Below are 57,671 nucleotides of genomic sequence, written 5' to 3'. Positions count from 1 at the left end.
CGCTTAAAGTATATGAGATTGCGGAGAGTGTCGGTTACAAGAATGTCATTTACTTTAACCGCATGTTCAAGCAAGCAACCGGCATGACGCCGGGTGAGTACCGGAAGAAGAAAAAAATCTAATCAGGACCCCGTCAATCAACCGGACTAAGTCAAGCCACTTGTCGAATACATCAGTATTGAGGTGGTTAGATGGAGAAGACAGCCTATGTGTTCACCTATGTATCCACGACCAACGCTGAAGACAATAAGATAAGCACTGAACCATCGGGAGTCAATACAGCTGCGATGGAAGCCAAGTGGCGCGTCATTGACTACATTCTCAAGCAGATCATCATCAAAACCGGCTGAAGGTATTCAGGCGGTTTATTTGAGTAGGCATGATACCGGCGAATGAGCCTCTGCAAGGAAGGAGGTAAAGCTGATGTATACCGCTGTTTACGCTCGGGTGTCGACAGGCATGCAAGCGATGGAGGGAACCAGCTTGGACGGCCAAGTGGAGCTTTGCATCAAGAAAGCTAATGAGCTCAACGTAGCTGCTGCAACGATTAAAGTGTATAAGGAAGAGGGCGTTAGCGGCGAGGATATCGACCGTCCGGCTATGAACCAGCTTCGACAGGATATCGGTGCAGGGCTTGTTTCGCAGATCATCATTACGCATCCGGACAGATTATCTCGCGATCTCACAGACAAGCTGTTCATCTGCCGCGAGTTCGAGGCCAAGCACGTGCAATTGATGTTCGTGGACACCGAATATAAAAACACCCCGGAAGGGCAGCTCTTTTTTAACCTGATCAGTGTTATTGCGCAATATGAGTTGGCATTGATAAAGAAGAGAACCGTTCGGGGACGCTTAAAAGCAGTCGAGAAGGATAAAAAGATCATGCCGATGCGTGTCCCGCCATATGGGTATGATCGGATCGGCAGCAGTTTGGTCATCAATGAGAACGAAGCAAGGTTTGTGCAGCTCATTTATCAATGGTACGTCCATGACAACCTGACGATGAGGGAGATTGGAACACGATTGGTTGAAATGGGAGCCGAACCGAAGAGGGCAGAAAGCAAAGTATGGAATGCCAGTTCCATACACCGAATATTGAGAAGCGAAATTTATGTCGGGAAGTATTATTACAATCGCAGGTGTACTCAGAAAGTCAAAGGAGAACGAACTCAAACGGGAGCACCTAAGAAGACCTACTCAATTCGCAACGAAAGCGACTGGATTGTGGTCGAGGTGCCGGCGATCATTGATGACCGTTTATTTCAATTGGTGCAAGAGCAGCGCGTAAAGAACACTAAAGATGGGGGCAACCGGAAGTACGAGTTTTTGCTCCGATCGTTGTTAAGGTGTGGGCATTGCGGCCGTAAATGGGAGGGGACAACGTATTCAGGACGAATCAACAAGTCCACGGGGACAAGGGAGAAATATAAATGTTACCGGTGTCCGAACCGAAATCCAAGGAGGTTTGGCCATTCGATTAAGCCTTGCCCGACACCTTCCATACGAGCGGATCTGCTTGATGACTATGTATGGCGATTAGTGATGGAAGTGGTTTCCGATCCGACGGCGTATATGGGGCGATTAGATAAAAACAAGGAGTCTGCATTTGACGAGTTCGTGATCCTGGCAGATTCCATTCAGAGGCTGATTTCTACAAAGGAGAAGCAAACGGATAAAATCAAAAGGATGTTTAAGAAGGATTTAATCGATGAAGATGAGCTGGAGTCGGAACTCAGATCGTTAAAGGCTGAGATGGCGGAGTTGCGGCAACGGTATGCGTCATGCCAAGAGCAAATGCGCTTCATGATGCTGGAAGCATTAGCTATGAAAGAAAACCAGTTGGTTTTAGATAAAATAAATAGGTTTGTTGTGAGCAATGGTGAAAGCTTGGCGTTTGACGCTAAGAGACATATTATCCAATCATTGGTCGATGAATTGCTGATCAGGTGTGAGGATATGACCGTGCATATTACTGCAGTTGGTCACTTAGACGTTCTCTTGAGCGAGCATGGAAGAATGGAGTTTACATCGGGTTGAGTACACAATATCAAGAAATTCGACAACACCGGCGAAGATCTGGAAGACCTCATCTCGATCGGCACGATCGGGCTTATCAAAGCCATTGAAAGCTTCCAGACGGGAAAAGGGACGAAACTGGCGACATTTGCGGCTCGTTGTATTGAAAATGAAATTTTGATGCATTTGCGCTCATTGAAGAAGACGCGCAAGGATGTTTCCCTCCACGATCCGATCGGAACGGATAAGGAAGGCAACGAAATCACCTTAATCGACATCCTCGGCACGGAAGCCGATGATGTAGCGGAGAAAGTACAGCTCAAAATCGAGAAAAGCAAGATTTATAAAAATTTAGATATATTGGATGACCGCGAGAAGGAAGTCGTCGTCGGCCGATTCGGCCTGATCGCAGGCGGCGAGGAACGGACGCAGCGGGAAATCGCGAAGGAGCTCGGCATCTCGCGTTCGTATGTGTCGCGCATTGAGAAGCGTGCGCTGATGAAGCTGTACCATGAGTTTTATAAGGCGAAGAAGTGATTAGAGTTATATAAATTGTGTTATATACGGCTCATAAACAGCCACCGCTGAATGACTTATTCCGCGGTGGCTGTTTTTTTGTCCGCGAAATGGCCAACAGGAAGTGCAAAAAAGTCAGTCAACGGATCGCAGTAGTCGAAGCAGCCGGAACGATTCTATAATGAAGCTGACTCGGTGCTATCACACGAACATCGAGCTTAACCGTCAATGGATATGGGAGGATCATCAAATATGACCATTCGCATTTTGCTGGATACGGATATTGGACCGGATTGTGATGACGTAGGCGCGGTAGCGGTTTTACATGCTCTTGAGAAGCTGGGGGAAGTGAGAATTGCCGGCATGACGCATTGCACATCCAGCCAATGGGGCGCCGGTTGCCTCGACGCATTAAACAGGTTCTACGGAAGGGGCGACATACCAATCGGTACACTTACAATGCCGGGGTTCCTCGATGGTGATAGCGGATATGCGAAATACAACAAAGGAATTACGCTGGGCTATCCGAATCGCTATCAAACGGAGCCTGCTCCCGATGCGGTGGAGACGATGAGGAAGGTGCTTGCCGAAGGCGAGGACGGCGAGACGGTCATTGTAGCGATCGGACCGCTAATCAATGTAATGAATCTGCTTGAATCAGAAGGAGATCTCTATTCTCCGCTTAATGGGATGCAGCTCGTGTCCGCGAAAGTAAGCATGTTGATTGCGATGGGGGGACATTTTCCGGCAGGGAAAGAGTGGAACTTCGAAATGCACCCGGCTTCTGCCGCTTATGTCGTCGCGAAATGGCCGACGCCAATCGTGTTCAGCGGGTTTGAGATCGGTGCCCCGATTCACACGGGCCGTAGTTTGACCGCGGACTTGCCGGATACGCATCCGCTTCGTAAAGCGTACGAGTGGTACGTGGGCGAAGGCGAGACAAGGCATAGCTGGGATTTGACTGCTGTACTTTATGCCGCGAGAGGGCATCATCCGTTCTGGGAGCTTGAATCCGGTACTGCAACCGTTGACGCGCAAACCGGTGCTAACGACTGGAAGCACAATCCGAATGGGAATCACGCGTACTTAAAGGCGATAACAAGTCCGTCTCTGGTGGCTGAAGTATTGGATAATCTCATGACCCGTTAACCGGATAGAAAGGAATTTGGAATCAACCATGCCCAATAGACCGCGAATTGCAATTGCAGGAAGTTTGAATATGGACCTTGCCGTCTCCATGCAGCGAATGCCGAGGCAAGGGGAGACCGTGAAGGGCGAGCAGTTTCATGCCGTTCCCGGAGGGAAAGGCGCTAATCAAGCGCTAGCCTGCGCTCGGCTTGGCGCGGATGCTGCCTTAATCGGAGCAGTAGGAAACGATGCGTTCGGCTCCATGTTGAAGGAACAAATGGACGCAAATAACGTTCGTTCGGACGCTGTTGCAATCATCCAAGATGTACCTACCGGAATTGCTGCGATTCTGCATGCAGATCGCGACAATAGTATCGTTATCGTTGAAGGCGCGAATGGCCGCTGTACGCCTGGTTGGATTAAGCGGAATGCGGAGCTCATCCGGCAGGCACAGGTGCTTCTTGTTCAGCTCGAAATTCCATTGGAGTCGGTTAGAGAGGCACTGCAAATTGCGAGAGATTCCGGCGTCCTGACCGTCTTGAATCCAGCTCCATATGTGGAACTGCCGGATGACTTGCTTCGATTGGCTAATTATATAACGCCGAACGAAACGGAATTCGAGTGTCTTACCGGTGCTGTATACGGCACGGAAGAGGAGCTCGAAGCGGGGATGCGCCAATGGAGGATGGGAGGACCGACCTTACTCGTAACGCGAGGCGGTAAAGGCGTGTCTTTTCTGAAAGACGGAAGCCTGCACACGGTAAAAGCACCTCAGGTTGAAGTTGTAGATACGACAGGAGCGGGAGATTGCTTCAATGGGGCGTTCTGCGTGGCGATCGCAAGCGGGCTGGACTTGGCGGAAGCTGTTGCCTTCGGCGTCAAAGCCGCTTCGCTGTCGGTCACGAAGTTCGGCGCACAAGCGGGCATGCCTGCTTTGGAAGAGGTGCACGCAAGGTAAAGGAGGAAACTATGAAAATCTACGAGGACCGAGATTTCTTCCCGAAACCGTCGTATCCGTTCTTCATTGACCAGTATACCATTCGCAAAGGCGAAGTGATCCCGATGCATTCGCATAGCTTCTATGAACTCGTTTTCGTCGTGGAAGGCCACGCTTGGCATGAGTTTAGGGGCGAAACGCGAGAGCTGCAAGAAGGCGATGTGTTCATTGTCGATCCTCGGACAGCGCACAGATACCGGGGACGAGAGGACGGGGTGACTGTCGTCTACAACGTCATGTTTCAGCTGTCGCTGCTCGATAGGGAGCTCAGCAGCTTGAGCGAGATCGATGCTTTCGTCGATTTCTTCTACCTTGCGCCGTTTCTCCGCCGCTCTCCGCACAATATTCCTTATCTAAACGTGAAGGGCAGCACTCGCGCGAAGCTGGAAGGAAAGCTGCAAACGATCAGCTACGAAGATGAGCGGAAAGTGCCGGGGTATGAACTGATGGTGCGTTCCCAGCTCGTCGAATTCTTCGTCTGCCTTAGCCGGTATATGCTTGAGAATAGGAAGGAACCGGAAAGAGAACGGATCGAGGAGAAGGAATGGCTGTCTTGGGTCACGGCATTGCTGGGGGAAATCTACAACCAGCCGATATCCTTGAACCAATTCAGCAGGATGTGCGCGATGAGCCCTTCCGCGTTTGCTCAGAAGTTCAAGCAGCGTACGGGCAAGAGCTTTCTGCAATATAAACGTGAGCTTCAAATGAGCGAAGCTTGCCGTCTGCTGAGAGGTACGGACCGGAGCATCGTTGAGGTTGCGGGGGAAAGCGGCTATGACGATCTCAGCCACTTCTACCGGATCTTCCGCCGTCAATTCGGGTGCACGCCTCTACAATATCGAAATCATCAAGAAGCCCGCCCTTCCGCAGCGCGTTAGTTAGACGCGCTGCCGGATGGAGCGGGCTTTTCTTCGTTACATTAAGGCGCTTAAACCAGCTTCGGATAGAGAGGTCCGGCAATCGGAGCGCCTACAGTCAGGCTTGGATCCAGATCGCAAAGAATATGCGGCTGACCGCTGTAGATGGTGCCATCCGGCATGAAAATAATTGCGAGCACTCGCCGCGGCTTGTCGGTCAGATTCGCATGGGCGTAATGGAAGGTAAGCCCGTCATGGAAGGTACAGCCGCCCGCCTTCATCGGAACGATGACCGGTCTGGTATTGCGCACGGATTCGCTCTCTTCGAAGGCGTATAGATCCTGCGGATTGACAAGGTCGACGGCGTTTAGCTTGCCTACCTGATGAGAGCCGGGAACGAACATCATACAGCCGTTTCGTTCATTGACGTCGTCGAGCGGAAGCCAGACGGACAATGCGCCGCGTTCTTTCATCGGCCAGTATGGAAGATCCTGATGCCAGGGCGTAGGCTTGGAGTCGCCGGGCATTTTGTACAGCAGATGGTCATGAAATACCCGGATGCCGTCCGCCCCGGTCAATTGTTTCGCCATGTCACCGAGCCGCCGGCTAAGCGAGAATTTAGAGATGCCGCCGTGGTCTCGCCATGTGTTGAAACGCTGGTTGAGTACGCGATAATAGCCGCGGTTGGTTTTGTCCGGCTGCGCGGATTGGGATACCTCGACATTCATCGCTTCATCTGCGCATAGGCGAAGCTCTCGAAGCTCGTCTGCGCCTATGACGTCGTCCAATTGAACGAAACCGTTCTGCCGATAAAAGGCGATTTTCTCCTCTTGAAGCGCTATGGTGTTGTACATGATTCCATTCTCCTCTGCTTGGAATGTCACTGCCTACTTTCGTTATACCAATGAGGAAGCACGGCGGTCTTGGCATTTATGGCGAAATTCATTGGACATTTTTAAGGTCAATAGAAGACAGCGGCGAGAGTAAAGGAATCAAAGTAGCTTGACCGCGATTTCGTAGATTAAGATATAGCTGCAAGTAGCAACTAAACATTCGAGGGGGAGTTTATAACGATGAAGAGGAAGTATCGCGTTATTCTTGCCGTAATTGCTCTGTATGGGTTGGTTCTCGGTCTGTTTGCAAGCGTATCGACTGCAGCCGTCACATGGAATGCCTCTACGCTGCAAAGCGTGGACGATCCGAGCGGCAATATTTACACGTACGCACCATCGGTTGTTGTGGATGGCAATACGGAGCATATCTATACCTGCCATAACAAGGTCAGCGGCAGCGTCCATGACAGTATTTACTATACGAAACGGGTGAATGGCACCGTCGTGGAGTCCAAGGAAGTGTTGGTTTCCGGTCCGAACGGAGCATGGGATGACTTCCACCTCTGCGATCCTTCCGTAGTGGCCGGCAAATTCAACTATAACGGCACGCTGTACAATTACGCGATGTTTTACCTCGGGAACAACGATGATTGCAGCTGCAATAATCAAATCGGCGTTGCGTTCTCCAACGATCTATCGGCGAATTCATGGGTAAAATATCCGAATGCGATCGTTCAGCATCCTACGGACGGCACATGGGGACTCGGACAGCCGGCAGCCACAAGCGTTGACGGTAACGGAAGAGTGCTCCTGTTCTACACCGGAGAGGAGCCGCAAGCGAACAATGACTGGGGCGCTTGGCGACGCGACATTAACCTGAACAACCTGTCTGCCCCATCGATAGGGGCACCGGTCAAGCTGACGACCTCCGGGCTGAACGGAACGGACGGAGCCGCCGATTACCTGAATAATTTCGACGTCGCCTACGACGGCGCGCGCGATCGGTTCTTCATCATTCGTGAAATGCATCCGTACCCTGCCAGCGATCCGAACTTTATCGGAGACAGCCTGGAGGTCGCCAGCATTCCGGCGGCGAATATCTGGAGCGGCGGCGGTACCTGGCAGCGCGAGGCTGTTATTTCCCCTTCATTGACCGGTTTCGCCCGCAACCATAACGGCGGCATCGCCCGTAATGCATGGGGCGTGCTCCCATCCTCGACTTCGTTCAAAGCGGTGTTTACGGATTCCTGCGCGAATTGCGGCAATTCCCTGTGGAGCTACGATCTATGGTCGATCACGGGCTCCCTGACCGATGGAGCGGGCGGCGGCGGAAGCAGTATCGAGTCGGGTAAGACGTATGCGCTGTATAACCGGAAGACGAATAATGTGCTCGATTGCTACACCTCCACGAATGGTTCGCAGTGCTATACCTGGGATTGGACGAATGTGGCAAACCAGAAGTGGATCATCACGGATGTCGGCGGCGGTTATTACAAAATGATCAATGCCTATAGTAATAAGGCGCTGGATAACTATGACGCGACGAATGGAAGCTCCGTCTACGCATGGGACTATGTCAGCGGCATTGATCAGCAGTGGCAGATCATCGCTACTAGCGACGGCTACTATAAGATCATCAACAAGAAGACGGGCAAAGCGTTGGACGCTTATAATGATGTCAACGGAGATCCAACTTATGCCTGGGATTATGTGAACGGACTCGACCAGCAGTGGCAGCTTGTGAAGCTGAACTAATGGCCAATATGCTTCTGACAAGCCGGCAGCCCTCAGGGGAGCCGGCTTTTGATCGTGGCGGGCAGTCAACAGAAGTCAGTCAAGAAAATGCAGTGGCGACCTTCCTTTGGCATCAGATACAATGAAGTATCCGGGCATTCCTCGTGACATCGAGCGGAAATCGCCTGCTGCTATCGTTTCCAGGGAGGGCATACTATTGAAAGCGCTTCAAACACTTCGTTCCCGTATCCGATTCCGTATCTATGAGAAGCTTGTAACCGCCTTTCTCCTGACGCTGATCCCGATTCTAACGATCAGCTTCCTCGTGACGCTCTCCAGTGAAGCCACGATTCGCAAAGATATTTCCGTATCGCTTCGTTCCAAGGTGCATTCCTATTTAAGTACGTTTGAAACCGAGATGACCCGGATTATCCGGATGAAGGAAAGATACATGGTCGATGAAGACGTACAGAATCTCATCATGTTTCATGAGATCATGCCATTCGACGAACAGCGGACGGCGATGCTTTCGATTCAGGAGAAGCTGCGCCAATTTCGCGATTCCAGCTTGTTCGTTGAAGGATTAAAGCTGATGGTGCCCGAGCTGGGGCGCGATATTCAGGATGAACGCATCGATCATAATTTTCCGGCCGACGAGATTAATGCTTTGCGGGAAATGCGCAGAACTCGCCAGATTCTCATGCCGGTGAACGGTAAACTGATCCTTGGCGACAGCTATCCGAACGATGCCATGTCCATGCAAACCCCTGAAGCTTGGCTGGAGGTGGTGCTCTCCACGGCGGATATCGAGACTTCACTGCTCCAGTTCTCCGAGTTTCGGGACGGCCAGGCCGTGCTCTTCGATCAAGGCGGCAAATGGACGCTTGGCATTCCGCCGAAGCAGAAGCACGAATCGGATAAGCCGGCGGCAAACTCGCTTACGGTACCGACGAATGTGCTTCAGGCGGCTACAAAAGACGGCATTGGGCGATTTGAGTTGGATGGCACGATGTATTATTTTGCGAGGGAGACGTCTGAACTTCTTCATGTTACTTTGCTCATGTACGTTCCCGAGAAGACGGTGCTGGGTCCGCTGGACTGGTACAAGCAGCTGCTCTGGATTCTCGCGGCGACGTCGATTCTCGTTATTCTCGTATTCTCCCTGTGGATTTACAGGTTAATTCATAGACCTATTCAGCGGCTTACGATGGCTTTCCGGCAGCTGGAGAAGGGCGAATTTCAGCAGTCGCTGGCTTTGCAATACCGGTACAAGGACCAGTTCTCAGACTTATATCAGCAGTTTAACTATATGTCCTCGCGGCTCAAACAGCTCATTCAGGACGTGTATGAGCAGGAGCTCAGTCTGAAACGCGCAGAGCTCAAACAGCTGCAGTCTCAAATCAATCCGCATTTTCTCTATAATATTTTCTTTCTGCTCAACCGTATCTTGCAATTCGAGGACGTTGACAATGCCAAAGCACTAACCCGCAATCTGGGCACGTACTTCCGATATATTACGCGAAGCTCCAGCGACGAAGTAGAGCTTCAGCAAGAGATGGATCATGTCCGTTCGTACGCTGCCATTCAATCGATTCGTTTCGGCAGCAAGCTTCAGATTGAACTCGAAGAATTGCCCAGCGAGGCTAAGACCATCCGCGTCCCAAGGCTGATTCTGCAGCCAATCGTGGAGAACGCGTTCGAATACGGATTGGAGGATCACCCCGATCAAGGACAGCTGCGCATCAGCTGCGCCATACATGCCGGCATGCTCACCATTCAAGTTGAAGATAACGGGGAGAATTTATCGGACGATGTGCTCAAGGATATCTCCTCCAGAATGAAAATCAGAGATGCCGCGGTCGAAACGACCGGCATGCTCAATGTCCACCACAGGCTTCAATTGAGCTTGGGCTCCAGCGCGGGATTATCGTTATCGCGAAGCGCGCTTGGCGGTTTGGCCGTGCGCATTCATATCCCGGCACCGGACAACGGCAATGCGAATAAGGGGGATGTTTAAATGTACCGTTTGATGATCGTAGACAATGAGGAATATGTCGTTAACGGACTGGTTGATTTGTTCAGCCGGTTGAATGATCCCGATATGGAGCTGGAGGTTATCGGCGCGTACTCATCTAAGGATGCCCTTGAACTGATGATGCGGACCAAAATCGATATCGTCATCAGCGACATCCGGATGCCGGGCATGAGCGGCTTGGAGCTGCAGCGCATCATTCAGGGCCGCTGGTCCCGCTGCAAAACGATCTTCCTGTCCGGTTATGACGATTTCAACTATGCCCAAGAGGCCATGCGATACGGCTCGGTTAATTATATTCTGAAGACCGAGGGCGACGAAGTCATCATCGAAGCGGTTAAGCGGGCCATTCACCTGCTTCGCGATGATTCCGAGCTCCAGCAGATCGTGCAGCAGGCGAAACTGCAGCTGCAGAAAGCGATCACGCCGCTGCAGCGGGAGTATTTCAGCATTATGCTCAATGGAGATCCTTATGCGTTCCGGCAGATGGAGAAGCAATTCGCCGAGCTGGACATTCCGCTGTCGCCGAATAAGCCCGTCTTTGTCGTGGCGGGGCGTATTGACGAATGGAACGAGCAATATGGCTATTACGATCAATCGCTGCTGCTGTATGGGCTGCAAAATATCGCCAAAGAGTATTTGTCGCTCTCGGCTGTCCACGTATCCTTCGTTCACGACCGGTCGCGCGTCGTTTGGTTTATTCAACCCGTTTCGGAAGACAACGCGCCTTCGCCTGTCTTGCGGGATCATTTGTGGCGGATGACCAGGCACTTCATATATGGCACGTTCGAGAGTATTCAATCGACCTGTCTCGATCTGCTGCATCTGCCGATCTCGGTAGCCATCAGCCGGGACTGCGTTTCGTGGGACAACGTCGGACGCGTATATGCGCAATTGGGCAAATATTTTCAATCCGGCACCAAGAAGCAGCTGCTTGTCGTTGAAGGGGAACGTATTGACGAGCAGACGGTACAAGAAGAGGTCTTGGTAGATACGAAACAGCTCATGACCCAATACGAGCTCTTAAGCTATAACCTGGAACATCAACAGCAGTCCGCGTTCCATCAAATTCTCCGCAACCTGCTCGATATAGGAAGCCATGCGTCTCGGCATGGCAATTGGCTGCTCGCGACTCAGATAAGCACGACGGTGCTTTCGATCATCCAGCCGTATGCGAAGATCTTGCCGCAGCCGGATTCGGCGGTCGCTCAGGCCTCTTATAACCCCGAGCTGCTGTTAAACTGGCACGAAGCCGAAGCGGAAATCAAGAAGCGGGCCGAAGCTTTGTTCGAGCATAAGAAGACAGATGCGGAGACCGAAGGGGATGAGATTATCCATAAGGTCAATGCGTTCATTCAAAGCCGTCTGGGCGGCGATCTGACCTTGAATGCGATTGCCCAGGCAATCGGTCATAATCCTTCTTATCTCTCCCGGCTGTATAAGCATAAAGCAGGTCTAGGTTTGTCCGAATATATCATGGAGGCGAGATTGCGCCTGGCCAAGGAGCTTCTCGCGCAGCCTCAGTACAAAATCAGCGAAGTATCCAAAGGCGTCGGATTTCTGTCCGAACACTATTTCTATCGGTTCTTCAAGCGTGCCACCAAGCTGACTCCGCAAGAGTATCGCGAGCAGTTAGTCAATAAAGGCCAGTAAACGGCGTAAACAGAACGCAGTAGATGAAAGCGATTCACAGCTTCTATACTAAAGCTACCGAGAGGCCGGCTCTCCTAGGTTGATCAAGCGAAACAGGATAGGGCAATTCAGATGAGACGATTAATACGGGAGGTCAAGTAGATGAATAGAAGAAAATCGCTTGTCGTGCTGCTCGGCATGACGCTGGCCATGAGCAGTTTTCTGGGTGCATGCAGCTCGGGCAACAACAATAACGGGGCGAATGATGCGAAGAACGCGGCGGAGGGGTCGAACGCCGGCAATAATAAGGCGGCTGCTGCTAACAGCGACACAGCTTCGGACAATTCGGCTGCCACTACGGATCAGAAGCTGGATCCGATCAAGGTTGACTGGTATGTGGACCTCTCCTGGTGGAAGTATAACGGCGATCTGGGCAAAGATAAATTTTCTACTTTCGTTAGAGATCAGTTCGGACTAAACCTTAACTTCATAACGCCCGCTACGGATGACGGTCAGAAGCTTGCGGCTATGCTCGCATCGAGCAGCCTGCCGGACATCATTACGTACGAAGGCTGGAAGGACGACCCGGGCTACAAGCTGTATAAGAGCGGAAACCTCGCCCCGATGGACGAGTTGATCGCGAAGTACGCCCCTGAATTCAAGCCTTACCAGGATGTAGCGGATTGGTACCGCCAATCCGACGGTCACTTCTACGGCTTGCCGAACTACGCGTACTCTAAGAATGAACTGAAGCCGGGCGAGAGACTGGAGCCGAACAGCGGCTTTACGCTCCGCAAGGACATTATGGAGAAGCTGGGCAACCCGGACATCTCAACCGGAGATAAGTTCATGGCCGTGCTGGAGCGTGTAAAGAACGAGATCAAGACGTATGACGGCAAGCCAATCGTTCCGCTTCAGCTGTATGAGTTCAGCGACCAAGGGAACGGGTCGATGAACTGGCTGCAGCAGTATTTCGCGACACCGTTCGAATCGCCGGATGGCAAGTACCTTGATGTTCGCTTCCAGGAGAAGTACTGGGAAGGCGTGAAATTCCTGAACGAGGCTTATCGTAAAGGACTCATTTCGCAGGACAACTTCACCGACAAACGCGATCAAATTAATGAGAAGGTGGCAAGCGGACGTGTCTTCTCGCTGTTGACTGCCAGCCAGGACTTTAACGAGCAGTTCAAAACGTTGTTCAATGTCGATAATAACGCTCAATTCCAAGCGTTCGCGCTGCGCAATTACAACGGCGACGATCCCTATCTGCAAGATCTTCGCGGTTACGGCTGGCTGCTCACTTCCGTGAACAAGAATAGCAAAGCAGCTGACCGAATTACGAAGCTGATTGCTTACCTGAACAGCAAGGAAGGTCAAGATCTGGTCGCTTTCGGCTGGGAAGGCGAGACCTATACGAAAAATGCAGACGGTACGTACACCATGACGCCGGAGTACAAAGCAGGCGAAGCGAACGGCGAATCCGCGAAGAAGTACGGCATTGGCTTCAACCTCCAGCAGGATTGGCTGACCATTAAAGACCTGTACGCGAAACCGACGGAGCCGGTGGATATTTACCTGAACGACATGAAGAAGCCGCTTGTGGAATACAGCTATGACTTTAACGCAGCAACGCCGAAGTTCGATCCTGAGAATCCGCAATATAACGAAATGACCGAACTGCGCACCAAGCTCAATTTGCTATGGGGCCGTCTGCTTCCGAAGATGATCCTTGCAGGCTCCGAGGAGAAGGCGAAGCAAACGTACGACGATGCGATCGCGCAGATGAAGAAAGCCGGCTGGGATAAGCTGGATGCCTTTAACCAAGAAATGTACCAAGCGACGAAGAAACGCCTTGGCGTTGAGTTTGGCTGGCCGGGCAACATCAAGTAATATGGGAGAACCTGACGAGGCATGCTGCTGACAGGTAGCGGCATGCCTTGTTTATTGGGAAGGAGTGTGCAGCATGCACAAATCGGGCATCTTCATGCGGCTTGCCGCTCAATGGCAAATTCAGCTTATGTCCTGGCTCGGCCTGTTATTTATTCTCGTATTTGCCTATTTGCCCATGACCGGCGTCATTATGGCATTCAAGGACATGGATCACTCCTTCAATCTGATTCATGATATGTTTCATGCCCCTTGGGCAGGGTTTTCGTTCTTTGAGGAGTTTTTCAATGATGATCAATTCAGCGATATTTTGAAAAATACCGTACTTCTGAATCTGCTTCAGCTCATCATTAATTTTCCCGCGCCGATTATATTTGCCATCATGATCAATGAAGTGCTCCATACCCGTTTCAAGCGATTCGTGCAGTCGCTGTCCTATCTGCCTCATTTCCTGTCGTGGATCGTGTTTGGCGGCATTCTGACGACGCTGTTGTCCATGCAGGACGGCGTAGTGAACATTTTCTTGCTGAAGCTGGGTATCTTGAGCCGGCCCTTTGACTTTCTCGGCGATGCGAACCATTTCTGGGGACTGATTATCGGCACATCGCTGTTAAAAGGACTCGGCTGGGGTTCTATCATTTATTTGGCGGCGATAACTTCGATTGATTCCACGCTGTTCGAGGCAGCGACGATCGATGGCGCCGGACGCTTTCGCAAAATATGGCATATTACGATTCCGAGCATATCCGGGACGATTCTGATCTTCTTCTTGCTGTCGATCGGTAACCTGCTTAATTCTTCGTTCGACCAGATCTGGATCTTCCAATCGCCGCTCAATATCGACCGCAGCGAAGTGATCGATACATTTGTTTATCGGGTCGGCATAAAGGAAATGCGTTATTCTTATACGACCGCGGTAGGTTTGTTTAAGTCGGTCGTTGCGCTGCTGCTGCTTGTGACCGGTCATTACGCCAGCAAGCGAATTGCGGGCCGAGGCCTTTTCTAAAGGAGAGATTCTCATGGTAGGTATGAAACGCTGGGACCTGTTCACGGTCATCAACTATACGCTGCTGGCGGTTTTTTGCCTCATGACGTTGTATCCGCTCATCTATGTGCTCGCCGGTTCATTCAACGACGGGAACGACTATATGCGCGGAGGGGTGTACTTCTTCCCACGGGAGTTCAGTACGGCCAGCTACCGCATCGTATTCAAGGATGACCGGCTCATTTCGAGTCTGTTTATCTCGGTGATGCGTACCGGCATCGGGACGGCAACGAGCTTGCTATTCACGGCGATGGTGTCATACGCCATGTCGCGCCGGTATTTGATTGGCCGAAACGGGTATTATTGGATTCATCTTGCGACGTTATTTATCGGAGGCGGCTTGATTCCTTACTTCGTGCTGCTCAAGTACATGCACTTGCTCGATTCGTTCTGGGTGTACATTATTCCGTCGATCTTTTCGGTTTTCAATATGATTATTCTGCAAGGTTTCTTCCGGGAGCTGCCCGAGGAAATTCATGAGTCCGCTACGGTAGACGGCGCTTCGGAGTTTAAAATATTCGGCTTGCTGTTCCTCCCCTTGTCAGCCCCCGTGCTCGCGACGGTTGCGCTATGGAACGGCGTCGGACATTGGAACTCGTTCTTCGACGCGATGCTGTTCACGAACAGCGAGAAGCTGATGCCGCTGCAGCTGTATCTGATGAAGCTGATCAAGGAAGCGGATGTGCTGACGGCAAGCTCGCCATTCATTCCGCCGCAGATGAAGAAGCAGTTCAGCGCGCAAACCGTCCGCATGGCAGCTATAATGATCAGCACCGTGCCGATTCTCGTGCTGTTTCCGTTTCTGCAGCGCTATTTTGTGACGGGCATTATGGTGGGATCGTTAAAAGGATAATTGTTTCGCATTCCGTTGCGTAAAGAGAAGGGAGCTGCCCGGTATGGAGCTGGAATGGACGAGTGCGCTAACGGAATGTTTTGCGCCGTCGAAGTCCGAGATTTACAATTATGCGCCATGTGTCGTACAGACGGATGACAGAACGCGCTATGCCTTCTATTGCACGAATCTGGAGTCCGGCGTCATTGTGGACTACATCGGTTGGCGCAAGGGAGAGGAGCATACCGATGGTACGTGGAGCTGGGGCGAAGAGCAGATTGCCCTTTCGCCGGGCGAAACGGGCTGGGACTGCATCCATGTGTGCGACCCCGATCTGCTGCAAGGGGAATTCCGATATAAAGGGCATACGTATTCATGGGCGCTCTTCTATCTGGGCTGCGACCGTTTGGACTGCAACCATAACCAAATCGGTGTCGCATTCGCCGATTCGATTGAAGGTCCATGGATTAAATTCGATAGCAACCCGGTCATGCCGGGCGCGTTGGAATATTGGGGCACCGGTCAATGCACGCAGGTTACGATTGACGGCAAAGGGAAGTTCGATCTCATCTATCGCGACGCAGACGAGACGGGAGACAACTATAAGCTCGCTTCGTGCGACTTCTCGGATATGGACGCTTATGTGGTTGGAACACCGGTTTTGGTGTCAAAAGCAGGACTGCCGGTCGTGCCTCTGTGCATGTCGCATGTCGCATATGATCAGGTGAACGATAGAATAGTGCTCGTTGCGGAGAAGGATTGGGACGGTGTCGTGCGCTGCTGCCAAGAAATCGTCGTTGCTGCAATTTCGGGGGCTGCTTTTCGCAAGGGAGATGGGGTATGGGAGACGCTTGCGATTATCGATGAGTCGCTGACGGGTAGTTACGGCAATCACAATGCTGCGTTGTGCCGGGATCCGTTTGGCAGAGTGCCGGAACAGGATGAGCTCGGCATCTTCATTTCCTCTGCGACGCGGACATTTATTTGGTCTTTCCGGATTTGCGAGCTTCGGGCAAGGTTGAAGTAATAGCTCTTAGTGGTGCATGTATATTGATTTGCGCGAAAAGCCGCCTCTTTAGGCGGCTTTTGCATGTATCCAAGTCAGGTAAAACGCCATGTGCGCTTCATGTAATCGTGATTTGATCGCCAGGGCAACATTTGTCGAATTGGCTTCGTCGAATAATAGACCGTTGCGATTGGTTAAATCACCTTTACATTGAACCTCGGAGTTGACCTTATGTCCTTAAAAACCAGAAACGCGGTACTTAAGTGCTTACTGCTGGGACTGACTGCACTTTGCTGCGTATTGACCATCCAAACTTATCATGCACGAATACCGCTAGTGGGACGATTATTCTACGGTGGAGAGAGCGCGGCCGGTAACGGTGACTTAAAGCCTGGTCCCGTTGAACCTCACGGCATGTACTATAAGGATCACGTGATTGTGCTCATGTATCATGAAGTCATGAAGAAGCCGCACGATGCCGGCGCGTTATCCGTCGTTAAGTTTGAGCGCCAGCTTGAATTAATGAAGGCTAACAATTTTCATTGGATCACGATGGATCAGTATCGAGGATTCATTTTGCGGGGAGACCGTGTTCCGGAAAATGCGGTGCTGCTCACGTTCGACGACGGCTATGAATCTTTCTATCAGGATGTCTATCCGATCCTGCGCAAGTATAAAGCACCGGCAACCAACTTTCTAATCGTCAGCTCGGTGGGTAATCCTAGGCATGCCGGGGTTCCTAAACTGGATTGGGAGCAGGTAAGGGAGATGAGCCGGACAGGAATTTCATTTTACAGCCATTCCTTCGATTCTCATCGCTATGTGCCAAGGGATGCGAAGGGCAAGCAATTAATTGCTGCGTTGACCGGACCTGTTTATTTGAAAGATAAGGGCAGGAGGGAGACGAAGAAGGAATACATGCAGCGGGTAAAAGCTGATCTGGAGCAAGCGAATCTCATTTTGGAGCAGAAGCTCGGCACCTCGAACCATGTGCTTGCTTTCCCGTACGGCGCGTTCTCCAAGCCATTGCTGGATATTTGCGCACAGCTGGGCATCGACGTGACGCTGACGGTCAAAGATGGACTCGACAGCCCCCACCAAAACAACGGTTTCCGTCTAAACGCCGGTGGCGCGCAGAATAATCCCGACCTGCAGGTGGCGCTTATGAAACAAGCGATGGAGCGGCTTGGACACGCCCACTTCGACCTCGCACCTGAGCGAAAACGCGAGGCGTTATGGACATTCACCGCGATGCTAATCGTCGCCGCGTTATTGGCGGAATCGACCATCAAGCAGCGGCAGGAGAAACGGCGTGTGAGCAAAGCTGCATAATGAGTGTGATACGGTGGGGCATCCGCAACCGGCATGTTTCCCGATCTAACATGCTCATGAACGCCGGATGAGCAATGCTGAATAATGGGCGTGATACGGTGCAGTATGCCGCAATCGGGTGTCTCAAATTCTAACGAATCGTACAGGTCTTATTTCATCGATTTTCGGAGTTTCGAGATTCTAACGAATCACAGAGGTCTTATTTCGGAGGAAATGGCCTCAAGACACTCGAAATCCACCAAATAAGGCTGCTACGATTCGTTAGAATTTTTTTGGAGGTATTTTCGCTCAAATAAGGCCTGTAGGATTCGTTAGAGTATTTCGGGATATTGATGCCGGGGTTCGGGGGGCGGGTATTAGGTGTTAGGTGCCAGAAGCCGAATGCCGTGTGTCCAGTGTAGGATGCCGAATGCCGAACTCCGAATGTCGGGTGTGGGTGTGAGGTGTGGGCTGTGGGGTGTGGGGTGATGGGTGTAGGATGCCGAATGCCGAATGCCGAATATGAGGTGTAAGGTGCTGAATGCCAGATGTCGGGTGCCGGAAACCGGAAACCGGGGGCCGGTGCCAGGTGCAGAATGCCCGAGTGCCCCATGCCAAGCGAGCTGCACCCAATTTTACCAGCCGCCCCGCCACGCCGCAGCTGTCGCCTGCCGCCGGTCAAACCGGCAGCATTCCTCCTCGGCTGCTCCGAAGGGAAAAGCAGCTTGTCAGCCAAGGAGCTGGCTCCACTCAGAACGAAACAAACGCTTGCGTATGGCGAAGCAGATGCGACCGATCCCAGAGGTGGCGTTGCTCCTCGGTCCGAGCTGCTGCCGGCTCAGCGTTCCCATTGAGCTTCAACAGCGCTGACGCGATGAGCTCGGATCTCAGCGATCCCCAAGACTCCAGCTTGCTCTGAACGTAGCCGAAGCTCTCGAGCAGCGTCTGCCCCTTCATCCGCTGAAGGGGGGAAGCCCACATCACCAAGTCGCAATTCAAGTCTTTGCGAGGGATGGCAAACTCCGCTGCACCAACTGCTCCCGTATTCGTTGTGATCGCAATTAATCCGCAGAAATATTCGCTCGCGTGGCCCGGTGCCAGCTTATCCGCAAGCTCACTGTCAAAGCGAAAACATTCAATACGGCTTATCTTACACTGCTGCATAAACTCCAACGAATAGCCGATGACCGAATTTCTCAAATTGAGCAAAGCAATCAGCTGGGGAAGCGTATCTCGGTGATACTCGGCCGACTCGTCTATCGCCGCATGGTCAGGAATCGTGTTCAGCATCATGATCCTCCAGTACACAAGTGTAGTTGTTGTATAGCAAACAAAAATGACCTTCTCTGGAATCAGAGAAGGTCATAGGAATGTAATGTCATTGATCCTCGCTCTTATCTCCCAGATTCGCCCAATAAAGCGTTCCGCAAGAATTAGCACCGTGCACTCCTTTGATAATCAAAGGGTTGTCGGTTGCCGGGTATCATCGGGCTTGTCCCTCCACCTACTCTTGATAAGAAAAATACATATTAAATTTTTTCCATTATGCTATATAGTCAACCCGATTGTCAAGAGGGCGACGCCTGATTGCATCCCAATACGGAACACGAATAGAACTAGGTATTCGTTTTTCGATAGAAACGGGGAGAGACGCCGTAACGATTCTTAAACGATTTCGATAAGTGGAATTCATCGTAAAAGTGGAGTGCGGCTGCGATGTCCTTTACGGAAGTGTTTGTCGCTTCCAGTGAGGCTTTGGCGGATGCAAGCTTGAGCTCCAGCATGTACTGGTTAGGGGATTTCCCGGTCACCTGACGAAATTGGGAAAAGAATGCGGTCCGAGACAAACCGCTGTGACGAATGTAGTCTTCGCTTCGGAACGGCTGAGCGATGCTGCGATGCATGTGGAGCAGGATGTCTTCCAAATCGAGATTGCTATGGAGTTTAATGATTTGGTCTCCGGCAAATAAGAGCAGCAATTCTTGGAGAATGATATTCGCCGCGTAATCGTAGCCGGTCGATTTGATAATGAGAATCTCGATGAGGCGTTCACATAACCGAATGGCGTCGTTTATTTTGGCGGACGTGATTCGTTCTCCGATTGGGAGACCTAAATGATGAATCATGGCAAGCTGATCAACATGAATAAAATAAAATTTCCAATTGTCATCATCGCAACCATAAGAGCAGGGAAGCAGCTCTTGCACGAAGAGCAAGGTTCCCGCGGTAAGCACCGTTTCCTCATTCTCTTGAACGAATTTACCTTTTCCCTCTAAGGTAACGAATAGCCCGGGTAACGTTAGGCCTTGAGGATGAACGACTTGATAGCTGTTATTTGCTTCAACCTTCCAAATTGATTTAAATTGACATGGCGGCGGAGACTGCGTTTCCGCGAGTTGATAGGGAATATTGATATAAGCCATATAAATGTAAAACCCCCACTATCACCATTTGGATTCTTCTTATATTTTGTACGATTATACATGTTTGAATGATTTTTTTCCATGGTGTTGCACGGAGTTCCCCCTTAAACTTACGTTATACAAATCGAAAGGGGCAAGGCGACATGATGGTTAAAGTAGGTTCGAGGGAATTGGAGCTTGGAGGGCCGCATTTGACGGCATTAAGAAGCTCTAACGATATTCTGCATGACGTTGATGCGATTCGTAACCGGTTGCAGGAAGACGGCTATTTGCTGCTGCGCGATTTTCATAAACGAGAAGAAGTGCTGAGCGCGCGCAAGCGCATTTTAGAGAAGATAGATCGAATGGGGAAGTTGAATCGCGACACGCTTCTGGAAGAAGGCATCATGGCCGATGGAAGCAAGTCGATCTTCATGGGCGGCACGAACGAGGATCTGCCGGAGCTGCTGAACGTTTTAAACGGAGAGCATGTCCTGCGCTTCTTTGACGAACTGATGGGAGAAAAAACGATGACGTATCACTATAAGTGGCTCCGGGCGGTAGGGAAAGGCGATTACACCGGCGCACACTACGATATCATCTACATGGGCAGGGGAACTCATAACCTCTATACAGTCTGGTCTCCGATAGGGGATGTTAATTATGCGATGGGAGGCCTTGCGCTGTGTTTGAACTCTCATAACTTTGAAGAATTAAAAGCCACTTACGGCAAAAAAGACTCGGATCGCGACGGGGTTGGCCATTATACGGATGATCCGCTTGCGATCACGGAGAAGTTCGGCGGCAAATGGGCAACGACCGAGTTCCGGGCCGGGGATGTTCTTATATTCGGAATGTTCCTCATGCATTGTTCCTTGGAGAATACAACCAATCATTATCGGCTTAGCGTGGACACCAGATATCAGTCAGCCAGCGATAAAGTTGACGAGAGATGGATCGGCAAGAAACCAAAGGGGCATTTTGCGTAAAAAGAGTCAATTCCGGCGTGCAAGAGTTCCATTAGACGTTATCTTAATGAAAAGGACAGTCTCGATCATCTCACGGATGATGCTGAGGCTGTCCTTCTTCTATAGAGTCCGCGAAAGCTTCCTGAACTGCATGGCAGACATGCCTTCCCAGCGTCTGAAAATGCGGCTGAAATAGTGGAAATCCTCATAGCCGACCGCCCCTGCTATCCATTCAATCGTCTGATCCGTTTCCCGCAGCAATCGTTTGGCTTCCTGATGGCGCACGGTCTGCACGAATTTATTGGGACCTACACCCATCATCGCTTTGAACTGCCGGCTCATATAATCTTCATGCACGAGCAGAAATTTCGCCATATCCGCGCTCGACCAGCGGCGGCTGCAATCGGTGCGAATCTCATGAACGAGTTCCAGCAGACGTTTCTCGTATTTCGGATGCGGCGTTCCCCGCCCTTCGTTCTGCTGCCGGAGAAGCAATCCGATCAGCTGAATCATCAGCCCTTTGCACACGCTGTCGTAATCCTGCTGCCGATCACTCCATTCCAGAATGACATTTTCAACAAGGGAGATGATTCTCGGCGACACATTCGTAAGCAGCGGTTCTGTGAAAATCGGCCGGTCTGCCCCCAAATAGGGCATGTCGCTAAACGCACCGGGGTCCGCGTTGTATTCGTCCGCGATGATGGTATGATTGTTAGCCGCGCCATCGAAAAAGTCAAAATGGATGCCGAGCAGCTCTGCATGCGGCTCTGTCAGCACTTCAATCCGATGATGCCGCCAAGGGGATAAGATGAGCAGACTGCCTGCCCGAACTTCCATGGTTTCGCCCTCGATCGTTGCCCTGATCTCGCCATGTTTCACATAGAGGAGCTGAAAATCATAGATGCGGCGGCTCCACTTGAACGCCGGAGCTCGGTAATGCTGCCGCGCCCAATGAATAACGGGAGAGATATCCCGTAAAGTGGTTTGCCTGATCCGAGGAAAAAGAGCGTTGTCCAATTAATCAGCACCGCCTTATGCGCGAGTTCGGAAAAGTCCAAAAAACGATCTCCTTTATGTAAAGCCTTCCGGATACTGAAATGGTAACATGTAAGCGCATTCCCCAACAAGGATGAAAGGAACAGGTGATTACATTATGAGCAGCCACTTATTTCAATTAACCGGAAAAGTTGCATTAATTACGGGCGGAACAGGCGGACTTGGTGTTGTGATGGCACAAACGTTGGCGAAAGCAGGAGCAGCAGTCGTCATTACGAGCCGTTCCGAGGAGAAAGCAGCAGCGATTGCCAAACAGCTATCTATCGATACAGGTACTGAAGTTATCGGCATGTCGGCGGAACTGACGGAAGCGGGCCAAGTGGAACAGCTGGTGCAAGCGGTCAAGGAGCGTTTCGGACGCATCGATATCCTCATCAACAATGCGGGAGTCAACATCCGCAAGCCTATCGACAGCTACGATGAAGCAAGCTGGGATCTGGTGATGGGCACGAATTTGAAAGCCCCATATTTGTGTATTCGCGCCGTTACGCCGATCATGAAAGAGCAGCAATCCGGTCGTATCATTAACGTTGCTTCGATGCTGGGCCTGGTGGGTCTGCCGGAGAGAAGTGCTTACTGCGCCAGCAAAGGCGGCGTCATTCAGTTAACCAAAGTGCTGGCCCTAGAGCTTGCGCCTTTTAACATTACCGTAAACGCGCTATGTCCCGGCCCGATCGCGACCGAGCTCAATACCGTTGTGATAAACAATCCGGAAGCGAATCGCTTCTTTATCGATCAAATCGCGCTGGGGCGGTGGGGGAGGCCGGACGAAATTGCAGGACCGACTTTATTTCTCGCATCCGACGCGTCCAGCTTCATGACAGGTGCTTCTTTAACGGTCGATGGCGGATGGACGGCAAAATAAACCGGATTCATCTCCCAGCCGAATAGCCGGATAGCGGGATACGAAAGGGTGATCGGGATGCGTTTTGGCTTATCTGTATTTGGGACGACTTACGCCATGGGCTTGCACCCGCGTGCAGGAAGGCCGAGGATATCGGCTGAAGGGGTCATTGACCTGGCATTGCGTAATGGACTACAAGGCGTAGAGCTGTCCCTCTCGATGCTGGCAGGCTGTGACCACAGAGCTATAGCAAGTAAAGTCGAGGCGAATGAGCTCTATATCGCGATCGCGTCGGACGGCTTCGATGCTGCGCGTTTAGGCGAAGCGTTTGACATCGCGAAGGCTGTTGGTGCGAAAGTGGTACGTACAGTGGCGGGTGGAGCGAAGTTCGGCGGCGATCGCCGTCATTTCGCCGGGAGGTGGCAGCCATTCCTGGGGGAGGTTCGAGCCGGTCTCACTGCAGCAACTGCGCTGGCGGAAGAAGCGGGTATCGTCCTAGCGCTGGAGAACCATCAAGATCTCTGCTCGGAGGAGCTGATCTGGCTATGCGAATCGATCGCTTCCCCGAACTTCGGATTAACGCTGGATACCGGTAATCCGCTGGCGACCGCGGAGGAGCCTGTCGAATTCGCCAAGAGAATCTCTCCTTACCTCAAACATGTCCACTTGAAGGATTACTGGATTTATCCAAATGCGGAAGGGTACATGCTTGTCCGCTGTCCGATCGGACAAGGGGCGGTAGACTTTCCGGCGCTGCTGGATGTATTTCACGCCAGCCAAGCAGGACGGACGCTGTGCATGTCCATTGAAATCGGTGCGTTGGAGGCAAGGCATACAAGGGTCCTTGCCGACGATTATTGGCCGGAATACCCGGCCCGATCCGCCAGAGAGCTTGCGGAGCTGCTCCGTTTTGTTCAGCGCCATGCGAAGCCGAACGCTGATTGGCGCACGCCTCATGAACGGGGAGAAGCGGCGGAGAACGTTGCAGCCTACGAGCAGTCGCAGCTTATGTCCAGCATCGCTTATGTGAAGCAGCTGATGCATAGCCTTAACGCAATGAAACCTAAGGAGGAGGAGGCATTGCCATGATTATCGATTTACAAGGAAAAGTCGCCATCGTTACCGGCGCCGGCAGAGGGATTGGACGTCATATTGCACTCACGCTTGCGAAGGAAGGCGTCATTACAATTGCTACGGATATCAAGCAAGAGCAGCTTGACGAGCTGGCGCTGCAATTTGCCGAGGAGCAGCTTACCGGTGCGCAATTCATCTGTGATGTGAGGGATTCGGCTCGAATCGCGGAGGTTGTAGAGGAGGTACGGAACCGTTTTGGACGAATAGATATCTTAATCAACAATGCCGGAGTGGCCAGCGGCGGCACTGTTGAGCTGCTCAAGGAGGATATCTGGGACGCCAACATGGACATTAACATGAAAGGCACCTTTCTGATGTGCCAAGCCGTTGTCCCGATTATGAAAGCCCAAGGCTCAGGCCGCATTCTAAACGCTGCTTCCTTTGCGGCGATCGTGCCTGCCTACGGAAGCGCGGCGTATGCGTCGTCCAAAGCGGCCGTTAAACAGTTCACGCGAGTCCTTGCAGGCGAGCTGGGACCTTATGATATTACCGTGAATTGTTATTCTCCGGGGATGATTCCGACGGAGATGAATCATTTTGCAGAACAGCCGGAGGAGCGGCAGCAAAGGCTGCTGGACACGCTTACGCTTCGTCGCTGGGGCAGCAAAGATGATGTTGCGAACCTGATCTGTTTCCTTGCTTCCGACCTTGCCGGTTACATTACCGGTACGATGATCGACGTGAGCGGCGGCAAATTCGCGACCCAGATTCCGAGTATCGCCTACGAGGCGGCGCGGAAGGATGCGCTGCGGACATGACGGCGCCGCTCATTACGTTTGAAGGGAAGACGGTCGTTGTCACAGGCGGGGCCAGAGGAATTGGCCGTGCAATAGCCAAGCGATTTCTCGAATGCGGAGCGAAGGTTATAATAGCCGATCACGACGAGAGCGGCGCAGAGACGGCGATACAGCTTGCGGATAGGGGGAATGAAGTTCATTTTATCCGCTGCGATGTTTCCAAGCTGAGCGAAGTACAGTCGCTCGTTGCCGAGTCGGTTCAACGATTCGGCGGTGCAATCGATGTGCTCGTCAACAATGCGGGCATTTTCCCGAGAGCAGATTTGCTGAATACCGATGAGGCGTTCTGGGATAACGTGCTCGGCATTAACCTCAAGGGCGCCTATATGCTGTGCCAAGCCGTCGTGCCGGGCATGATCGAGCGAAACAGCGGCGTCATCATCAATATTGGCTCCAACCATGCAACGGCCGGCGAGCCTGCGACGATGGCTTATGCCGTTTCCAAGGGCGGCATCGTCACGTTGACGCGAAATCTCGCCAAGGCGTTCGTGAAGCACGGCATTCGAGTGAATTGCGTGCAGCCGGGCTGGGTGGCATCGGAAGGCGAGGTCGCCAGGTGGAAAGCGAACGGCATGGATGAGGAACAGATGACGGCACTGGCCGCGCGACTGCAAACCGGCGAGGATATCGCGGATGCCGTCTTATTCATGGCCTCCGGCATGAGTAAGCAGATAAATGGCCAAGTGCTCATTGTGGACGGCGGCATAACGTTAAAGTAACTTGTAAGGCATGCAGCTGGCCGAAAATGGGATCGGGGAGGAAATGAATTTATGCGTTATCGCAACATACCGGGAACACCTTTAAACGCTGCCGTTATCTGTATGGGGACAGCCGGCTTCGGCGGCGGAATGCCCCGTGAGGATGCATTTAAACTGTTTGACCTCTACGTGGAACAAGGCGGCAATTTTATCGATACTGCGCTCGTCTATGACGATTGGCTCGGTCAAGGAAGAAGCTTAACCGAAATCCGGATCGGGGAATGGCTGAAGGAACGCGGCCATCGCGACCAGCTTATTCTGGCGACCAAAGGCGCGCATCCGGAGCTTGCGACGATGCATATTCCAAGGCTCGGACGAGCAGATATCGAAGCGGATATCGCCCGAAGCTTGCGTCAGCTGCAGACCGATTATATCGATCTCTACTGGCTGCATCGCGACGATGCTAGTGTACCGGTCGATGAGATTATGGAGACGCTGCATGACGAAGTGAAGGCCGGCCGCATCCGCAGCATCGGATGCTCCAATTGGACGGTGGAGCGGATCAAGCAAGCGCAGCGCTATGCTGCCGAGCATGGCTTAACGCCTTTTGCAGCCAGTCAGCCGCTCTGGAATCTTGCCGTATGCACGCCGGGCTCCGTCGGAGATCCGACACTCGTGGTGATGAGCGATGCGGATCGGACTTATTTTGCCGAGACGGGGATGAGCGTTATTCCGTACTCGTCGCAGGCGAACGGCTTCTTCAGCGGTCGATATGCAAGAGACCGGGAAGCAGGCAGCCAAGGCAGTGCGGCAGGCGTGCAGAAGATGTATTTCAATGACGCCAGCTTTGACCGCCTGGAACGCGTACAGCAGCTGGCTGCCGAGCTCGAAACGACGAGTACGGTTATTGCGCTGTCGTATTTAACCTCGCAGCCGTTTCCCGTGTTTCCGATTATCGGCGCTTCGAAGCCCGCTTACGTGCTGGAGAGCTGTGCTGCAAGCGAGGTTACGCTCACGCCGTCGCAATTGCGATTCTTGGAGACGGGTTCCTACGTATCCGCCGTATAACAATAGAGATTGGCTTGCAACCTGCAGTACAGGGATGCAGGCTTTTCTTGCTTATAGACACCTTGCCCGCGCTTTTCACACAAGGCTGCACCCGATATAATGGATTCATGTGTACGCTTGGAAGTGAAAGTGAAGGAGTGAATCGCAGAATGACAGCAACAGCTATGGAACCAAATGGCGTATTCCCATCGGTCTGCTCACTGGATTGTCCCGATCAGTGCGGACTTCTTGTGCATAAAGAGAATGGCCGCATTGTACGGATAGAAGGCGATCCCGAGCATCCGGTTACGCAAGGGGCGATTTGCAATAAAGTACGGAATATGACGGAACGCATTTATGATAAAGATCGTTTGCAATATCCGCTTAAGCGGGTTGGTCCCAAGGGGAGCGGGCAGTTTGAACGGATTACTTGGGAAGAAGCCATCGGCACGATAACGTCCCGGTGGAAGCAGCTAATTGCAGCTGAAGGGCCGGAAGCGATTCTGCCTTACAGCTTCTATGGCAACATGGGCCGTATTGGCACGGAAGGTTTGGGCCGCCGATTCTTTAATCGGATGGGTGCGAGCAAGCTGATTTATTCGATCTGCGAGGCTGCCGGTACAGAGGGATATGGCTACACGATGGGTGGAAGCTACGGCACGGATCCGGAGGAAACCGTCCATGCGAAGCTCATTATCATGTGGGGCATCAACGCGGTAAGCACGAATATGCACCAAGTGACGATTGCCGAGAAGGCGCGCAAGAACGGTGCGACTGTGGTCGTCATAGATGTACACCGCAATCGCACAGCGAAGTGGGCGGATTGGTTTATCCCGGTCATGCCCGGCACGGATGCGGCGTTGGCTCTCGGAATCATGCATATCTTATTCGCCGAGCAGCTTACGGACGAGTCGTTCATGGAACAGTTTACCGTGGGCCATGAGCAGCTTCGCGAGCATGTGAAATCGTACGCGCCTGAGGTGGTTTCCTCCATAACAGGCGTGCCGGTTGAGGATCTCTATAAGTTGGCGCGCATGTATGGCACCAGCGAAGCAGCGTTTATCCGCATCGGCAACGGACCGCAGCATCATGATAACGGCGGCATGACGACTCGCGCAATCGCCTGTCTTCCGGCGGTGTCGGGGCAATGGCTGAAGAGAGGCGGCGGCGCGATCAAAGGAAACGGCGGTTATCTGGCGCTGAACAAGCCTGCTTTGGAACGTCCGGATTTGCGGGCTGTAAGCGGCGCGCGCGAAGTGAATATGAATCTGCTGGGCAGCGCGCTGACGGATGCGGATGAGCTGCCGATCTCTTCCTTGTATGTGTACAACTCCAATCCGGCTGTTGTAGCACCAAGCGCTACCAAAGTAAGAGAGGGCCTCTTACGCGAGGAGCTGTTTACGGTCGTGCATGATCTGTTCCTTACCGAGACGGCGGCTTATGCGGATATCGTGCTGCCGGCAACGTCCGCTTTTGAGAATACCGACTTGTACCTCTCCTACTGGCATCATTATGTGCATCTGCAGCAGCCGGTTGCAGCGCCATATGGGGAAAGCAAGTCGAATTCCGATGTGTTCAGACTGCTTGCTGCCGGGATGGGATATGAGGAAGAAGCTCTTCAGGATTCCGATGATGCGATGATCGTGCAGGCGCTGAACAACCCGAATAATCCGAATTTGGCCGGGATATCGCTGCAATCGCTGCGGGAGCACGGGGCGCTTAAAGCCGATGTGAAGCCGCTGTTCCCAGGTAAGCTGCGGACGCCGAGCGGCCGGATCGAGCTCTATTCTGCGGCTATGGAACGCAAAGGCTACCCGCCAATGCCGACTTACATTCCGCTTGTCGAGGATGGTCCGTATCCGTTCTTATTCATTCCGACAGCCAATCATAATTTCTTGAATTCGACGTTCTCCAATAACGACAAACATATCACCATGGAGAAAACGCCGAAACTGCACATGAACCGGGCCGATGCGGAAGCGCGAGGCATCGCGAATGGCGATGCCATTCGGGTATGGAATGATCGCGCCAGCTGCGAGCTGACAGCGGCGGTAGGCGATGATGTGCTGGCAGGTGTCGTCGTAAGCCAAGGCTTATGGGCCGACGGGGCCGGCGGTGGCAAGGCAATGGTTAATGCGCTTACCCCGGACCGGGTGGCGGATATGGGAAGAGGGGCAACCTTCTTCTCCGGACGCGTGCAAGTCGACAAACGGTAACGAGGTGACTGGTGCATGAGCTTACGGCTGGTGATGCAGGGGCAAAGCTTACGTCCGGAGCATATTACTACCGATCGACGGCAAGGCCGTAAAGGGATGTTGACGACAAGACACCAACATCCGGTATTTCATCTGATGTATATTACCGGGGGAGCGGGCAGCTTCCTCGTTAACGACAGGAAGAGCCGGGCTTTGCCCGGCTTGTTGTATGTCATCAACCCGAATGAATGGCATCAATTTCATGCGGATGACGATATCGGTCTGCATAATTTGGAATGTACGTTTCTGCTGCGTGATGAAGAGAGCCACGAGCCCGCGCAGACGGTGAACTTATTTGATTGGATCGAGGACAAGAGAGGTTATGCACTGCCTGTCGGTTTCCGTGACGAGCCCATACTCGTACCGCCTGCTTTAAGGCCGTTTCTGCTTGAAGGTTTTAATCGGCTGCTTGATCCCGGCAATCGCTATATCACGGCAGAGCATCTGTCACTGATGGTGATCGAGCTGGTGCTGCGAGTTGAACAAACGATTGGGAAGCTTGGCGAGCAGCTTGTTAATTCGATTTCCACAGAACGAAATGCGAGAGCGCTGACCAATGAAATCAATACGCTGCAGCAATACATGCGCGCTCATATCGGTGAACAGCTAAAGCTGGACGAGCTTGCCCACCATGTGCATTGGACGCCGAATTACTTGTGCCGCGTATTTAAAGCGCATACATCCATGACGCCGATGGCTTATTTGCAGCAGCTGCGGATGACGGAAGCAGAGAAGCTGCTGCTGTATACGGATTTTCCCGTGTTCACCATCGCTGAGATGCTCGGATACGAGGATGCTTCCTATTTTGCGAGACTATTTCGCAGACATTATGGCCGTGCGCCGAGCGAATATCGGATAATATAGTCCGCATTCGGTGTAAGATCCTACCTTCCTATCAGATGGCGGCGCCGCTATGATGAAGAAGAGAAGAACAATCCCAGTTCAAAGGCGGTCGGTGGGCAAATGCGATTAACGCTTGAGCAATTGATCCGATATCAAACCGAAGGGTATTTGATTGTGCCGAATGTATTCACGGATGAGGACCTGAAGCCCGTTATCGACGAGCTTTCGGCAGAGCTTGACGCAAGAGCCCGGCAGCTTCTGGCTGAGGGCAAGCTGACAGAGCTGTTCGAGGATGAGCCATTCGAGAAACGCTATACGAGGCTGTATGAGCAAAACAAGGAAATAAGCCGAGGTTTTGATATTAACGGGTATTTGGGAGAGGCGATTTTTCGTTTCATGGGGAATGAAGGGCTGCTTGATCTCGTCGAATGCCTGTTGGGAACGGAGCTCAGCTGCAACCCGATACAGCATATTCGTGCGAAGCATCCCGCGAAGTCGACGCAGTCGGAACCGGATTATTTTCAAAACGTGCCTTGGCATCAGGATTGTGCCGTCACTTCGCCGGATTCGGAAGCATCGGAGATTATTACGTTCTGGCTGCCGCTTGTGGATGCAACCGCCGAAACCGGGTGCATGGAGATCATGCCGCATGTGTTCAAACAGGGGTATATCAACCATCGCTCGGAAGGCGGTACGACGATCGTGCCGGAGAAGCTGCCTGCCGTAACGCCGGTGTTAGCGGAGTGCAAGAAAGGCGGCCTCGTTATTATGAACAAGTATACGCCGCATAGAGGGATTTCGAACCGTTCGGATATTATCCGCTGGTCGATTGATTTGCGTTATCATAAGACGGGCGCTCCGTCCGGGCGTACGATACATCCATCCTTCCCGGTGCGAAGTGCATACGACCCAGCAAGCGTTCTGACCGATGTTACGGAGTGGCGGAAAATGTGGCGCGAGGTAAAAGAAGAAAAAGGGAAGAGCTTGCACCGCGTGTAGCTCCCTTCACTAACGGCCCCATTACCGGGGCCGTTAGTGGGCCATAGAAACCCATGTTTGATATAGCTGGCCCCCCGGGATGAGCGCATGTTTGACGTATTGCAACTCTAACGGTTGTGACAGTGGCTATTTGGCATTAATAGACCCTTTTCGTTCTGTAACGGTTGCCAGAGAGCTTATGACCGTTTTCCGCCGGGAATCGACCTATTTGCCGCAAATAACGCCTGTCACAACCGTTAGACTTTCATAAAGGCATATTTTCATCAAATAGCCGCGCTGACAACCGTTAACATGTTGTTCATGTAGCATAGTCAAAAAAAGCGGCTGTCCCAGACTTTCAAGGACAACCTGAGGGTCTCATTACTGGGGCCGTTTTGCTTTGCGATAGGCCATCGGCACCATGCCTTTGCGTTCGCGGAAGATGCGGACAAAGGTTTTGTACGAGCCGAAGCCGACTTCAAGCGCGACATCGACGACGCTGTAGTCGGTGGACACCAGCAGGCCGGTGGCATGCCGCAAGCGTAAATCTTGTACGAAATGAACGAAGGTTTGGCCGGTCGTTTCCTTGATCACTTCACTGATGCGAGAGACGCTCATGCCGAAACGATCGGATAGCTGCGACAAAGTCAGCTCATCGCGATAGTTGCGGTGAATGTGGTGGATGATGGGCCAGATCGACGGATTTGTTTTGGCAGGGGAGGTTAACGGAATGTTCTCCGGCCGGTTCGCTCTGCGCTCCCGATCGAAACAAACGAGCAGCTCCTTCAATCTCGCCTGCAGCAGAGTCTGCCGCCATGGTTCATTGCCCGTATACTCCTTCAGCATGTCTTCAATGAGATAGAGCATTCGCTCCTGCTTCGCGTCCGTAAAAGTCGTATAGGGTTCAAGAAGGCTTGGTTCAATCAAGTCTGAGAGACCTTCGCCGTGTCCGGAATCGATGAGCAAATCCATGCTGAAATTGCAGTTGTAGAGGACAAGCGTGCTGCCGGGTTCGGTGAAGATCTCGTGGACTTGATAGGGCTGCACGAACGTAAACGTGCCCGGGAGCATCTCGTGTTTCACATCGTTGATGCTTTCCCAGCCTCGACCCTCTACCACATAGGAGAACTCCAGAAAATCGTGGCGATGCGCTCGAAACCCTTGTTTGAGTGTGTTCAAACTCATATGCAGCGGAAACGCGGAATCCATATTCGGGTATGTTTTCAAGTAATCCGGAAAAAAGGTCATAGAATGGGCAGCCTCCGAAGAAATGGGACGTTTATCGAAATATGAGTCACGCTTTTTTCTATGTACTACTTTATCATAGAAGTGGTAGAAAGAGTGATGGATCCGAGGAGGCAGATGGATTAACATGGCGATTCGAATTGGTATCATCGGTGCAGGCAATATTGGAAGCGTTCACGCGGCGCAATTCTCGCAGCTTGGCGAGCTCTGCCAAATAACCGCAATAACAGATGTGTTTCTGCCTTTGGCTGAGCAAAGAGCCAAGGAATACGGCATTGCCGAGGTGCTGGCATCGCCTGAAGCGCTCATTCAAAGCGATAAAGTGGATGCGGTCGTAATCGGCGTTCCCAACCAATATCATGCGGAGCTGGCCATTCAAGCGATTGAAGCCGGCAAACATGTGCTGCTGGAGAAACCGATGGGCATCAACGCCGATGCGGCCAGACAAATTCTCAAAGCAAGCCGCTCCTCCGATCGCGTCGTCATGATTGCCCATCAGATGCGCTGGGAATCGGTTCCGATGCAAATCAAGGAACAGATTGACCGCGGCGAGCTTGGTCATATTTATACAGCCAAAACTGGCTGGTACCGCCGCAAAGGCATACCGGGCTGGGGCACATGGTTCACGCGTTCCGATCAATCCGGCGGCGGTCCGTTGATTGATATCGGCGTACATATGCTGGATCTCGCGCTCTACCTCATGGGCAATCCGAAGCCGGTATCCGTCTACGGTGCCACCTATGCGGAGTTTGGGCCTAAACGCAAAGGAATTGGCACATGGGGGAAGCCGAATTGGGATGGCATCTATGATGTCGAGGACTTGGCAACGGCTTTGATCAAAATGGATAACGGCAGCACGCTGTCGCTTGAAGTCAGCTGGGCCGTTCATATGGACACGGATAATACGCCATTCGTACACTTGATGGGTACGGAAGGCGGCGCAAGTTACCGTGGCGCTCAAGGCAAGCTGTTGACGGAGAAGTTCAATAAACCGATGGAAGTTCCGCTCATCAAACCGGAGAACGACGAGAATGAGCGCTTACGTCTCAGCCGTCATTTCTTGAGCTGCATTCAAGAAGGGAAGCAGCCGATTACGTCTGCGCTGTCCGGGTTTACGAACAATCTGGTGCTGGATGCGATCTATGAATCGTCACGCACCGGCAATGAAGTGAAGCTGGATTGGAATCTATAAAACAATTGGAGGATCACGACTATGTTAAGAGGGTTATCACATGCCGGCCTCGGCAAGATCGGAAGCGATGAGAATCTAATCGCAGCCGCAAGTCAATACGGCTTTCATACGGTAGATATTAACGCGAAGGGACTTATTGAGCGCAATGGGTTGGAAGGCGCTAAGGCGCTTCTCGCGAAACATGAAGTAGCGATCGGCTCGATCGGTCTGTCCGTGGAATGGCGGGACTCGGAGGAGAAGTTCCGCGATGGACTCAGCAAGCTGGCGGAAGAGGCAGCAGCTGCCGCGGCGCTGGGCTGCACGCGCTGCTGCACGTATGTGCTGCCGGCCACGAACTTTAAAGCGGCACATTTTACTGTGCTAGCTACACGCAGACTGCGTACATGTGCACAAATTCTCGGCGCTTACGGCATCTCCTTGGGGCTGGAGTTCGTTGGGCCTCATCATCTGCGCACCGCATGGACGAATCCGTTTCTGTGGACGCTGGAAGAAACGCTCGATTGGATCGCCGCAATTGGCGAGCCGAATGTCGGTTTGCTATTCGATGCGTATCATTGGTACACGAACGGCTCGACCATTGCCGAGATCGAGGCGCTGACGCCGGATCAAATCGTTCATGTTCACATTAACGATGCGCCGGACCTGCCGGTTGAAGAAGTACGCGATAACGGCAGACTTTATCCGGGCGAAGGCGTTATTGATTTGGCAGGGTTCCTTCGCGCGCTGAACGCAATTGGCTACAAAGGTTCTGTGACGCAGGAGATTCTCACTGCCGAGCCGTCTGCACAATCGCCGGAGGAGCTGCTAGTACGCTCCAAGGCCGGGTTCGACCGCGTATATACAGCGGCCGGATTGGCATAATCGTGATCGAGAATCCCGCAGGGTCGGCTGTATTGGCCGGTTCATGCGGGATTTTTTTTGGTGTGTTCGCTGAGATAACAGCACGAGCCTGCGATTGGGAACTTATAACATGGCAGCCGCTGATCAAATTCCGAGATGAATTATGCTACAATTATAGTATCACTTACTAGAATAGGAGACGGTCAATGAATATTCATGAGGCAATTCGAACGAGAAGAAGTATTGGCAAAGTGACGCAGGAGCCGATCGACAAAGCGGTAATCGAGCGGATTTTGGAAGCGGGCATTTATGCGCCGAATCATCGTTTAACCGAGCCTTGGCGGTTCTTTGTCCTTCGCGGAGATGGACGCAAGCAGCTTGGCGATGCGCTTGCGCGTATTGCGCTTGCAGGCGAGGCAGACCCATCATCGCCCGAGAATGAGATCAAAGCAGAATCAGCCAAGAAAAAAGCGTTCCGCGCACCTGTTATTATCGCGGTTGCCGTCTCTCCCGCGGAGCGGCACGATATTATCGAGCTTGAGGAATACGGCGCGGTAAATGCAGCCATCCAGAACATGCTGCTTACGATACACGCGCTGGGCCTTGGCGCTGTATGGCGCAGCGGAGAGCCTTGCTACCATCCGCTCATGAATGAAAGCTTCGGCCTGCGTCCGCAAGATAAGATGCTCGGCTTCATCTATCTCGGCGTTCCGGATATGGCTCCGCCGCAAGCGAAGCGGGCGGCGGCTGAGCTCAAGACGACTTGGATTGACGACTAGACTGGCTGGCAGCCATGGCAAACAACAAAAAAGAAGAGATGACTCCCGGATCAACCGGGTATCATCTCTTCTTTTTTGTTTAGCGGCTTCTCTTTATTAATCAAGAAACTGGCGGTTTCCAGCGCCAGCTCCAATTGACCGGTTGTCATGTAATAGTTGAATAAGTCCTTCTCGTAACGTTCGATCAGCATGGCGTCTCCATTCTTGCGGATCACGGCCAGCGCATTGTTGCGCAGGTAGCTATAATATTGCTCATGCTGTTCTTCGATCTTATAGAGGAGGAGCTGGAACCGAATTTGCAGCATCTGGTCATGTATTTCTTTCGCGGACCGCAGTCCGCTTTCCGTAACGCGCAGCAGCTCTTCTTTGTTCAGCAGATTTCCCTGCAAGGAGCAGCGGACGTATCCTTCAAGCGACAGCAGATACAGCATCGTCTTCGGATTATTCAGCTCCATCGAAGCTTGATAATACTTGGATGCCATCTCGTAATTGTTTTGTTCCAAATATTCATAGGCTAAATTGTGCAGCGCGATCCGCTTACGCTCCGGCGTGTTGCAGATATCGCAGGTCTTAATCAAGTTCTCAAAGCGCAAAATAATATCCGCTTTGTTTCGATTATCATCGAACACAACCTGCAGCAGCAACAGCATCTCCGCATCGATGGTGCGTATGAAGTTCCGGCTGTCCTTGAAGAAACGAAGCGATTTCTCCCCGTAATAATAGGCCATCATGTGTGAACCGATCCAATGATAGGCTACAGCCATATGATAGTAATATTCCGGATTGTTATATTCCTCGGCGTCAATTTGCTTCAACGTGTCAATCGCAGTCCGATAGTCTTGTTTGGCAAGAAAACAGATTCCCGTTACATGAAGCAGGAGGTTGCCCTCGTAAGTCGGGAGCTTGGCGTGGCTGCGCTGCATCTTCTGAACGATGGTAAATGCGGCGTCCGGCTGGGAAAGCGCCAGATAATATTTGGCCTGAATCAATTGGTAGAGTGCCGTATAATCCGAGATTTGAATCAGCTGCTCATTCTCCAGCTCGAGCTTAATCGCTTCCATCTCATCTAACAACAGCATCACGATCGCTTCATGCCAAGCAAATAAACGCTTCTTAATCGTGTTTAATTTAACGAGCTCATATTCGAGGTCGATATTCAACCGTTCGGTGAGGAGTGAAATGACCTCAGGTGAGAAATCCGTCGAGCCTCGCTCGATTTTACTGATATGCGTATCCGAGCAAATGCCTCTGCCTAGCTGTTCTTGGGTCATACGTGCTTGTTCGCGATAAAATTTGATGATTTTCCCTACATGCATGCGTGATTCCTCCAGCTGCACCCATAATCGTTACTATACATTCCTGGTTCGACAGGGCTTGAGAATGATACGGATTCCATCATTATAACATGACCTTGAAGCCTGTATGACAAAAAGAAAAGACAAGCAGGGAGTTCTCTTCACTCCGCTCTGCTTGTCTTTACAGTATTACAAGGAAACGTCGATCTGAACTTCATTCGGACGATAAACCGCAAGAAGCTTGCCGGCCGCATCCGCAGCGAACATGACAGTCCGCTCCTGCGGAAGTGTAAAGGCGTACGCGGCGCCTGTCTGCGGATCGCGAACTTCAATCGCCGTATCGCAGCCGAATTCCGATACGAAGATGTAAAGCGAGCCGGAAGCGAATGCCAGCTTGCGGCCGTAAACGCCGGGCAGCTCCCCGCCATGCAGCCATTCGAGCTCTTCGGCCACGCCGGCTTGTGCCAGTGCAGCACCGTACACCGCTTGCAGCGGCTCTAGGCGTTCATTCAACTCCAGCGGAAGCGGGCACCAGAGCAGGCGGCCGGCGCCAAGCGTGATATCGGTAACTTTAGCCGGACCTTTATCAGCGGAAGCGAATACACCTTTGTTGCTGTCCGTAATGCGATCGCCGCCGAAGGAAATCGGGTGCAGCGCGCCATTGCCAAGCTCAAGCAGCTCTTCGCGCAGCAAGTTGCTGACAGCGTTCTGTCCCAGCTCGTCGGTCAAACGTTCAACCGGGCGCCAGTACTCGTCCAGGCCGAGCGGGCCGGTAAAGAGAAGCGTGCCGCCATTTGCCTTCACATGCGCGAGAAGTTCATCCAGCGCTTGGCTGCTGAAGTTATGCGCGCTTGGCACGATAATGAGCTTCGGCTTCGTTTCCGCAAGTGAATCGAGCTGGTATTCGCCAAGGCCGAATGCATGAACATTCATCGTGTAGGACAGTGTGCGAATAGCGCGAGTGGTTGCCCCATAAGCCAGCTTCCGGTTCGAGAAGTCATTGGAATAAGGGAAAATAACCGCAACTTCTTCCAGCTTACGATCCACGAACAAGTCGCGAATTTGCTCCATGAAAGCGCCGAAATCATACGATACGTTAGCTTCCGGTTTCTCGGTGCCGTCTGCGCGCAGCGCTCCGATATGGGACTCATTGATATTGTTCATGTAGAAATTAATGTTCCAGATCCACTGCACCGCACCGGCTCCGCCCGTAGAGAAGGCATACGCGTATTTGCGTTCCAAAATGTTGCGGAGCTCTTCCTCGCTGCGCTTAGCGCGGCCATCCGGTGTTTCAACGTACATAATGCCGGTTTCTTGAATGAGGTTCGGTTTATCCGGTGCCTTGGCGAAAATCCCGTCCCATACGAGATTGTCCATCAGCCACCAGGAATGAACCGTTGTATAATCGACCTCTTGCGCATAGAAGAACGGCGATGGACGCTGAGCGCCAAGCCCTTCATCCTGGCCGACGGTCACGAGCTGCTTCGGCTGTATCGCGCGAATGGTAGCAACGAGCTGGGATGCCCAGCGGTTATGCATATCCATCGTGAACAACGTATAGTCGAGCCAAGGACCGCCATGTTTCTTCAGCGTATTGGTCGTGCCGAAGCTGATTTCGCTGGCTTCCGGAAGTTTCACGGATTCGAAAGAAGGCAGCTCCGAAGGCGTCATGTTCCAGCGCTCTTGAAGCAAGCGAATCGAGCCATGGCGCTCTTGCAGCCATTTGACATAGTGGGCCTTCTCGAACTGATCATGAGCGGAACGCGGTCCGGAGAAGATCCGTGTCGGATCGAACATGGATGGTTCATTGATCAAATCCCAATGTACATGCTTGGATTCGGCATGGCGGGACACGATTGCCGCGATGAACCGCTTCTGCGCTTCTACGCTGCGCGGATCCAGGTAAGGATTGACGCCTTCCCATGCTTCCGGTGTGAAAGCAAAGAAATTGAACGTAACTTCAAGATCATAGCGCTTTGCAGTCAGGAAGAACGCATCGATTGCGCGCAGCACTTCTTCATAAGGATGACCATCTACGTACATGACGCTGCGATACGCTGTCCAGATCCCGGTACGAATGGAGTTGATGCCCGCACGTTTCATTTGCGCCATGTCGCGATCCCATACAGCGGCATTCGGCAGGAACAAATATTTACGCGCCACATCGCTCGTCATGTATGTCATGCCGACAATTGGCAGCGGACGGCCGTTTTTCCAGAAATAGTCGCGGTCGCAAGTAATCATCTCGCCGGAAGCGAGCAGCGCTTCATCCATGCCCCAGAAGCCTTGGCGGAGCAAGCGGTGCTCGCCCGCAGGGGAAACGGCTTCGCATTCCACGATATAGAAACCTGCTTCTGCGTTAAATGGCAATACGATGCGCTGAATGCTCAGCTCGCGGCCAATCGCAAGCTCTGCCTTGCTGTTCCATACTTCAGTGAAATCAGCCTCTTCATATACAAAAGAAGGAGTAGGCTCGCTGACCGTATTGCTGTTCGCTTTGCGCACGCGCATATGGAACGACCAAGCCGCTGCTGCATGGTTGCTTGTCTGCTCGTCACGAGCCAATTGCAGCTGCTGACCTTGCAGCATCAAGACCGGACGCTCGCCAAGCTCATACGAGCCGTAATTGGGCTTCAGCCATAGCTCCGTAACGCCTTGCGATGTAAAGCCGGACCACTCGGACAGCGCGGCAGCGCCGTTGCCTGTCCAGAACGAGCTGCGCAGCGGCTGATTAATTAGAATCCAGCGGCCGCCGCTGAAAGGACCTTTCGTATGCTCGAGCAAGATCGCAGGCGCTGACAGCTCGCGCGCTAGGCCGTCTCCGCTAATCCCGCGAAGCAGCGGATAGATGTGGGCGTCGATTGGGCCGGCAGAGCCGCCCTCGCCCGGCTTGTCATCCGCTCTTGTCACATGCAGCGCAAAGCCGAATGTGGACTCGATCGTAAACGACGATTCGTAGCCTGCGAAGAGCGGAATATCGCGGAAATGCTGCAGTTTAGCAACACCGTCCACAGAGACCGGCAGGGCTTCGTGGATATGGAGCTGCTGATGGTAGGCCGTTTGATCCGGCTCGAGCAGCCACTCGCCGTTCTCTTCATATACAGGTGTCTTAAACGGTGCGCCGCCTGCCGTCAGCAGCCCTTTACCTTCTTGAGCATGCTTCAGAATGGCCGGCCAAGCCGATTTAGGGAAATGCGAACCATGAAGATGCACATAAGCAGTAGCGCCTGGCAACCGCTCGGCAAGCTCAGCTGCGGTTACGATTTGGAAGTTTTCTCTAAGCGACGCAAGCGTCGCGGCATCGGGGCGATCTCCAATATAAGGGAAACTTTCATCATAGAATAAAATCGTGCTGCTCATTCATTGTCACTGCCTCTCATCGTTAGTTCTTCTTGTTCACATATTGTTAGGTTTGTTAGGTTGAACTGATCTTTATCCGGGCCCAACTTTAGAGGTAAACTAAAGAAAAGTCAATCGGAATTATTGCGAGTGTGAAGGAGTATGGCAACCGTGGCACAGAAAATATCGATGCAGCAATTAGCCGACCGTTTAGGGGTTTCCAAATATACCGTTTCCCAAGCGCTGGCAGGCAAACCGGGCGTCAGCGAGGCGACCCGCAAGGAAGTGACGGCTCTGGCCGGCGCGCTTGGGTACAAGATGCGTCCTCTTCCTGCCGGGCGGCCGGAAGAAGCGCCTGTAACGCGAATCGTACATATTGGTTTAGATGAACATCATGCGAAGGAACCGCATTTCTGGCAGCGCGTCAGAGAAGGGCTGGAAGCGGGCTGCCGGATGCATGGATTAACGCCGAAGTTTTTTACATTCGGAATGGCGGATAATCGAAATGCGCAGGATTGGCTGGCGCCACAGACGGAGTCTGAAGATACGGCAGCCGGCACGGCGGCCGGGTTCATTATTGCCGGGAAATGCCCGCTGGACACGCTGCTAAAGCTGAAGCGGCTTGGCCTTCCGATTGTGCTGGCCGATCATGAAGAGTCGTTGATCGGAGCGGATGCTGTTCTTAATGCGAATGCGGATGCCGGCCGAATGGCTTGCCATCATTTGTTGACGCAGGGCTGCAAATCTCTTGTGTTTGTCGGTCGTGACAGCTTTGCCGTCAGCTTCCGCGAGCGATGGTGGGGATGCAGGCTGGCAATGGATGAAGCGAAAGAAGGACGGCGAGGTACCGGTGAACCAGGGAAAACGGCCGCTCAGTTGAAGAAATGGACCGTTCCTTATGGAAGCGCGCAGTGGCATTCGTGGCAAACCGCTCTTGAACGGCGATTAGATGTGATGTACAACTCCGCGCCGGCCGGAAAGGAAGCGGATGTCCGGCTTGAAGAACTGCCGGATGGGTACATTTGCGCCAACGATGATATCGCGCTATATCTGCTTCAGTTGCTGCATCAGAAAGGTGTCATGAAGAACGTGAGGGTTGTCGGCATTGATAACACGGCTCCGGGGATGGATGCGGTTATTCCGCTGACTACGGTGGATTTGGCGAAGGAGTGGCTGGGAATTCGAGCCGTGGAGCAATTTGCGCGCAAGCTTGCACAGCCCGAAGCGCAGCCGGAGAAAATCATCCTTTCCGCCAGGCTGGTCGTGCGAAATTCAGGCTGATCGATTTATTCGCGGCTGGACAAAACTCGTATCCGCACGAGCCCGCATAAGATAGCGCAGAAGCCGTTTCAGGCGGAGAGGAGCCTCCCCACATGCAAATGGAGCAACATGCCCGTAGAGTTACGATGCTGCTTGCGCTTGTGCTGTTCGTGCTGCTGGTCGTTTTGTTGTTTATCGCGTTTCTATAAGCGTCAATTCCGAGCATTGCCGTGTAAACCTTTGGTTGCCAAACCGAAGGTTTATTTGCATTTGTTAAATCGCCTGTCTCCTCTGCCAAATTCGGCATAACGGACGACAATTTAACACATACTCCAGAAAGACGAACCCAAGGAGGCAACCATCATCGCAACGAAAAGCGCAGGACAAGGCAAATACAAAAAAATGTCTATGTCACCGAAAGAATATCAGGCCTATGCCAAAAAACGCGAGCCTGCACGATCCGTACTCGCGAATTGCGTTCGGGCTTTCATAGTAGGCGGCTTTATATGTGTACTTGGACAAGCCATACAGGAAGCGTTCATATATGGGCTCCATATGTCCAAAGAAGATGCGAGCAATCCTACGGTAGCGGTACTCATTTTCATTTCTGTCATTCTGACCTGTCTTGGCGTATATGACAAGATTGCGCAGTGGGCAGGAGCGGGCACGGCGGTTCCCGTTACAGGCTTCGCGAACTCGATGTGCTCGGCAGCGCTTGAGCATCGCAGCGAAGGACTTGTTCTCGGTGTAGGGGCCAATATGTTCAAGCTGGCAGGCTCTGTCATCGTATTTGGCGTCGTTGCCGCATTTGTTGTCGGTATCGTCTATTTAGTGTTCGGAATCGAGGGGAGTTTCCATGCTACGCGGTAAACAAACATGGTGGTTTGATCAACGTCCGGTCATTATCGGCGCTGCAACGGTCGTCGGTCCGGACGAGGGCGAAGGACCGCTTGCAGCAGATTTCGATCTTGTTCATCCGGAGCTCGACATGCAGCAGAAGAGCTGGGAGAAGGCGGAGCGTCTCTTGCTTGAGCAAGCGTCCGAAATGGCGTTGAAATATGCCAAAGTGAACAAGCAGCAGCTGCAGTTCTATGTAGGCGGCGATCTGATGAACCAAATCATTAGCAACAGCTTCGCGGCCAGAACGATCGGCGCTCCTTATCTTGGTGTGTTCGGCGCTTGCTCCACGTCGATGGAATCGCTCGCCATTGCATCGCTTATCGTCAATTCCGGTTCGGGCGAATACGTGCTCGCGGGGACTTGCAGCCATAACTGTACGGCGGAGAAACAATTCCGTTACCCGACGGAATATGGTTCTCAGAAACCGCCGACGGCGCAATACACCGTAACCGGAGCTGGCGCGGTCGTTGTTGCCCCATCCGGGGACGGTCCAGTCGTGGAATGCGCGACCATCGGACGCATTGTTGATCTGGGTATTACGGATCCGTTTAACATGGGGGCGGCGATGGCTCCGGCTGCGGTCGACACGCTGCAGGCTCATTTCAACGATACAGGCAGACAACCGAAAGATTATGACTTGATCGTGACCGGGGATCTGGCAACCGTCGGTCATGGTATTGCCAAAGATCTGCTGAAACGAGACGGCGTGCCGATGGAGGATACTGTTTTTGGCGATTGCGGCTTGATGGTCTACGATGTGCAGAACCAGAAGGTGCAAGCCGGCGGAAGCGGCTGCGGCTGCTCGGCGGTAGTGACCTACGGTCATTTGCTCAAGCGGTTGAAACAGGGGGAATTGAAGCGGATTCTGGTCTGCGCGACCGGCGCACTGCTCTCTCCGCTCTCGTTCCAGCAGGGCGAATCGATCCCTTGCATCGCTCATGCCGTGGCCATTGAAAGTCCGATGCACAACTAATAGCGAAAGAAAGGAGCAGAGCTTACATGATCTATTTATGGGCTTTTATCGTAGGCGGAGGGATCTGCGTCATCGGCCAGCTCATGTTTGATATCGCGAAGCTGACACCCGCGCATACGATGGCAACGCTCGTTGTCGCAGGAGCCGTGATCGACGGGGTTGGCTTGTACGAGCCATTGGTCAAATTTGCCGGCGCGGGAGCGACAGTGCCTATAACGAGCTTCGGCAACGCGCTTGTGCACGGCGCGGTAACCGAGTATCAGCAAGATGGCTGGATCGGGATCATTACCGGCATATTCAGCATCACGAGCGCGGGGATTTCCGCCGCGATCATTTTCTCATTTTTGGCAGCGCTGGCGGTTAGGCCTAAAGGGTAACAGAAGCTGGTTGCATCCCTATGGAGTAGCGGAAAATATAGGCAATTTCACTGAATTGGAGGGTCCCTGTGGGATTCTCCAATTTTTTTTGGCGGATATGTTGCTATACGAGTTGTTGTATTTTTTGTAAAATAATAGAATCACCGCACTCATATCCAACTACCATCATCCGGGAGGAATTGTCATGGACAATCGTACAGCTGAGTATCGCTTATGTAAGGAAATTCGCCGTAATCTAGGCAGTTGTATATTGGGTAAAGAGGTCGAAATCGAGAGACTGCTGACAGCGCTGCTTGCCGGCGGACATGTACTGATCGAGGACGTCCCGGGGACAGGCAAAACGCAGCTTGTAAAAGCGCTATCCCGTACAATAGGCGGCCAATTCCGACGGATTCAATGTAATCCCGATTTACTTCCGACTGATATAACAGGCGTTGCCATCTATCATCCGAAGAATGAAACGTTTATGTTCCGGCCCGGTCCGGTCATGACGAATTTGCTGCTGGTCGATGAGATTAACCGTGCCACCACGAAGACGCAATCGGCGCTGCTGGAAGCGATGGAAGAGCATCATGTTACGGTGGATGGCGAATCCCATGAATTGCCGGTGCCGTTCACGATGATTGCCACGCAGAACCCGATTGAATTCGATGGCACCTATACGCTCCCGGAAGCACAGCTTGACCGCTTTATGATGAAGCTTACGCTGGGCTACCCCGATGCGGCGACAGAGAGACAAATGATTATCACTCCCAATGCCTCCTCGCCGGCAGATAAGCTGGAATCGGTAGTCGATGTCGAGCAGATCGCCGTCATGATGGAAGCGGTTAAACGTGTGCATCTTGACGAAGCGGTTGCCGATTATATCGTACGGATCGTCCGCGCAACACGTGCTCACAGCGGCGTACAGCTGGGTGCGAGCCCGCGTGCGGCCATTTCACTGACAGCAGCTGCCAGAGCCAATGCTTATTTGCAGGAACGTGATTACGTCATTCCCGATGATGTGAAGCTGCTGGCTTCTTCGGTGCTTGCCCACCGGATTATTATGCATACGGAATCCAGAATGAACGGTTTGAAGCCTGAGGACGTGATTCAGTCCGTCATCCGCGACACGAATGTCCCTGTCCGAATGGAGCGCTGACGCTTATGCTTACGGCTAAAGCGACAATGTTCAGGTGGCGTTTTATCGGTCTAGTCTACGTGATTTCGCTCTTATTTTTACTTTTTCAAGGCGGTAAAACGTCCTTCATGTTGTTCTGTATCTTTAATGTCCTACTTATTTATCTGGCCTTTGGCAGATGGAGCGGCATTGCGTCTGTGACCGGCGTGAGGAGGCTGAGCAACGGCGCGAACTCGATCAGCGAGCAGGCGTTGTCTGCCGGAACAAGGCTTGAAGTCAGTCTGACCATGCAAATTCCCGGCGTATGGCCAATCCCTTATGTCCTCGTCCGTGACCGTTTGAAGAGTTTGAGCGGAACCGTAATTCCGATTGAAGCTTCTTTTGTGCCGAACTATCGGAGAAACGGCGTTGTTCAATATGTAACACCGCCGCTCGAACGCGGCGTTTACCGGTTTGATTCAACAGAATGCTCCACGCGGGATATATTCGGTTTATTCGAGCATAAGGGGTCATTCGAATCGTCGGAGCCGTTCACCGTTTATCCCCGAATCGTCGAGATTCGGCAGTGGAGGCAAATGAAACGTGGCTCGAAAGGGCCGTATTCGACCTCCGCGTCACGCTTATCAGCGAAAGAAACGACACAGATCAACGGTGTCCGCGAGTATATTTATGGTGATCGGCTTTCTAGGATTCATTGGAATGCTACGGCCAAGACGGGGCAGTGGAAATCGAAGGAATTCGAGCGTGAATCGCTACCCAGAACCGTCGTTATGCTGGACCGCTATGCCGGTGCCTATGAGAATAAAGACCAATTCGAGCTGGCGGTTTCGGCTGCTGCCTCGCTGCTGGAATTCGGTCTTCGCCGGGCAACGGCCGTCGGGTTGATATCCGTCGGAGCGAAGAGTGACGGGTTTACGCCCAAAGCGTCCGCCGAACAACGCGAGCTGATGATGAACCATCTGGTCCGCGTGAGAGCGGACGGGGAGCAGCCTCTTTACCGCGCAGTCCGGCAGTCAGGGACGCTAGCGGCGGCGGGTTCGTTTGTCGTGATTGTCAGTCCGCAAGTTGGCGAAGAAACCATTCGTGCCATGGAATGGCTGAACCGTACCGGCGTCGTGCCCGTGCTCATCCATTTGCAGTCCAAGACCGCTGCCGGCAGAACCATCGCAGGCGATATCCGCGGCAACGAATGGATGAAGCTGCTGCGCAAGAGCGGCTTCGCCTTGCATTCGATCAGCTCGCTGCAGGAGCTGCCTGACGCGCTTGAAGGAGGTCAGCATTAATGAGAACCTTCAATCGCGTGGCAATCAAATGGTTTTCCGCGGATGTTTATCGTAAACTATCGGCTATTTTCTCCGCGCTTATTGTCTATCAATGGATTCGATGCCTGGGCGACTATTGGTGGTCAGAGACCTATACGATCGTCAATGGCATTCTGTTCGCCGCAGTTGCCGCTAATCTGCTCATTCCATCCAAGCTGCTTTCCGGCACGGTTCAGCTGCTATCGCTGGTAGGTCTTAATGCCGCTTACTCGGGGTACGTGTGGGTGGCCTTCGAAGGCAATAAACGGTCCGCCGCGCAATGGCTGGATTGGTTCAAGCTCCAGTACGACCAGCTGACGCCATTTATCTGGATTAGCCTTGGCGTATGGGCCGTATTCCATGCGATTGTGCTGCTGCGCCATAAACGAGCTTATATGATGATCGCCGTGGGACTTGCTATTCTATCGCTGGCTGCGGCAGATTCCTTGTTCACGCCGATCCATTTGTGGGACGAAATTGCATGGCTCGTCTTTATCGGACTTGGCTGGCTGGTCGCGAGCCACTTCTCCAGATTCAAGGAACGCCATCCTGAGAATTGGGCGCAGCTGCTAGAATATCCGCTTAGTCTGTTTCTGCCGATGCTGCTGATCATTACGCTCGTTATGGGTGCCGGACTGTTTGTTCCGGCCGTGAAGCCGATCTTGACGGATCCCTATACGGCGTGGAAAGAAGCGCGCGGCGAATCGATCCCCAATTTGGTTGGCGATAAAGCAATTATTGTACCTGCATCGAAGAATAATGCGGATGGGCAATCCGGCTACAGCCGCGATGACAATGAGCTGGGCAACGGATTCGAATTCGATTACACGCCGGTCATGACCGTCACGACCACCAAACGAAGCTATTGGCGCGGCGAAACGAAGTCGCTCTATAGCGGCAAGGGCTGGACGGAAGCGCCGCTGGAGAAGAAAGAGAAGGCGCTTGGCTCTATCGAAAGCAAGCAGGTATTGAAACCAAACGGCATTGCGGATACGACCAAGACAGAGGTTGTCGATCAGACGGTAACGATGCTGAAGAAAGAGAAGTATCCGGTCCTATTCGGTGCAGGGCCGATCTCTTCCGTGGTTGCGGTGAACGGCAAGAATACGTCGCTGCCTAAACTGAGCTGGATGTCTGATTCCTGGGAGCTGCGCTTGCCCAAGGGCGGCACGGGCGGCTACCCCGAGAGTTATATCATTCAATCGAGCATTCCGATTCTGGATGTAGCTGCGATGAAAACCGGAGCGCCTGCAGCGCTAAGCAAGGACATCGATCCGATGTATTTGCAGCTGCCGGATACGTTGCCGGAACGTGTCAAACAGCTGGCTCAGAACATCACGTCTACAGCCGCAACGCCGTACGATAAAGTGAATTTATTGGTCTCTTATTTGCAGGCCACTTACTCCTATACCAATACGCCGGACTTATCGAAGCGAGTCAGTGATGATTTCGTGGATTCCTTCTTATTTGAAGTGCGCGAGGGTTACTGCGATTACTTCTCCACATCCCTTGCCGTTATGTCGCGCACGCTCGGCATTCCTGCCAGATGGGTGAAGGGATACTCGCCGGGCTCGAAGCCGGTCGATCCGGATATGCAGCGTCTCCAAGGGATGACGGGCATCGAACCGGAGGAGAGCGACGCAGGGACGTATACCGTACGTAACGCGGATGCGCATTCTTGGGTAGAGATTTATTTTAACGGTTATGGCTGGCTGCCGTTCGAAGCGACTTCCGGATTCGCATTCCCTTATGCGGTGCCGAAGGACGCAGCGGAACCCGAGCTCGCGCCTGTTCCGGTTCCGGAGCTGGACAACGAGATACAGCCTGCTGAAGAAGGCGGCATTAAAGTTGAAGCTTGGATGTTCTGGACGGCAGCATCCGTGCTTGCGCTGCTGCTCGCGGTGCTTGGCTACCGGCCGTTGCTGGCTCAATTCAAGCGATCTCGCGGCGGTTCCGGCACGATCAATGAGCGAATTGTCAGAGATACGAACCGTTTGATCAAGTATTGCCGCAAGAAGGGGCTCGACTACAATGAGTATGAGACGGTCCGGGAAACGATGGCACGCTGGTCGGGAAGGCTCTCTTCGCTGCAGACGCATTTCCGTGAAGTTCAAGTGGCATTCGAGCAAGCGATGTACAGCAATAAGACGATGACAAGGGAAGAAGCAGATCGTTTGTCGCTGACGATGAAACATATCCGCGAGCATTTGGGATAAATGAGCTTACAAGCCGCTAAGAGGTGTGTTTACGCCTCTTTAGCGGCTTTTTTGCAACAAATTCACTAATTATGGTATAGTTTGCGTGATAGCGATAAGCAGGGGAGTCGAAACTATGTTTGAACGGCTGTTGCCGCACATGCGCGTCAATACCATTTATGATATCAATTTGCATACCTTGAAAGAGCAAGGGATGAGAGGCATCATTACAGACCTCGACAACACACTCGTGGGAGCAAGAGAACCGCTGGCTACGCCGGAGCTTGTCCAATGGCTCGACGATGTGCGCGATAATCTTGGCTTCAAGGTTGTCATCGTATCCAACAATAATCAGACACGTGTCGGGAAGTTCGCGGATCCGCTGAATATTCCGTTCGTTCATGCTGCCCGGAAGCCGGCTGGAAGGGCGTTCACTCGCGCGCTTAAGGAGCTTGGTTTGTCTGCGGAGCAAACGGTCGTAATCGGTGATCAAATGATGACAGATGTGCTTGGCGGAAGAAGGATGGGATTGTTTACAATTCTCGTCCGTCCAATCGCACCACATGATGAAGGAATCATGACCCGTTTCAATCGGTTTCTGGAACGCATTGCCCTGTCCCGTCTGCGGAAGAAAGGGCTATGGCCCGAGGAGGAACATAAGAAATCATGACTACTTACCATCAAGAAGACAAACTGGCTTGCGCGGGCTGCGGTGTCAAGCTGCAGACCGAATCATCGGACAAGCTCGGGTACATCCCGCAAGCGGCGCTTGCCAAGGATCCGGCCATCTGCCAAAGATGCTTCCGAATCAAGAACTATAATGAAGCAGCGTCGATCGCTGTGGATCAAGACGACTTTCTACGGCTGCTAAGCGGGATAGCGAATACGCAAAGCTTGGTTGTACATATTGTCGATTTGTTTGATTTTGAAGGCAGCTTGATCTCCGGCTTGCAGCGGTTCGTGGGCAACAATCCCGTATTGCTGGTCGTGAACAAGATTGACTTATTGCCGAAGAGCATTAACCCGAACCGGATTCTTAACTGGGTGCAGAAGCAAACGAAGGCGCAAGGCTTGAAGGTTGTCGATGTGGTGCTTTGCTCCGCGAAGCGCAATATCGGCTTTGATCGCGTTATCGAAGCCATCGGCACACACCGCGGCAAGCGGGATGTGTATGTTGTCGGCGCCACCAACGTCGGCAAATCGACGCTGATCAACAGACTGATTCGCGACTATAGCGATCTGGATCGTGAGCTGACCACTTCCCGTTACCCGGGTACAACGCTTGATGCGGTTCATATTCCGCTGGACGACGGGAATGAAATCATCGATACTCCCGGTATCGTGTATACGCACCGGATGACAGAGATCGTGCCGCGCGAGGTGCTTGGCGCCTTGCTGCCGGATAAACCGATCAAGCAGCTCGTTTATCAGCTGAATGAGGGGCAAACGTTGTTTGTCGGCGCTTTGGCGAGGTTTGATTTTATAGAAGGGGATCGTCAATCCTTCTCCCTCTATGTTTCGAATGCGCTTCAAGTACACCGGACGAAGCTGGAACGCGCGGATGAGCTTTATGAAACACATAAAGGCGAAATGCTCGCGCCTCCTTCCAAGGAGCAGCTGGCGGAAATGCCGGCTTGGACGCGTCATCGGATGACGATCAAACGCGGCACGGATACGGATGTGTTTATTTCCGGTCTGGGCTGGATTCATATCAACGGCAGCAGCGGCGCACTGATTGATGTATTCGCGCCGAAGGGGATCCGAGTGCTGCAGCGTGATGCGCTGATTTAATCGAATTGCATAACAGCCGATTCATCTTGCATGGGGAGAGTGAACAGAAGGATGGGCAACGCAGTGGACAGCCATACCGTGCTCTACAGTGTAATCGGGGATCCGATCCGGCATTCGAAATCGCCGATTATGATGAACCGGGCATTCCGAGAGACCGGAATCAACGGCATTTACACCGCTTTTCATATTACCGGTGACCGACTTGGCGATTTCGTGGCAGGGGTGCGTGCGATGGGGATCCGCGGCGTGAACGTGACGATCCCGCATAAACTCGAGATCATGCCGCTGCTTGATGAAATCGACGAGAGCGCGCAGGCGATTGGTGCCGTGAACACGATCGTGAACACGGACGGTCATCTGACGGGCTACAATACCGACGGTCTTGGTTATGTTCGATCGCTTAAAGAAGAGGCGAAGTCGGAGCTTGCCGGCGCGCATGTACTTATTATCGGTGCAGGCGGAGCGACAAGAGGCATTCTGTATGCACTGGCCCGCGAAGGCGTAGGCTCGATTACGATCTCCAACCGTACGGTCGCTCGTGCCGAAGAGCTTGCAGATGCATTCCGCGCACTGGTGCCGTTGATTCGCGCCATTGGGCAGGAAGAATTGCAGGAAGCCTGCGGTCTGCATGACATCATTATTAATACAACCTCGCTTGGCATGTATCCGAATGTGGAAGCCACACCGATCGACAGTGCTTGGCTGAAGCCGGATACGGTGGCGAGCGATCTGATTTATAACCCGCTGACAACGAGATTTCTCGCGGAAGCGAAAGAACGAGGCTGCCGCATTCACGGCGGGCTCGGAATGTTTATTTATCAAGGCGCTTACGCCTTCGAATATTGGACGGGCCGCCCGGCTCCGGTTGCCGCGATGCGGGAGACGGTGCTGGAAGCGCTGCTCGCCAAATAAGGATTATTTTGACGAGAGAAGGAATCACATATGTTAACAGGTAAACAAAAACGTCATTTGCGCTCACTTGCGCATCATTTAACGCCGATTTTTCAAGTAGGCAAAGGCGGCACCAACGATCATCTCGTTCGCCATATCGAAGAAGCGATTGAAGTTCGGGAATTGATCAAAGTATCCGTGCTCAACAACTGTATGGATGACCCTAAAGAAGTTGGCCAATGGATTGCGGAAGAATCCGGCTCCGAGCTTGTTCAAGTCATCGGCAAAACGATCGTATTGTACAAAGAATCGAAAGATAACAAAACAATCGAGCTTCCTTAAGGGCGGGTTCGGCTAAGGCGAGAGGAGTCATGTCGTTGATTAAAGTGGGATTTATGGGCGGAACGTTCGACCCCATTCATTATGGCCATTTGCTTGCTGCCGAATCGGCACGTGAAGCTTGCGGACTGGACGAGGTGTGGTTTATACCTGCCGGTCATCCGCCGCTGAAAGAAAACGGGCCTCTTGCTGACGGCCAAACCAGGCTGGAGATGGTGTACCGTGCCATTGATTTCCAGCCTCATTTCCGCGGGATGGACGTGGAGCTGGAACGGGAAGGGACCAGCTACACGATCGATACGGTGAAATCGCTCATGGAGCTGTATCCCGATCGAGAGTTCAGCATCATTATCGGTTCGGACCGCGTCAATGACTTGCCGCAGTGGCACCAAATCAATGTATTGGCAGCGCTGGTTCGTTTTATTGGCGTTCGCAGAGCCGGCGAGGTGCTGAAGGTTGACGCGCTTCCCGCTTTTCTGCAGGAAAGGCTGTCCATCATAGAGATGCCGCAGATCGGTATCTCATCGACAGATATACGTAATCGCCGTGCACAGGGGCGGTCGATTCGTTTCCTTGTTCCGGAGAAAGTTTATTCGTTCATCAGAAGGAACGAGCTCTATGAATCGTGATGAGATGATTGCCAGGGTAAAAGCCGAGATGCCGGAGCGGAGATGGACGCATACGGTTGGCGTAATGGAGACTTCGGTCATCCTCGCCGAGCGGTTTGGCGCCGATCCCGTTAAGGCAGAGCAGGCAGCTATTTTGCATGATGTTGCCAAATATTGGGCCACCTCCCGTATGGAAGCGATCATTCGGGAAGAAGGTCTTCCCGCTGAATTGCTAGCGTTCGATAAAGAGCTGTGGCATGCGCCTGTCGGCGCGTTCGTTGCCGAGCGCGATTACGGTGTCACAGATCCGGAAATTATCGATGCGATACGTTACCACACCTCCGGTCGCGAGGGGATGACGCTGATGGACAAGATCGTCTGCCTGGCTGACTATATGGAGCCCGGACGTGATTTTCCCGCAGTGCAGTCTATCCGGGAACTAGCGGAGCATAGCGTGGAACGCGCCTTGGTCGCAGGTTTTGATTCAACGATTACTTATTTGCTGCAGCAGGGTAAACGTATTTATCCGCTGACATTTGCAGCGCGCAATGATTTACTACTAACGATACGGGAGGCGGGGCTATGACGGTTCATTCCGACGAGCTGCTCAAGCTTGTAGTTAAGGCAGCTGATGATAAAAAAGCACAAAATGTAATCGCGCTTGACTTGAAGAACATTTCGCTTGTAGCGGACTATTTTGTCATCTGTCACGGGAATTCGGATGTGCAGGTGCAGGCCATTACAACGGAAATCCGCAAACAGGCGGAGTCTCGCGGCGTACGCGTTCGCGGAATCGAAGGCCAGGATACGGGTAGATGGGTGTTGGTAGACATCGGTGATGTCGTTGTCCATGTGTTCCACCGCGAAGAACGCGAATATTACAATATCGAACGTCTGTGGTCCGACGCGAAGGTCGTGGAATTCGCATGAGTTTAATAGCCGGTACTACAATGAAGCTTAAACTGGCACGTGAAGTTTCGCCTTACGGTTATTTCATGACCGACGGTGAATCCGAAGTGTTGATGCACTATACCGAGCTAGTTGGGCATCGTCCGCAAATCGGGCAGTTCTATGATGTATTTCTGTTCTTTGATTCGGAGGATCGCATCGCCGCGACGATGAAGACGCCGCTCATTCAGCTCGGCACCGTGGCGAGATTGGCTGTAGCGGATATTCATCCGCGTATCGGGGCCTTTCTTGAGATGGGGCTTGGCCGTCAGCTGCTGCTGCCGCTGTCTGAGCAGCCGGAGCTGAAGGAGCTGCGTCCGAAACGCGGCGATGAGGTTCACGTCATTCTTGCTCATGACAAAATCGGCCGTCTTGTTGCTAAAGTGGCATTCGAGGAAGAATTGGCCGAATTGGCATTCCATGCGCCGCAAGCTTGGCATAACACTTGGGTTGAAGGCTGGGTAACGAAGACGCTTAAGATCGGATCGTTTGTCATGATCGATGGCGGCGTGATCGGCTTTGGCGCATACGGCTTTATCCCCGCGGATGAGCGGACGCGGCTGCTTCGACTTGGCGAGCGCGTGAAAGCACGAGTCACTTTCGTCCGTGAGGACGGACGGGTGAATCTATCCATGAATCAGCGCAAGGAAGTAGGTCGCGTGGAAGATTCGGAGCGGATTCTCACGTTCATGAAGGAACGTCCGAACGGCGCGATGCCTTATTCGGATGAAACGCAAGCCGAAATCATCAAGCAAAAATTCGGCATCAGCAAAGGCGCGTTCAAGCGTGCAATCGGTAAGCTGATGCGTGAAGGGCTTGTCGTCCAAGAAGGAAGCTGGACGAAGCTGACCGAGCAAGCGAAGGCGGCGGCTGTTCCGACTCCGTCTGCTTCTGCGGCAGACGCGGGGGAGTAGAGATGGAAGCTTATCGGCATTTCGCCTCCGTGTATGACAGGCTGATGGAAGAGATGCCGTATCCGCAGTGGCTGAAGTTTGCAGAGGCATGCTGGACAAGGTACGGAACGCCGAAGTCTGTCGTTGATCTGGGATGCGGAACCGGCAGCATTGCGATTCCGCTGGCGAGAAGCGGCTATCAGGTCTTCGCGATTGACCTCTCCTCCGATATGCTGACCATTGGGCAAAGCAAATGGGGGGAAGAACCTTCACGCAGCGGCGGTTCAATTACTTGGCTCCAGCAGGATATGACCGAGTGGGAGATTGGCGAAGAGGTCGATTCCGTTATCTCCTTCTGCGATTGTATCAACTATCTGACGGAAGAAGATGAGGTTCAAGCCGCTTTCCAAGCAACCTATCAAGGCTTGAAACCAGGCGGTCTGTTCCTTTTTGATGTTCATGCGCCGAATACGTTAGCTCGGTATGCCGCGGAGCAGCCGTTTGTACTCGATGATCCGGATGTGGCTTATATCTGGACCTGCGAGCTGGATGAAGAGCGGGTAGAAATCGAGCATCGACTTACGATTTTTGCCCAGGAGAGCGGCTCGCGAGACAACCGATTCTCGCGCATCGAGGAGATGCACGTGCAGCGGGCGTATGATGCGGAGTGGATTCGGGAATCACTGCTAATGGCAGGCTTCAGCCGCGTGGAGCAATTTGCGGATTTCACGCTGGAAGTGCCTGATTCGGAAGCAGAACGGCTGTTTTTTGCGGCAATCAAGTGAATTTGACCGATTCCGGGCGTTCTGCGCCTTGACATGACAGGATTCGCTTATTTATAATCGAACTATCTATTTTAGGTGTTGAAGAGGAGCAGTAGCTTTAGCAGCGTTTGGATCAGAGAGCCGGCGGTAGGTGCAAGCCGGACCAACGTGAAGTGAACTCGCCTTGGAGCCGCGCGTGAACACGATTTCAGTGGTAAACGTGCCGTTTCGCCTGCGTTAAGGGCTAAGAGTGAGCAGCGACAAAGCATGTCGTTTGCTAACTAGGGTGGTACCACGGGAGAATAATCTCTCGTCCCTAGCGTTGTCGCTAGGGACGGGAGTTTTTTTGTTTTCTGACAAGGACTGGATTGACATGGAAGAGAGAATAGGGAGGCAATTCGTTATGGCACAGGAACGCCAGGAGCAGCAGGGGTATAACCCGTTAGTCATTGAACCGAAATGGCAGAAGCATTGGGATGAGAACAAGTCGTTCAAAACGACTGAGGATGCAGGAAAACCGAAATTTTACGCACTTGATATGTTCCCTTATCCATCCGGAGCGGGACTTCATGTCGGCCATCCGGAAGGTTACACGGCGACGGATATCGTCTCTCGTTATAAGAGAATGCGCGGCTACAACGTGCTTCATCCGATGGGCTGGGATGCGTTCGGCTTGCCGGCTGAGCAGCATGCACTGGATACGGGCGAACATCCGCGTGAAATTACAGTCAAGAACATCAACAATTTCCGCCGTCAAATTAAATCGCTGGGTTTCTCCTACGATTGGGACCGCGAGTTCAGCACAACAGATCCGGACTATTACAAATGGACGCAGTGGATCTTCATCCAGCTGTTCAATAAAGGCTTGGCTTATGTAGCTGAAGTGCCGGTTAACTGGTGCCCGGCGCTTGGGACGGTGCTTGCCAATGAGGAAGTTATCAATGGCTTGAGCGAGCGCGGCAACCATCCGGTCATTCGTAAGCCGATGCGCCAATGGGTGCTGCGGATTACGGAATATGCCGAGCGTTTGCTTGAGGATCTGGAAGAGCTGGACTGGACCGAGAGCATTAAAGATATGCAGCGCAACTGGATCGGTAAATCCAAAGGTGCTGAAGTTACGTTCGCCATTGACGGACATGATGCTTCGCTTGTTGTATTTACAACACGTCCGGATACCCTCTTCGGAGCTTCGTACTGCGTACTTGCGCCGGAGCATGAGCTGGTAGATGTGATTACAACTTCCGCACAGCAAGCTGCCGTCAAGGATTATCAAGAAACTGCCGCGCGGAAGAGCGATCTCGAGCGTACGGATCTGAATAAAGACAAGAGCGGCGTATTCACAGGTGCTTATGCCGTTAATCCGGTGAACGGCGCGCTTGTTCCGATCTGGATTGCCGATTACGTCCTTGCCGGATATGGCACAGGCGCGATTATGGCTGTTCCGGGACATGACCAGCGTGACTGGGAGTTTGCGAAACAGTTCGATTTGCCAATCGTGGAAGTCGTTCAAGGCGGCGACGTGCTGGCTGAAGCGTTCGCAGGCGACGGTCCGCATGTGAACTCCGGATTCTTGGACGGTCTTAGCAATGAAGCGGCGATTGCGCGCGCTATCGAATGGCTTGAAGTGGAAGGCAAAGGTCAAGGCAAAGTGACGTACCGTCTGCGTGATTGGCTGTTCAGCCGTCAGCGCTACTGGGGCGAGCCGATTCCGATTCTGCATTTGGAAGACGGAACAATGAAGCCGGTGCCGGATGATCAATTGCCGCTGCTGCTTCCCGACGTGGATCAAATCAAACCGTCGGGCACGGGCGAATCTCCGCTTGCGAATGTAACGGAGTGGGTAGAAACAATCGATCCGGAAACAGGTTTGCGTGCGCGCCGCGAGACGAACACGATGCCGCAATGGGCCGGCAGCTGCTGGTATTACCTGCGTTTCATCGATCCGCATAACGATAAAGAACTGTGCTCCAAGGAGAAGCAAGCCGAGTGGCTTCCGGTTGATCTCTACATCGGCGGAGCGGAGCATGCCGTGCTTCACTTGCTGTATGCGCGCTTCTGGCATAAAGTGCTTTACGATATCGGCGTAGTCGATACGAAAGAGCCGTTCCACAAGCTGGTTAACCAAGGGATGATCTTGGGCACCAACAATGAAAAAATGAGTAAATCACGCGGTAACGTAATCAACCCGGACGATATCGTAAACGTATACGGCGCTGACACGCTGCGTATGTACGAAATGTTCATGGGGCCGCTTGAAGCGACGAAACCTTGGAACACCAATGGCGTAGAAGGCATGTACCGTTTCTTGGCTCGCGTATGGCGCTTGTTCGTTACGGACAGCGGTGAGCTGGCTGAGAAAATCGGCGGAAGCGGCGAAGCTTCTGAAGCTTCAGAGGCGTTCAAACGCACTTGGCACCGTACCGTGAAGAAGATCACGGATGATTACGAGAACCTTCGCTTCAATACGGCGATCAGCCAGTTGATGATTTTCGTCAACGATGCTTACAAAGCGGAATCGTTGCCGCGCGAAGCGATGGAGAGCTTTGTTCAGATGCTCTCGCCGCTTGCGCCGCATATCGCGGAAGAGCTGTGGTCGAAGCTGGGCCGTACGGATGCCTTGACTTATGCGGCATGGCCGACGTTCGACGAAGCGTTGACGGTTGACCAAGAAGTCGAGATCGTCGTACAAGTTAACGGCAAAATCGTGGAGCGCATTTCCATTGCGGCCGATACCGACGAAGCTGAGATGGAGCGAATTGCGAAAGAGTCCGAGAAAGTAGCGGAAGCAATCGCAGGGAAAACCGTTCGCAAGCTGATCGTCGTTAAAGGCAAGCTGGTTAATATCGTAGTTGGCTAAATACGGAACGGGTTCATAGCGAATCCGTCAATAATAAAGAAAGAGGTGAGCGACCTCTTAGCGCAAAGCATGCGTTAAGGGCCGTTCACCTCTTTGCCGTATAAGGACACTTTCACTCGTTCCAAATCTTCGTTGTATTTGGCATGCGTTGCTCGGATGAGGCGATTGAATACACCGTCCAGCTCGCGATTGAGCAGTGCCAGCGCTTGTGCCGTAATACCGCCCGGAACAGCTACTCGCCGCTGCAGCTCTTCCGGAGACATGCCGCCTGACGTTAAGAGCTGGCCGGTGCCTAAGAGCATTTCGCTGGCGACGATGCGCGCCTCTTCACGAGGGATGTTGGTTTCCTCTGCGGCTGCATCGATGAATCGCTGAAGGAGATAGGACATGATGGCAGGCCCGCAGCTGGATAAATCCGATACGATGCGCGTATGCTGCTCGCTGATCGGCATCGGCTCGCTAATGTAAGAGAGAAGATGATTCAAGCGGTTTTTATCGGCATCGGTCATCCGGTTGCCGTACATACACAAGGATACGCCGCTGCACATATAGTTTGTGATGCTCGGAATGACTTTCGCTACTTTACACGGAAGCGATTCTTCCAGCTGCTCGATCATAACCGGACTTGTAATGGAAATGACGATCTGCTGCGGCTGGATGACGTCGCGGATTTGATCGATGACGTTCTTAAATTCCATAGGCTTGATACATAGAAAAATCAAATCCTGATCGATAACGGCGTCGCGGTTCGAAGGGACAGCCTGAAGACCGGGATGGCGGTCAGCTAAGCAGATTGCTTTTGCTAAAGTACGATTGCTGGCTGTAATTTGCGACGGCTTCAGAGCTCCCGATCCGATAAACGTATCGATGAGCAAGCTGCCCATGCTTCCAATCCCGATAAATCCGACATTCATCG

The 57,671-nt window shown here is 52.5% G+C and carries 52 protein-coding genes, 1 riboswitch and 1 other annotated feature (1 of these 54 running past the window's edge); of the genes, 44 read left to right on the top strand and 8 right to left on the bottom strand.

All coding sequences use genetic code 11. The features are described from left to right. The 7 genes from BM412_RS16165 to BM412_RS16140 all read left to right on the top strand — a co-directional run. Positions 1-122, top strand: partial view of a response regulator gene (locus BM412_RS16165; protein ID WP_091219900.1) — the final stretch only. Its footprint begins 1,450 nt before the window's first position; only the last 122 of its 1,572 coding nucleotides appear in the window; the start codon falls outside the window, past its left edge; the stop codon is at positions 120-122. A gap of 69 nt (positions 123-191) precedes the next feature. Next, positions 192-350 carry a hypothetical protein gene (locus tag BM412_RS32155; protein WP_177245856.1) on the top strand — a complete coding sequence of 53 codons (159 nt, stop codon included), beginning with the start codon at positions 192-194 and terminating at the stop codon, positions 348-350. A 73-nt stretch (positions 351-423) separates the two neighbouring features. After that, positions 424-2,037 (top strand): recombinase family protein, encoded by a 1,614-nt coding sequence (locus BM412_RS16160; protein ID WP_091219899.1) that lies wholly within the window; start codon positions 424-426, stop codon positions 2,035-2,037. A gap of 9 nt (positions 2,038-2,046) precedes the next feature. Then, positions 2,047-2,553 carry an RNA polymerase sporulation sigma factor SigK gene (sigK, locus tag BM412_RS16155; protein WP_091219897.1) on the top strand — a complete coding sequence of 169 codons (507 nt, stop codon included), beginning with the start codon at positions 2,047-2,049 and terminating at the stop codon, positions 2,551-2,553. 231 nt (positions 2,554-2,784) lie between these two features. After that, positions 2,785-3,681, top strand: a complete 897-nt coding sequence (locus BM412_RS16150) for a nucleoside hydrolase (protein ID WP_177245855.1) — start codon at positions 2,785-2,787, stop codon at positions 3,679-3,681. A gap of 28 nt (positions 3,682-3,709) precedes the next feature. After that, positions 3,710-4,618, top strand: a complete 909-nt coding sequence (gene rbsK / locus BM412_RS16145; RefSeq protein WP_091219891.1) for a ribokinase — start codon at positions 3,710-3,712, stop codon at positions 4,616-4,618. Between the two features lie 11 nt (positions 4,619-4,629). Then, the gene (locus BM412_RS16140) at positions 4,630-5,535 is read left to right on the top strand and encodes an AraC family transcriptional regulator (protein ID WP_091219888.1); all 906 of its coding nucleotides are present in this window, start codon (positions 4,630-4,632) and stop codon (positions 5,533-5,535) included. Positions 5,536-5,585: 50 nt separating this feature from the next. Here the strand turns inward: BM412_RS16140 and BM412_RS16135 are convergent, their stop codons facing one another. Then, a complete protein-coding gene (locus BM412_RS16135; protein WP_091219886.1) occupies positions 5,586-6,368 on the bottom strand; it encodes a phytanoyl-CoA dioxygenase family protein in 783 nt (260 codons plus the stop codon). Positions 6,369-6,587: 219 nt separating this feature from the next. Between BM412_RS16135 and BM412_RS16130 the strand changes: the two genes are divergently transcribed. From BM412_RS16130 to BM412_RS16095, 8 genes are all read left to right on the top strand, one after another. Beyond that, a complete protein-coding gene (locus BM412_RS16130) occupies positions 6,588-8,102 on the top strand; it encodes an RICIN domain-containing protein (RefSeq protein WP_091219885.1) in 1,515 nt (504 codons plus the stop codon). A gap of 196 nt (positions 8,103-8,298) precedes the next feature. Beyond that, positions 8,299-10,098, top strand: a complete 1,800-nt coding sequence (locus BM412_RS16125; RefSeq protein WP_177245854.1) for a sensor histidine kinase — start codon at positions 8,299-8,301, stop codon at positions 10,096-10,098. After that, a complete protein-coding gene (locus BM412_RS16120) occupies positions 10,099-11,766 on the top strand; it encodes a response regulator (RefSeq protein WP_091219879.1) in 1,668 nt (555 codons plus the stop codon). A 141-nt stretch (positions 11,767-11,907) separates the two neighbouring features. Next, entirely contained in the window at positions 11,908-13,635 is a 1,728-nt protein-coding gene (locus BM412_RS16115) for a type 2 periplasmic-binding domain-containing protein (RefSeq protein ID WP_091219877.1), read from the top strand. A 73-nt stretch (positions 13,636-13,708) separates the two neighbouring features. After that, the gene (locus BM412_RS16110) at positions 13,709-14,638 is read left to right on the top strand and encodes an ABC transporter permease (protein ID WP_091219875.1); all 930 of its coding nucleotides are present in this window, start codon (positions 13,709-13,711) and stop codon (positions 14,636-14,638) included. 13 nt (positions 14,639-14,651) lie between these two features. Then, positions 14,652-15,530, top strand: coding sequence for a carbohydrate ABC transporter permease (locus BM412_RS16105; protein ID WP_091219872.1), 879 nt, complete (start codon positions 14,652-14,654; stop codon positions 15,528-15,530). Positions 15,531-15,573: 43 nt separating this feature from the next. Continuing rightward, positions 15,574-16,536: a glycoside hydrolase family protein gene (locus BM412_RS16100; RefSeq protein WP_091219870.1), complete on the top strand. Its 963-nt coding sequence runs from the start codon at positions 15,574-15,576 to the stop codon at positions 16,534-16,536. Between the two features lie 210 nt (positions 16,537-16,746). Next, positions 16,747-17,847, top strand: a complete 1,101-nt coding sequence (locus BM412_RS16095; protein WP_091219868.1) for a polysaccharide deacetylase family protein — start codon at positions 16,747-16,749, stop codon at positions 17,845-17,847. A gap of 729 nt (positions 17,848-18,576) precedes the next feature. Here BM412_RS16095 and BM412_RS16090 read toward each other — a convergent pair. Together BM412_RS16090 and BM412_RS16085 are read right to left on the bottom strand one after the other, a co-directional pair. Continuing rightward, positions 18,577-19,116, bottom strand: coding sequence for a hypothetical protein (locus BM412_RS16090; RefSeq protein WP_091219866.1), 540 nt, complete (start codon positions 19,114-19,116; stop codon positions 18,577-18,579). A 101-nt stretch (positions 19,117-19,217) separates the two neighbouring features. Beyond that, positions 19,218-19,346, bottom strand: a riboswitch (SAM riboswitch). Positions 19,347-19,442: 96 nt separating this feature from the next. After that, positions 19,443-20,249, bottom strand: a complete 807-nt coding sequence (locus tag BM412_RS16085) for an AraC family transcriptional regulator (RefSeq protein ID WP_091219863.1) — start codon at positions 20,247-20,249, stop codon at positions 19,443-19,445. Between the two features lie 143 nt (positions 20,250-20,392). Between BM412_RS16085 and BM412_RS16080 the strand changes: the two genes are divergently transcribed. Further along, a complete protein-coding gene (locus tag BM412_RS16080; RefSeq protein ID WP_091219861.1) occupies positions 20,393-21,217 on the top strand; it encodes a phytanoyl-CoA dioxygenase family protein in 825 nt (274 codons plus the stop codon). Positions 21,218-21,316: 99 nt separating this feature from the next. Here the strand turns inward: BM412_RS16080 and BM412_RS16075 are convergent, their stop codons facing one another. Beyond that, a complete protein-coding gene (locus tag BM412_RS16075) occupies positions 21,317-22,213 on the bottom strand; it encodes a helix-turn-helix transcriptional regulator (RefSeq protein ID WP_091219858.1) in 897 nt (298 codons plus the stop codon). A gap of 112 nt (positions 22,214-22,325) precedes the next feature. Here BM412_RS16075 and BM412_RS16070 point away from each other — a divergent pair, with 112 nt between their 5' ends. From BM412_RS16070 to BM412_RS16035, 8 genes are all read left to right on the top strand, one after another. Continuing rightward, positions 22,326-23,117: an SDR family NAD(P)-dependent oxidoreductase gene (locus tag BM412_RS16070; protein WP_218163146.1), complete on the top strand. Its 792-nt coding sequence runs from the start codon at positions 22,326-22,328 to the stop codon at positions 23,115-23,117. A gap of 57 nt (positions 23,118-23,174) precedes the next feature. Continuing rightward, the gene (locus BM412_RS16065) at positions 23,175-24,185 is read left to right on the top strand and encodes a sugar phosphate isomerase/epimerase family protein (protein WP_091219852.1); all 1,011 of its coding nucleotides are present in this window, start codon (positions 23,175-23,177) and stop codon (positions 24,183-24,185) included. Then, complete coding sequence (locus BM412_RS16060) at positions 24,182-24,988, top strand: SDR family NAD(P)-dependent oxidoreductase (protein ID WP_091219849.1); 807 nt, start codon at positions 24,182-24,184, stop codon at positions 24,986-24,988. Before BM412_RS16065 ends, BM412_RS16060 begins: the two co-directional genes overlap by 4 nt. Further along, the gene (locus BM412_RS16055; RefSeq protein ID WP_091219846.1) at positions 24,985-25,746 is read left to right on the top strand and encodes an SDR family NAD(P)-dependent oxidoreductase; all 762 of its coding nucleotides are present in this window, start codon (positions 24,985-24,987) and stop codon (positions 25,744-25,746) included. Before BM412_RS16060 ends, BM412_RS16055 begins: the two co-directional genes overlap by 4 nt. A gap of 51 nt (positions 25,747-25,797) precedes the next feature. Further along, on the top strand, positions 25,798-26,793 hold the full coding sequence (locus BM412_RS16050) for an aldo/keto reductase (RefSeq protein ID WP_091219844.1): 996 nt from the start codon (positions 25,798-25,800) through the stop codon (positions 26,791-26,793). Between the two features lie 149 nt (positions 26,794-26,942). After that, complete coding sequence (locus BM412_RS16045) at positions 26,943-28,988, top strand: molybdopterin-containing oxidoreductase family protein (RefSeq protein ID WP_091219841.1); 2,046 nt, start codon at positions 26,943-26,945, stop codon at positions 28,986-28,988. 15 nt (positions 28,989-29,003) lie between these two features. Beyond that, positions 29,004-29,891, top strand: coding sequence for an AraC family transcriptional regulator (locus BM412_RS16040; protein WP_091219839.1), 888 nt, complete (start codon positions 29,004-29,006; stop codon positions 29,889-29,891). A 99-nt stretch (positions 29,892-29,990) separates the two neighbouring features. Continuing rightward, positions 29,991-30,869, top strand: coding sequence for a phytanoyl-CoA dioxygenase family protein (locus tag BM412_RS16035; RefSeq protein WP_091219837.1), 879 nt, complete (start codon positions 29,991-29,993; stop codon positions 30,867-30,869). Positions 30,870-31,229: 360 nt separating this feature from the next. Here BM412_RS16035 and BM412_RS16030 read toward each other — a convergent pair whose 3' ends face one another. Then, on the bottom strand, positions 31,230-32,096 hold the full coding sequence (locus BM412_RS16030; RefSeq protein WP_177245853.1) for a helix-turn-helix domain-containing protein: 867 nt from the start codon (positions 32,094-32,096) through the stop codon (positions 31,230-31,232). Positions 32,097-32,220: 124 nt separating this feature from the next. On the opposite strand from BM412_RS16030, the gene BM412_RS16025 reads away from it, so the two are divergent. The 3 genes from BM412_RS16025 to BM412_RS16015 all read left to right on the top strand — a co-directional run bounded on the left by BM412_RS16025 (position 32,221) and on the right by BM412_RS16015 (position 34,904). Next, positions 32,221-33,285, top strand: a complete 1,065-nt coding sequence (locus tag BM412_RS16025; RefSeq protein WP_091219833.1) for a Gfo/Idh/MocA family protein — start codon at positions 32,221-32,223, stop codon at positions 33,283-33,285. A 21-nt stretch (positions 33,286-33,306) separates the two neighbouring features. Next, positions 33,307-34,146 carry a sugar phosphate isomerase/epimerase family protein gene (locus tag BM412_RS16020; protein ID WP_091219830.1) on the top strand — a complete coding sequence of 280 codons (840 nt, stop codon included), beginning with the start codon at positions 33,307-33,309 and terminating at the stop codon, positions 34,144-34,146. 185 nt (positions 34,147-34,331) lie between these two features. Continuing rightward, positions 34,332-34,904 (top strand): nitroreductase family protein, encoded by a 573-nt coding sequence (locus BM412_RS16015; protein WP_091219827.1) that lies wholly within the window; start codon positions 34,332-34,334, stop codon positions 34,902-34,904. A gap of 50 nt (positions 34,905-34,954) precedes the next feature. On the opposite strand, the gene BM412_RS16010 is transcribed toward BM412_RS16015, so the two are convergent. Next, positions 34,955-36,220, bottom strand: coding sequence for a helix-turn-helix domain-containing protein (locus BM412_RS16010; RefSeq protein WP_091219825.1), 1,266 nt, complete (start codon positions 36,218-36,220; stop codon positions 34,955-34,957). Between the two features lie 168 nt (positions 36,221-36,388). After that, entirely contained in the window at positions 36,389-39,559 is a 3,171-nt protein-coding gene (locus BM412_RS16005) for an alpha-amylase family protein (protein ID WP_091219822.1), read from the bottom strand. A gap of 150 nt (positions 39,560-39,709) precedes the next feature. Between BM412_RS16005 and BM412_RS16000 the strand changes: the two genes are divergently transcribed. The 17 genes from BM412_RS16000 (at position 39,710) to leuS (ending at position 56,755) form a co-directional block, all read left to right on the top strand. Further along, positions 39,710-40,819, top strand: a complete 1,110-nt coding sequence (locus tag BM412_RS16000; RefSeq protein WP_177245852.1) for a LacI family DNA-binding transcriptional regulator — start codon at positions 39,710-39,712, stop codon at positions 40,817-40,819. A 381-nt stretch (positions 40,820-41,200) separates the two neighbouring features. Then, positions 41,201-41,668, top strand: a complete 468-nt coding sequence (spoVAC, locus tag BM412_RS15995) for a stage V sporulation protein AC (protein WP_091219817.1) — start codon at positions 41,201-41,203, stop codon at positions 41,666-41,668. Further along, complete coding sequence (gene spoVAD, locus BM412_RS15990) at positions 41,655-42,671, top strand: stage V sporulation protein AD (RefSeq protein WP_091219814.1); 1,017 nt, start codon at positions 41,655-41,657, stop codon at positions 42,669-42,671. Before spoVAC ends, spoVAD begins: the two co-directional genes overlap by 14 nt. A gap of 26 nt (positions 42,672-42,697) precedes the next feature. Beyond that, on the top strand, positions 42,698-43,048 hold the full coding sequence (spoVAE, locus tag BM412_RS15985; protein WP_091219812.1) for a stage V sporulation protein AE: 351 nt from the start codon (positions 42,698-42,700) through the stop codon (positions 43,046-43,048). 184 nt (positions 43,049-43,232) lie between these two features. Beyond that, entirely contained in the window at positions 43,233-44,189 is a 957-nt protein-coding gene (locus tag BM412_RS15980) for an AAA family ATPase (RefSeq protein WP_091219809.1), read from the top strand. Between the two features lie 26 nt (positions 44,190-44,215). Then, positions 44,216-45,451 (top strand): DUF58 domain-containing protein, encoded by a 1,236-nt coding sequence (locus BM412_RS15975; protein ID WP_256256330.1) that lies wholly within the window; start codon positions 44,216-44,218, stop codon positions 45,449-45,451. Further along, positions 45,451-47,685, top strand: coding sequence for a DUF4129 domain-containing transglutaminase family protein (locus BM412_RS15970; protein WP_091219802.1), 2,235 nt, complete (start codon positions 45,451-45,453; stop codon positions 47,683-47,685). Before BM412_RS15975 ends, BM412_RS15970 begins: the two co-directional genes overlap by 1 nt. Before the next feature lie 94 nt (positions 47,686-47,779). Next, positions 47,780-48,334 carry a YqeG family HAD IIIA-type phosphatase gene (locus BM412_RS15965; protein WP_371264820.1) on the top strand — a complete coding sequence of 185 codons (555 nt, stop codon included), beginning with the start codon at positions 47,780-47,782 and terminating at the stop codon, positions 48,332-48,334. Then, the gene (yqeH, locus tag BM412_RS15960; RefSeq protein ID WP_091219798.1) at positions 48,331-49,455 is read left to right on the top strand and encodes a ribosome biogenesis GTPase YqeH; all 1,125 of its coding nucleotides are present in this window, start codon (positions 48,331-48,333) and stop codon (positions 49,453-49,455) included. The genes BM412_RS15965 and yqeH overlap by 4 nt, the downstream gene beginning before the upstream one ends. 51 nt (positions 49,456-49,506) lie before the next feature. Further along, complete coding sequence (aroE, locus tag BM412_RS15955; RefSeq protein ID WP_091219795.1) at positions 49,507-50,367, top strand: shikimate dehydrogenase; 861 nt, start codon at positions 49,507-49,509, stop codon at positions 50,365-50,367. Positions 50,368-50,397: 30 nt separating this feature from the next. Further along, positions 50,398-50,688 (top strand): ribosome assembly RNA-binding protein YhbY, encoded by a 291-nt coding sequence (gene yhbY, locus BM412_RS15950; protein WP_091219793.1) that lies wholly within the window; start codon positions 50,398-50,400, stop codon positions 50,686-50,688. A 29-nt stretch (positions 50,689-50,717) separates the two neighbouring features. Further along, the gene (gene nadD, locus BM412_RS15945; RefSeq protein WP_371264796.1) at positions 50,718-51,314 is read left to right on the top strand and encodes a nicotinate-nucleotide adenylyltransferase; all 597 of its coding nucleotides are present in this window, start codon (positions 50,718-50,720) and stop codon (positions 51,312-51,314) included. After that, positions 51,304-51,879 (top strand): bis(5'-nucleosyl)-tetraphosphatase (symmetrical) YqeK, encoded by a 576-nt coding sequence (gene yqeK / locus BM412_RS15940; protein WP_091219790.1) that lies wholly within the window; start codon positions 51,304-51,306, stop codon positions 51,877-51,879. The genes nadD and yqeK overlap by 11 nt, the downstream gene beginning before the upstream one ends. After that, complete coding sequence (gene rsfS / locus BM412_RS15935; RefSeq protein ID WP_091219788.1) at positions 51,876-52,223, top strand: ribosome silencing factor; 348 nt, start codon at positions 51,876-51,878, stop codon at positions 52,221-52,223. The genes yqeK and rsfS overlap by 4 nt, the downstream gene beginning before the upstream one ends. Next, complete coding sequence (locus tag BM412_RS15930) at positions 52,220-53,155, top strand: CvfB family protein (protein WP_091219785.1); 936 nt, start codon at positions 52,220-52,222, stop codon at positions 53,153-53,155. The genes rsfS and BM412_RS15930 overlap by 4 nt, the downstream gene beginning before the upstream one ends. Before the next feature lie 2 nt (positions 53,156-53,157). Beyond that, complete coding sequence (locus BM412_RS15925; RefSeq protein WP_091219782.1) at positions 53,158-53,919, top strand: class I SAM-dependent DNA methyltransferase; 762 nt, start codon at positions 53,158-53,160, stop codon at positions 53,917-53,919. Between the two features lie 69 nt (positions 53,920-53,988). Next, positions 53,989-54,219 (top strand) — a binding site (T-box leader). Between the two features lie 82 nt (positions 54,220-54,301). After that, a complete protein-coding gene (gene leuS, locus BM412_RS15920; protein WP_091219780.1) occupies positions 54,302-56,755 on the top strand; it encodes a leucine--tRNA ligase in 2,454 nt (817 codons plus the stop codon). A 74-nt stretch (positions 56,756-56,829) separates the two neighbouring features. On the opposite strand, the gene comER is transcribed toward leuS, so the two are convergent. Continuing rightward, positions 56,830-57,669 carry a late competence protein ComER gene (comER, locus tag BM412_RS15915; RefSeq protein ID WP_091219778.1) on the bottom strand — a complete coding sequence of 280 codons (840 nt, stop codon included), beginning with the start codon at positions 57,667-57,669 and terminating at the stop codon, positions 56,830-56,832. Positions 57,670-57,671: the final 2 nt, after the last annotated feature.

The organism is Paenibacillus sp. BC26 (genome assembly GCF_900116125.1).
Lineage (GTDB): Bacteria > Bacillota > Bacilli > Paenibacillales > Paenibacillaceae > Paenibacillus_Z > Paenibacillus_Z lignilyticus.
This window is presented reverse-complemented; position numbering and strand designations above follow the sequence as displayed.

What these genes read in the sequence shown, in the direction of transcription:
- yhbY (WP_091219793.1), top strand. Translation starts at nt 50,398, where the DNA reads ATGTTAACAGGTAAACAAAAACGTCATTTGCGCTCACTTGCGCATCAT.
- yqeH (WP_091219798.1), top strand. Translation starts at nt 48,331, where the DNA reads ATGACTACTTACCATCAAGAAGACAAACTGGCTTGCGCGGGCTGCGGT.
- rsfS (WP_091219788.1), top strand. Translation starts at nt 51,876, where the DNA reads ATGACGGTTCATTCCGACGAGCTGCTCAAGCTTGTAGTTAAGGCAGCT.
- BM412_RS16105 (WP_091219872.1), top strand. Translation starts at nt 14,652, where the DNA reads ATGGTAGGTATGAAACGCTGGGACCTGTTCACGGTCATCAACTATACG.
- BM412_RS16035 (WP_091219837.1), top strand. Translation starts at nt 29,991, where the DNA reads ATGCGATTAACGCTTGAGCAATTGATCCGATATCAAACCGAAGGGTAT.
- BM412_RS15970 (WP_091219802.1), top strand. Translation starts at nt 45,451, where the DNA reads ATGAGAACCTTCAATCGCGTGGCAATCAAATGGTTTTCCGCGGATGTT.
- BM412_RS16080 (WP_091219861.1), top strand. Translation starts at nt 20,393, where the DNA reads ATGATGGTTAAAGTAGGTTCGAGGGAATTGGAGCTTGGAGGGCCGCAT.
- yqeK (WP_091219790.1), top strand. Translation starts at nt 51,304, where the DNA reads ATGAATCGTGATGAGATGATTGCCAGGGTAAAAGCCGAGATGCCGGAG.
- BM412_RS16055 (WP_091219846.1), top strand. Translation starts at nt 24,985, where the DNA reads ATGACGGCGCCGCTCATTACGTTTGAAGGGAAGACGGTCGTTGTCACA.
- comER (WP_091219778.1), bottom strand. Translation starts at nt 57,669, where the DNA reads ATGAATGTCGGATTTATCGGGATTGGAAGCATGGGCAGCTTGCTCATC.
- aroE (WP_091219795.1), top strand. Translation starts at nt 49,507, where the DNA reads ATGGGCAACGCAGTGGACAGCCATACCGTGCTCTACAGTGTAATCGGG.
- BM412_RS16005 (WP_091219822.1), bottom strand. Translation starts at nt 39,559, where the DNA reads ATGAGCAGCACGATTTTATTCTATGATGAAAGTTTCCCTTATATTGGA.
- BM412_RS16150 (WP_177245855.1), top strand. Translation starts at nt 2,785, where the DNA reads ATGACCATTCGCATTTTGCTGGATACGGATATTGGACCGGATTGTGAT.
- BM412_RS32155 (WP_177245856.1), top strand. Translation starts at nt 192, where the DNA reads ATGGAGAAGACAGCCTATGTGTTCACCTATGTATCCACGACCAACGCT.
- BM412_RS16120 (WP_091219879.1), top strand. Translation starts at nt 10,099, where the DNA reads ATGTACCGTTTGATGATCGTAGACAATGAGGAATATGTCGTTAACGGA.
- spoVAC (WP_091219817.1), top strand. Translation starts at nt 41,201, where the DNA reads ATGTCTATGTCACCGAAAGAATATCAGGCCTATGCCAAAAAACGCGAG.
- spoVAE (WP_091219812.1), top strand. Translation starts at nt 42,698, where the DNA reads ATGATCTATTTATGGGCTTTTATCGTAGGCGGAGGGATCTGCGTCATC.
- BM412_RS16160 (WP_091219899.1), top strand. Translation starts at nt 424, where the DNA reads ATGTATACCGCTGTTTACGCTCGGGTGTCGACAGGCATGCAAGCGATG.
- leuS (WP_091219780.1), top strand. Translation starts at nt 54,302, where the DNA reads ATGGCACAGGAACGCCAGGAGCAGCAGGGGTATAACCCGTTAGTCATT.
- nadD (WP_371264796.1), top strand. Translation starts at nt 50,718, where the DNA reads ATGTCGTTGATTAAAGTGGGATTTATGGGCGGAACGTTCGACCCCATT.
- BM412_RS16070 (WP_218163146.1), top strand. Translation starts at nt 22,326, where the DNA reads ATGAAAGGAACAGGTGATTACATTATGAGCAGCCACTTATTTCAATTA.
- BM412_RS16045 (WP_091219841.1), top strand. Translation starts at nt 26,943, where the DNA reads ATGACAGCAACAGCTATGGAACCAAATGGCGTATTCCCATCGGTCTGC.
- spoVAD (WP_091219814.1), top strand. Translation starts at nt 41,655, where the DNA reads ATGCTACGCGGTAAACAAACATGGTGGTTTGATCAACGTCCGGTCATT.
- BM412_RS16040 (WP_091219839.1), top strand. Translation starts at nt 29,004, where the DNA reads ATGAGCTTACGGCTGGTGATGCAGGGGCAAAGCTTACGTCCGGAGCAT.
- BM412_RS16065 (WP_091219852.1), top strand. Translation starts at nt 23,175, where the DNA reads ATGCGTTTTGGCTTATCTGTATTTGGGACGACTTACGCCATGGGCTTG.
- BM412_RS16030 (WP_177245853.1), bottom strand. Translation starts at nt 32,096, where the DNA reads ATGACCTTTTTTCCGGATTACTTGAAAACATACCCGAATATGGATTCC.
- BM412_RS16015 (WP_091219827.1), top strand. Translation starts at nt 34,332, where the DNA reads ATGAATATTCATGAGGCAATTCGAACGAGAAGAAGTATTGGCAAAGTG.
- BM412_RS15980 (WP_091219809.1), top strand. Translation starts at nt 43,233, where the DNA reads ATGGACAATCGTACAGCTGAGTATCGCTTATGTAAGGAAATTCGCCGT.
- BM412_RS16050 (WP_091219844.1), top strand. Translation starts at nt 25,798, where the DNA reads ATGCGTTATCGCAACATACCGGGAACACCTTTAAACGCTGCCGTTATC.
- BM412_RS16130 (WP_091219885.1), top strand. Translation starts at nt 6,588, where the DNA reads ATGAAGAGGAAGTATCGCGTTATTCTTGCCGTAATTGCTCTGTATGGG.
- BM412_RS16115 (WP_091219877.1), top strand. Translation starts at nt 11,908, where the DNA reads ATGAATAGAAGAAAATCGCTTGTCGTGCTGCTCGGCATGACGCTGGCC.
- BM412_RS15925 (WP_091219782.1), top strand. Translation starts at nt 53,158, where the DNA reads ATGGAAGCTTATCGGCATTTCGCCTCCGTGTATGACAGGCTGATGGAA.
- BM412_RS16090 (WP_091219866.1), bottom strand. Translation starts at nt 19,116, where the DNA reads ATGCTGAACACGATTCCTGACCATGCGGCGATAGACGAGTCGGCCGAG.
- BM412_RS16110 (WP_091219875.1), top strand. Translation starts at nt 13,709, where the DNA reads ATGCACAAATCGGGCATCTTCATGCGGCTTGCCGCTCAATGGCAAATT.
- BM412_RS15975 (WP_256256330.1), top strand. Translation starts at nt 44,216, where the DNA reads ATGTTCAGGTGGCGTTTTATCGGTCTAGTCTACGTGATTTCGCTCTTA.
- BM412_RS16020 (WP_091219830.1), top strand. Translation starts at nt 33,307, where the DNA reads ATGTTAAGAGGGTTATCACATGCCGGCCTCGGCAAGATCGGAAGCGAT.
- BM412_RS16095 (WP_091219868.1), top strand. Translation starts at nt 16,747, where the DNA reads ATGTCCTTAAAAACCAGAAACGCGGTACTTAAGTGCTTACTGCTGGGA.
- BM412_RS16140 (WP_091219888.1), top strand. Translation starts at nt 4,630, where the DNA reads ATGAAAATCTACGAGGACCGAGATTTCTTCCCGAAACCGTCGTATCCG.
- BM412_RS16010 (WP_091219825.1), bottom strand. Translation starts at nt 36,220, where the DNA reads ATGCATGTAGGGAAAATCATCAAATTTTATCGCGAACAAGCACGTATG.
- BM412_RS15930 (WP_091219785.1), top strand. Translation starts at nt 52,220, where the DNA reads ATGAGTTTAATAGCCGGTACTACAATGAAGCTTAAACTGGCACGTGAA.
- BM412_RS16100 (WP_091219870.1), top strand. Translation starts at nt 15,574, where the DNA reads ATGGAGCTGGAATGGACGAGTGCGCTAACGGAATGTTTTGCGCCGTCG.
- BM412_RS16135 (WP_091219886.1), bottom strand. Translation starts at nt 6,368, where the DNA reads ATGTACAACACCATAGCGCTTCAAGAGGAGAAAATCGCCTTTTATCGG.
- rbsK (WP_091219891.1), top strand. Translation starts at nt 3,710, where the DNA reads ATGCCCAATAGACCGCGAATTGCAATTGCAGGAAGTTTGAATATGGAC.
- BM412_RS16025 (WP_091219833.1), top strand. Translation starts at nt 32,221, where the DNA reads ATGGCGATTCGAATTGGTATCATCGGTGCAGGCAATATTGGAAGCGTT.
- BM412_RS16060 (WP_091219849.1), top strand. Translation starts at nt 24,182, where the DNA reads ATGATTATCGATTTACAAGGAAAAGTCGCCATCGTTACCGGCGCCGGC.
- BM412_RS16085 (WP_091219863.1), bottom strand. Translation starts at nt 20,249, where the DNA reads ATGGCTTATATCAATATTCCCTATCAACTCGCGGAAACGCAGTCTCCG.